Here is a 57,671-nt window from a genome sequence, read left to right as displayed (position 1 = left end):
CAAATGAAGTATATCTTATATCTACTACCTTTCCGGATATTTTTTCCTCCAACTCATACCCTCCTTTCCATATGACATAATTTTTGTATTTAAAACATTAAATCGTTTTGCAAAAAAAATTTATTATAATTCAAATATATTTGTGTTTTATCAATTTATTATAAACTCTATATAAATTAAGATATGCTCAAATTGTTTTGCAAGCAAGATTTCTAAGACTTTTATAAATATCTGAATACATTTATAAAAAAATTTCCACAAGCAAAATATATTTGAGCATTATATTAAAAAATATCTATTTTAAATTAGATAATAGTATTATTTTATAATAAATAGTGCTAAAAATCAACAAAAAATTTATTACTCAGGCTTCCTTAAAAGTTAAAAACATAAAAAATATTAATATTATTTGCAAATCTTAAACTCCCAATTAAATATTGAAATTTTAAATAAAACTTGCTATAATACATCATATATTAAATTTATTTACACACAAATTTTTAAAATGCGACATCTATTGTAAACACACCTGTTTTTTTAAATCATAGTAACATATTTTTTTATTTTATATCAGGAGGATAATATGGGATTATTCGGTTTTGGAAAGAAAAAAGAAAAAGTTGAACTGAAAGCTGTTGTTGACGGAATAATAAAAGATTTAAAAAATGTGGAAGATGAAGTATTCTCAAAAGGATTTTTAGGCGAAGGTCTCGCAATAGTTCCTAAATCTAATAATTTTTATGCACCTGTAAGCGGTGAATTATCATCAGTTTTCCCAACAGGACACGCATTCGGTATTAATACCGATGACGGTGCAGAAGTACTTATCCATATAGGTATAGATACGGTACAAATGGAAGGCGACGGATTTGACTTAAAAGTTGAACAAGGTCAAAAAGTAAAAGCCGGAGATTTATTGGTAGTATGTGATGTAGATAATATAAAAAGCAAAGGATATAAAACAGATACTATATTGATCATAACAAATAGCGATGATTTTCCGTCAGAACAATTGGTAACTGAAGGTACCGAAGTAAAAGCAAATGAGATTTCTGTAATAGCATTTAAATAAAAAAATACAGTTTTATATGTATGTGAAAAAATAATACTAAACATTAATAAAAAGTGCATTATAATTATTACACTTTTTATTAGTGTTTTTTTTGCAACAAATTTTATAGTCTATAATAGCATTTATACTAATATTGCCACAAATAGACACCATGTTCAAATCTCTTAAAGTTATACTTTTTAGCATATCTTTTTTGAAGAGTATTATATCTTATTTTTCTATTTTGCACTGTTATTTTATAGAAGTTTAGTATTAAAAAACATATGTTTATCAGATAATAACACTACAATATTAATCAATAAAACTCTTTTTATGCAAAAAAAAGATACTGTCTTTTGACAATATCTCTATCTTGATACGCTATTATATTTTTTATATTCTTTATAGCTTGTGTATTTATGCTTATATGTTGTAGATGAATCATTTCTACCTTTATAAGATACACCATTTTTTCTTGAAGTGTGCTTTTGTATATTGCTTTTTCTTGTTTTTGATATGCTACTCATATCTCCTGACATTTTTTTTCTATTGTCTTGCACATGTTGTTTTTCTACCACATTCTTAGAGAGATGTATATCATCTTCTACCGCAAGTATGACATTTGAAAAAAAGCCACTATATACATTGATAAAAGCACCCATTAATAAAATCATCAACGATATTAATAAAAACCAAGATATCCATTCTTGCAAAATATACACCTCCTCATTAAAATTTAACATAATTCTCAGTTTTTCTGTAAAATTTTATTAAGTAATAAAATATTTTTTACAATTTTGAAAAATATAATCAAACCTTAAATTTTCCTTAACTGTTTTTGTATTATCTCATAAAAAAAACTTTTTTTCAAGTAGAATTTTTAATTTTTATAGTAAAAATTTATTATTTAAGTGGTTATATTTTTTACATTTTTTATAACTATTGATATAGTTCCGTTATCATCCGGCACAAATTCTATCTTTGAATCATCACCGTAATAATCTATAGGCACATTTATTTCTATACCCGTTTCTGTTGTTATCTTCTGCCTTTGAAATTTTGTTTTGAGTAGTCTTTCAGGTACTTCTATCTTTTCTCTTCTTTGTATCCCTGATTTTTCCAATGTATTTTCATATATTTTTTTGAGTTGCTCAGTTTCTTCAAACGCTTTTTGCATAACAGAATCTACGCTTATAACACCTTCATCAAGAACTGTATCTTTTACAGCTTTTTTTATTTTTGCTTTTTTTTCTATATCATCGCCTATATACTTGTCTTCCAAATTTTTTGTAACTTTATTGAATATATCCAATTTTTCTTTTTCTGAACGGCTCGTTTGCAAAAGCAATATATTATCTTGTAATATATTGCTTTTTTCTGCATTTATCTCATACTTTTTATCTACCAGTGCTATATCAAAACTTATCAGGTTTATTATAAAACCTTCATCAGCCTTATGCTTATTTGTAGTGAATAATGAAGATTTTTGTGATATATAGATATTATTTGTGTCATTTAATTTATCAACTTGTGATACGAGCATAGTTTTGTGATTATACTTAAATATTCCTAAATATGGCTGTTTTTCCATCTCAAAAAGAACTATTATTAAATCTCCGGAGGGAACCGGTACATTATCTGTAATTATTTTAAAATACTCGTCTATAATATTCTTACTTTTAATCTTGAAATCTGATAAATTTTCGCTCAACTGCAATATATCTTTATATGCCTTACTACACTGCTCTTCATCCTCTATAAATCTTGCCCATTTCATATCTTTAGATGAATAGAGATTGTATATGGTGTTTTCTATAAACGTTATTGTTATATCATCATCTTGTTCTACATCATAATTAGATATAAGCGGTGCATCCATGTTGGAATTGAGTTCACATAAATATGCACCTATTAATTCCATCTTCGAAAGTTCAAACATATTTATTATATCCTTATTTAATTTATAACTATATTAACAAACTTTTAGTGTCCAACCAAATTTATCTTCTATTTCCCCTCTTTGTATACCTGTTAACGTATCATAAAGATGTTTTGAAATTTCACCTATTTTATTATCATTTATAGTCATTACTTTATCTTTATATTTAAGTACACCAACAGGGCTTATTACAGCTGCCGTACCTGTACCGAACACTTCTTTCAATTCTCCGTTTTCATAAGCGTCTTCCACTTCTTGTATAGATATTCTTCTCTCACTCACTTTTTTGCCTTCTTTTTTTAGAAGTTCTACCATCGATTTTCTTGTTATACCATCCAATATACTTCCGTTTATTTCAGGTGTAACAACTTCATCTCCTATTACAAAAAATATATTCATAGCTCCAACTTCTTCAATATATTTTCTTTCCACTCCGTCTAACCACAATACTTGTGAATAATCGTTATTATGTGCATTAACTTGTGATTTAAGGCTTACAGCATAATTTCCTCCTGTTTTAGCCATACCCATTCCACCACGAACAGCACGCACATAATTATCTTCTACATATATTTTCACAGGATTAAGTCCACTTGAATAATAAACTCCGCTCGGACTTGTTATTATAATAAATTTATATTGTGTACTTGAATTCGCACCGAGTTGTGGTTCAGTAGCAATAATGAAAGGTCTTATATAAAGACTTGTACCTTTTGAATGAGGCACAAATTTTTCATCTATTTGTATTAATTTTTTTAACGCCTCCAAACAAAATTCTTCATCAAGCTTAGGTATGCAAAGTCTGTCATCAGAAATGTTAAGTCTTTTAAAATTTTGCTGAGGTCTGAAAAGCAATATCTCATTTTTTTCAGTTCTATATGCCTTCAAACCTTCAAATGTAGTCTGTCCATAATGAAAGCACATCGTAGACGGATATAAACTTATAGGTGCATAAGGTACTATTCTCGGATCGAACCAACCTTTTTCCACAGTGTAATCCATGACAAACATATGATCCGAAAATCTTTTTCCAAAACCGAGTGTAGACTCATCTTCAGGTAAATTCGTAGGATTTTGTGTAAGTTCAATTCTTATATCTTGCATAATAAACTACTCCTTTTTAAAAAACTTATATAAATTCAGATTAAATAATATTAATAACTCATAAAATTGATTCGCTGTTGTTCATAATTATATACCTTTTGAATGTTGAAATTTATTAAAATAACTGAAATAATTATCAGATAACAGCATAATTATTATATATTTATACATTAATATTTTTTGAAATATCATCTATTAAAAAAATTAATACGGCATATAAAAATATTTTTTAATTATACCACAAGAGACTTGTTTTAACAATAAACTTAGCAAACAAAAATAAACTGTTTTGTAACTATAAATTTTCTAATTGTATATAAAGTACAAACTTCAAAAAACTAAATGTTTATATCAAAGAAAATATTGAAATTTATAAAAAACTCGTATATACTGTGTTTAACAAATTAAAAAAATAATTTTATTAGGAGAATTTTATGGAATTTAATATAGATATGTTTTTTATGTGTCTTTTCATATTTTTGGCAAGAATCTCTGATGTCACTTTCATGTCCATAAGAACAATACTGCTTACCAAGGGTATGTCCAAATTAGCTGCTTTTATGGGTTTTTTTGAAGTAACTATATACATAATTGTACTTGGAAAAGTAGTAAACTCACTTGACAATCCGTTTTATCTCATATCCTATGCACTCGGATATGCCGCAGGTAATTTTATAGGCTCAAAAATAGAAAGCTTTTTAGCTTTTGGAGATGCACAGATGAGAATAGTATTGCCAAGTTCGCAATATAGTGTAGTAGATGATTTGAGAGGCATGGGTTATGGTGTTACTGTTTTCAGGGGAGAAGGTAAAGACGGAGAAAGAATAATGCTTATGATAAACTTGAAAAGAAAGCAAATAGGCAATATATACGACTATATAAAAGCAAAAGAAATAAAAGCATTTGTATCTACCAATGATATAACTTCATATGCTGGAGGATACCACAATGTCAATAAAAAAAATAATTTGCTAAGAAAACTGAAAAGATAAGAAAAAATACAATACGGATAAATTTCTGTATTGTATTTTTTTAATATATTACTTATACTTAACGTTATTTAATGCTAATTTCCAATAGAATAATGGATAATTTATATTAATAATTCTATAGACACTATTGTATTTTATTAAATTTACAAAACACTATTTTTCTATCGTCTATTGGATTTTTAGTATAGGATATATCAAATTATTTTCAGTCATTTTTTAGCAAGTTTATTGTATAAATATTCTATTGCTTCTTCATATCCTGCTATTCCTTTGCCATATATTCTTTTTTCACAATACGTCCCTATATATGATATTTTTCTGAAATCTTCCCTTTCATCTATATTTGATATATGTACTTCTACTGCAGGTAATTGTACCGCTTTTAATGCGTCTAATAATGCTATAGAAGTATGAGTATATGCTCCGGGATTTATTACTATACCGTCCATAGTTTCATAGGCTTGTTGTATTTTTTCAACCAATTCTCCCTCATAATTGCTCTGACAGGATATTACTTCTATACCCAATGATTTCCCTTTTTCTATAACTTTCTTTTCCAACTCTTCAAATGTTTCATGCCCATATATACCTTTTTCTCTTATTCCCAACATATTCATATTGACACCGTTAAGCACTAAAATTTTCATTAAATTCCCTCCAAATATCAGCTGATGTGCGTTCTATATTATCATTATCTATTTCAAAATCTGCAAAATCTTCGTATAAACTATGTCTTTGCTCATACAATTTTTCCAATGCATTTATACCGCCTGATGATAAAGGTCTGCCATCAACAGCCAATTTATCGAGTGGTCTTTTTATATAATATATTCTTGAATTTTGTTTGAGCGACAGATAATTTTCATAATCAAGTATGCTTCCTCCACCCGTAGATATTATTTGATTATTCTCTTTACCTATTCTTGATATTACTTCTTTTTCTTTTTGTCGGAAATATTCTTCTCCATAATCTCTAAATATCTGAGATATATCTTTTCCTGTTTCTCTTTCTATTATTTCATCTATATCTACCGATTTTTTGCCCGATATTTTTGATATTTCCTTGCCTATTGTTGTTTTACCGCTTCCCGGCATACCTATTATCACTATATTGGATATATTTTTTTTCAAATTTTCTATGATTTTATCTTCAATGTTCGCATCATATTTCTTACCTGTAAACAATTCCGCCGCTTTAACAGCTTGTGCAACAAGCATTATAAGTCCATTTGATGTTTTAATTCCTTTTTTTTCAGCTTCTATCAAAAGCCTTGTTTTGACAGGATTATATATGACATCACATACACCCTGCAAATTGTTAAATTTTTCTATATCTACAAGAATTTTTAAATTATTGGGGTACATCCCTACAGGTGTACAGTTAATAATTATTTCGCTATCGTAAAACTTATCATAATCATCAAATTTTATATTTCCTTTTCTTGAGACAAATGTTATTTTTGATGCCCCAAGGTATTCAGCTGCTTCTCTCGCCGTATCAGATGTAGCACCACTGCCTAATATCAATACTTTTTTATCTTTTATATCTATTTGTGACTTTTCAATCATCCTTATAATTCCATAATAATCCGTATTATATCCACACAGCTTGCCATTTTTATTTATCAGTGTATTTATACATCCTATTTTTTTCGCTGTATTAGATAATTCGTCACAAAACTCCAAAACTGTCTTTTTATACGGCATTGTAACATTAATTCCTTTAAACTCTCTTGACTTTATAAATTCTTTTGCGTCTTGCTCCTGTTTTTCTATAAATGTATAATCATAATCGTCAATTTGACTATGTATTGATTTTGAAAAGCTGTGTGTAAGACTTTTCCCTAAAAGACCGTATTCAATCATAAAACTCCTCAAATTTATCATATACTACTGAATCATCTAAATTAGAATATGCTCGGTATATTAAAAATTATCTGTTTTTATTAAATAATAGTGTAATAAATTAAAAAATAATTGTTGTGAAATTTTATATATTATGAATTGAATTTATAATATATTCAACTCAATAAAAAATATTATATTTTATGCTGTAATTTTTTTATATGTCCGTATTTTCTAAAATCATATCCAACATTGATATTGCAACAGCAGCTTCCAAAACAGGAACTATTCTTACTGCTATTGCAGGATCATGTCTACCAATAATTTCCAATTTTGTATTTTTCATTTCTTTTATATCAACTGTGTCTTGCACAAGTCCTATTGATGCTGTAGGTTTTACTGCTGCTCTTAATATTATTGGCATTCCATTTGTTATACCTCCGTTTATTCCTCCTGAATTGTTTGTAGTTGTTACAATATTGCTGTCTTTTATTTCAAACGGATCATTATGCAAAGAGCCTTTCATTTTCGAACAGCCAAAACCACATCCAAATTCCAAGCCTTTTACACCAGGTATGCCAAAAATCATTGATGACAATCTGCTCTCAACAGAATCAAAAATAGGATCTCCTATACCGGCTTTTACTCCATGTACAGCCAATTCTATAATTCCACCTACTGAATTTTTCTCTTTTTTTATATTTTCCAATAATATTTTTGCTTCTTCCAATTTTTCATCATCAAAAAAAGCTAATGTTTTTTCACAAACCTTTTTTTGTTCTTCTATGCTTACTTTTTCTATTGGTACATCTTCTATATCATAAAGAGATTTTATATGTGCATATATTTCTATACCTTTTGATTTTAATATTTGAAGTGCTATACCTCCGATTACACAAAGAGGTGCTGTAATTCTTCCGGAAAAATGTCCTCCTCCTCGATTATCTTCAAATCCTTTATATTTTATATGTCCTGTATAATCTGCGTGTGAAGGTCTCATCTTATATTTCAACTGCTCATAATCTTTGGAGTTTACATCGTTATTTTTTATTATTACAGCAAAAGGTGTACCTGTTGTTCTGTCATTATAATAACCTGATACTATTTCATAATCGTCTGTTTCTTTTCTTTGTGTTGTAAATTTATTTTGTCCTGTTTTTCTTCTGCTTAAAAATTTATTCAGTTCATCTTTAGATATTTCAAAACCTGACGGAAATCCGTATGCAATAGCTCCTATATGGCTGCCGTGCGATTCACCAAACAATCCTATTTTTAACTTATTTCCTATCAATGATGACATATCTGCCTCCAAGTTTTTCAAAATCTTCATAAAAGTTTACATATGATTTATTAACTGCATTTTCTTCGTCCAATATAACAGGATTTTCGCATATTATTGATGCTATTGTAGATGACATAGCTATTCTGTGGTCATTATATGACGATACCTCTCCACCTTTTAAATATCCTTTGCCTTCTATAACAAGTGAATTTTCTTCTTCTGTTGCTATCCCACCTAAACTGTTTATCATATCGACACTGCTCTTTATTCTGTCGCTTTCTTTTAATCTTAATCTTGATATGTTATAAAATCTCGTTTTTCCTATACAAGCTGATGCTAAAACAGTCAATATAGGCAATAAATCAGGTATATCACAAATATCTATTTCTGTTGGCTCTAATGTATGTTTGCTTATTTTTACAACGCCTGAATTAATATCTATATCCACTTTTGCACCAATTTTTTTTAAAATTTCCAATATTTTCATATCGCCTTGCACTGAATTGAGATTAAGTCCTTTTATTTCTACCTGTTTGCTTCCTATTGCTCCTGCAACTAAAAAAAATGCTACATTCGACCAATCTCCCTCTATTTTTTGTATAATATCGGATATGCCTTTATTAGTGTATTTGTTATTTTTTGATATAAAATACGATTTTTTTTCCTGCACAATTTCTATACCATATTTTTTCATAACATCGATTGTCATATCCACATATGGTTTCGATTCCAGCTTGCTTATAATATCTATTCGCACATCTTCATTTTGCATAGGTGCACAAAGCAATAATCCTGAGATATATTGAGAGCTTATATCTCCTCTTATGTCCACATTATTAAATCTGAATTTATTAGTGATTTTAAAAGGCAATTTATCAGAAGAAATAAGGCAACCGGATTTTTTGATAATATCTACAAGTTCTTTTATAGGTCTTTGCGGTAATCTTCCTCTACCTACAAATTCGCATCTATCAAGTAAAGATGTGATTACAGGTAGCATAAATCTGAATGTAGTTCCACTTTCTCCCATATTAAATTTCAATACTTCATTTATTTTTTTTAATTTATCAATATTTATAGGTATTACTTTTAAAATTCTTCCGTCTATTTTTATATCTGCACCTAACTTTTTCAAACAATCGATGGTCATTTTTATATCATCAGATATATTTGGAATATATAATAATGAGCTGAAATCAGATAAAGCTGAACATATCAAGTATCTATGCGCCATGGATTTTGACGACACTGCATCTATACCACCATTTAGCTGAATATTTTCTATCTTAATCAAGATTTGCCTCCATTGCCGATTTGATGTATTGTTTCCATTTTAAAAGAGATATTTTCTTTAATACACAACTGCCTATATCTTGGATTAATATAACAGTTATAGTATCATCTTCACATTTTTTGTCTAAAATACTGTTTTGAAATATCTCTTCAGGCGTAAAATTCGTTGAAATAGGCAAGTCATTTTTTTCTATGCAGTTTACTATATCTTTGGCAGTTTCTTTTGTGATAAGATTTAACACATATGACAACTTTGCTATATAACATATTCCGATTGCAACAGCAAAACCGTGTGTTATACTGTAATTGCTCAATTTTTCTATTGAATGTCCTATTGTATGCCCTAAGTTGAGTAATCTTCTTATGTCATTGTCCTGCTCGTCCAAGGCTACTATTTTCGCTTTATATTCTACACAACGCTTTACTAAGTATTCAAGCCTTAAATCATCTTGTTTTATAGGTGAAAGCAATTCATAAAACATCTCTTTACTTGATAATATAGAATATTTTATAGTTTCTGCAACTCCGTCCAAAAAATATTTTTTATCCATAGTTTTGTACAGACTTAAATCGCATATAACTTTTTTAGGTTGTTTAAACGCACCGAGCAGATTTTTACCTTGTTTTAGATTTATGGCGGTCTTGCCACCTACAGATGAATCAACTCCAGCAAGTAATGTCGTCGGCAACTGTACAAATTGCATTCCTCTTTGGTATGTTGCAGATATAAATCCACCTAAATCTCCTATAACTCCTCCACCAAATGCCAATAAAGCATCACTTCGTCTGTAATTATTTTCCGCTAAAAAATCAATTCCTTTCAAATAGTTTTGTACAGATTTCGAATTTTCACCATGCAAAAATATCAATACTTCATAATGTATATTTAAGCATTTAAGAGATTTTGCAAGTTCTTCTTTATATATGGACCAAACTTTATTATCTGTTATAATTGCAATTTTTTTAAAGCCGAGAGCTGATAAAATTTCTCCTGTTTTATTTAATAAATCATTTCCAATCATAACTTTATATTCATCACCAGTATTTACTGCTACTTCTATAAAATCATCTATATTTTTCATAATATATCCCTATTTAAATTTATATGCCTCATCAATTTTATAATTGACAATTATTTTTTTAAATTATGTTTAGTCTTTTAATCATCTAATATAACTTTTCTTAATTTAACTATCTTTTTCATAAGTAAATCAAACTGTATAGGTGTAATAGACTGTGCTCCGTCAGATAACGCATTTTTAGGATCATTATGCACTTCTATTATAAGTCCGTTCGCACCCGATACTGTAGATGCCATAGATAAAGGCTCTACATACTGACTAAGTCCTGCCGCATGAGAGGGATCTGCTATTACAGGTAGATGTGATTTCATTTTCAGATATGGAATTGCTGTTATATCAAGAGTATTTCTTGTACCTGTTTCAAATGTTCTTATTCCTCTTTCACACAATATTACTTTTTTATTTCCACCAGCGAGGATATATTCCGCACTCATGAGAAGCTCCTGATATGTGGCGGATAAACCCCTTTTTAATAAAACAGGCTTATCTACTTTTCCAAGTTCTTTCAAAAGTTCAAAATTTTGCATATTTCTTGCTCCGACTTGAAGTATGTCCACATTTTCAAAATATTTCAACTGCGATGCTTCCATAATTTCGCTTACTATTGCAAGCCCGGTTTCTTTTTTTGCAATTTCAAGCAATTTTAAACCGTCAGTTCCCATTCCCTGAAATGAATATGGGGATGTTCTCGGTTTAAATGCTCCTCCTCTTAACACATTTGCGCCTGATTTTTTGACAGACTTTGCAATCTCCATTATCTGCTCTTCACTTTCTACTGAGCAAGGACCTGCCATAACCAAAAAATTTTCTCCACCTATTTTCACACCATTATCCAAAGTAATTATGGTATCGTATTGATTAAATGTTCTACTTGCCAACTTATACTGTTCTTGTATCACTCTTACTTCTGCAACACCCTCTAAAGCCTGTACTGTATCTATACTTATATGCGAAGTATCACCGATTAAAAGCAATAATGTATAGTTGTCGCTATCTATTTCTTGAAAACTGATTTCTTTCTTTATAAGCCAATTTTTAGATGCCTGTATTTGCTCAATAGTTGCAGATTTTTTAAATTTTATTATCATAACTTGCCTTTCATTTTTTAATTATATACAACAAAAACTTAAAATTGAGTATAGCACAAACTTTCAATATATTCAATTTTTTACTCGATTTAACAAAACCTTAATATGCATAAATTATTGTCAAGATGTATAAATATTAGAAAGCAGTATAAAATTTATAAATAATAGATTCATTTATATAAGAAATCCATAAAGAGTGTTATATTTTATTAAATTTACACAACACTATTTTTCTATTAATCTATTGTATTTTAATATTATAAGCAAAAAATCATAACCAATTTTTTTAATATATGGTTATGATTTTTATAATACTGATTTCAAATTCAAAGCGTTATAAATTTTGTAAATATATTTTAAAGTCTTGTAATTTTAATAAAACATTTTTAAAAATTATTTTTGTTTCTTATATAATCCTGTAAGCATAAGCGCTATAGCACCGTCGCCTGTAACATTACAAGCCGTACCGAAACTGTCTTGTAGTGCAAATATTGTAAGCATCAATGCAGTACCGTTTTGATCAAATCCGATAACTGATATTATAAGTCCAAGAGATGCCATTACTGTACCTCCCGGAACTCCAGGTGCACCTATGGCAAATATTCCAAGAAGTAATATAAATAATATCATTGTTGAAACTGAAGGCAATGAACCTGTAAGTATTTTTGATACAGTCATAACAAAAAATACTTCTGTAAGAACTGAACCGCATAAATGTATTGTTGCACCTATAGGTATAGCAAAATCGGCTATCTCTCTGTCAAGTACAGATGATTTTCGAGCACATTCAAGTGACATCGGTAATGTTGCAGCAGAGCTCATCGTGCCGAGTGCTGTAAGATATGCCGGACCATAATGTTTTATAACTTCAAGAGGATTAGCTTTTGCAATACCTCCTCCGATAGAATAAAGCACAAACAACCATACATAGTGCATAACTATTACTATTACAATCGCTTTTAAAAATACAGGCAATTGATATATTATTCCACCTTCATATGCAAGACAAGCAAATGTAGATGCTATAAAAAACGGAAGTATAGGAACTATAACTCTTTTAACTATTTCCATCATAACGTTGTTCAGTTCGTTAAATATGTTTTCAAGTGTTTGAGATTTAGTCCATATTATTGCCAAACCGAATAATATTGATGTAACAAGTGCTGTCATTACAGAAAACATAGGGTCTATTTTTAATGAGAAAAGCATCTCCGGCAATTCTCTAAGACCTTCTACATCACTTGATATATTAAGTCCCGGTATAAGTATGTATCCCATAATCATAGACATAAATGCAGCTCCTATAGATGATAAATAAGCTATAAAAAGCGCTGTTGAAAGTAATTTATTGGCATTTTGCTTAAGCCCTGTTATAGCCGGTGTTATAAAACCTACTATTATTAACGGAACTGCGTAGAATATAATTTGTCCGAGTACCTGCTTCAAAGACATAAATATTTGTATTATGCTCTCATTGACATTCATCCCAACTATTATACCAATAATTACACCTAAAATAAGTTTGACTATTAAATAGTCTTTTTTTTCATTGCTCATTATAATGCCTCCTTAATATAAAAATAAATACGTTTTAAGTAAAAATATTTACAAAATTTAATATAAGAATATATTATAATTTTTTATTCTACATAAAACAATGAATAAATATTATAGTATTGTAGAAAATATTGTTTTTAATCTAATAAATTATAAAGCTGTTCACAGAATTTTAGAAAACATTAGTTATATTATTTTAAAATTGTATAATTGCTTGTGCGTTGGTAATATAAAAGTCATCTTATTATATTAAGCATTATGTCATCTGAATATTTGAAACCTTGATTACATAATATTCCAACATTTTTTATAGTATTTTCTATATCACAGCCTATTATTCCGACATTTTTATTGACTATAACACCGTTTAATGCTAAATATGAGCTGATTACAGCCTCACTTGCAGAAGATGCCAATTTAAGTGAACAATTATCTTTTGCTCCGTCACATATCATACCTGTCAAATTAGCAAGCAAATTATTACATGAGCCTTTTATCTGTTCGTTGTTGCCACCAAGCATATATGTCATACCTGCACATACACCCACACCTGCACCTATAGCACAACCGCACATTCCTGACAATTTACCGCTGTATAATTTTACATATTTATTTACTGCGTTTGCAAGGAATATGGCTCTTAACATTTTTTCTTCGCCTACATTTTCTTTTTCAGCAACCAAGTATAAAGGAAGTATCACCCCTATTCCTTGATTTCCGCTACCACCGCTCGTCATTATAGGCAAATTCCCTCCACCCATTCTCATATCCGCTGCCGATGAAGTGGCTATCCTTATTGTTGTTATTATATCATTTCCCAATATATTTTTATCTTGCAAATCTTTTAAAGTCTTACCTATATTGAGTGCATATGTATTTTCCAATGCTTCGTGAAAAGCTTTGATATTCATATTTATGCCTTCTTTTAATAAAAAAAGCTCATCAAAATCTATATCATCAGATATTTGTATGATTTTATCAAAATCAAGCTCACTTACAAGCTCATCATCAGAAGATGAAGTATCACAAATATTTTTGCTGAATATAATTTCCTCATTGACTTTAATAAGTACAACATTAGTATGTGCACTTGCAACTATTACTTGTATAGCTTCGTTTTCAGTTATAACATCCGCTTTTATATATATGCTTGGAGATTCGCATTCTATTTCCTCCAAAATATCACAATTTTGCATAAAATTTAATGTCTCTGACAAATTCTGTTCATTAACATCAGATAAAACTGTCAATTTTTTACTCTCGTCTCCAAACAAAACTCCAAGACAAAATGCCAATTTTAATCCAGCTTTTCCGTTAGTATGTGGTACCATTACCGACTTGCCGTTCTTATAAATATTTTTGCTTGTAGTCAATACAATTTTTTTTATACCGCCCGTTACGTATTTTTTGCACACACTCCCTGCAAAAGCTACAGCAACAGGCTCGGTACACCCGATAGCCGGTTTTACATCCTGATAGACCAGCTTTAATAGCTGTCTGCTAATTTCCTGCATAAAAAACTTACCTCCTATAATAAATTGTTTACTCCACTATAATACACTATATTACAAAAAAAGAAAATATCTTTTTTTATAAGTAAAAAATATCAATTTTTGCTATTTTTTTAACGTTTAGATATTAAAATTATATATTTTAAAAGTACGTAAAAAATGCTATAATTATTATGAATAAATCCTGTAATAATTTTGGTGTAAACCAATACTACCATAAATTATCTATTATTCTATTGAGAGTATTAACATTAAAAGCAAGAATATTCACCATTTATATTAACTTTGAATATGAAACATAATTTTGGCCAAGGAGGGTTTTTATGAAAATCAGAAAGAAAAAAGGATTTACGCTGTTGGAAATAATAGCAGCCGTTTCGCTTATAGTAATCATAAGCTCTGTAGCTATACCAATGTATATGAATATAGTAGATAAACAAAAATATAATACAGATTTGGCTGTCGCATTGCAATTAGAACAACAGGCAAAAACTTATTACATAGAAAATAAAGATACTGATAAAACAAAACTGAAAAACTACATAGAAGAAATTTACGGTACTATGCCAAAATCAAAATATAATGGCGATGAATTTACAGTAGAATTTGATACAGCTAAAAAAGTCACTGTATCTGCAGGCGGAAAAACGTTTATAGATAAAGGCGAAACAAAAGAATTCAAGAAAAAAGAAAACGATAAAAAAGATTAATAAATAATAACATTCCCATTATTAATGATGCTAAATAGTAATTTCAAGTACATTATAATTATGTAGTTGAAAAATTTATGTTTTTTACATTTTAACATTACATAGCTATTTACAGAAGATAGTTTTAGTACTAAACAAGTTATCTATACTGTTACATTATATATTAGCATAAAATATGCTCAAATTATTTTGCAAGTGAAACTAACACTATTTTATAAAAATCTGCTTTACTTATATTTATAAAAAATTCTCCAAGCAAAATATATTTGAGCATCATATTAAAAAACATTCATATTTAATTAGATAATGATATCTCTATTATATTCATAATATAAATTTTTAATCTCATATATATTTTTTCAAAAATTTTATAAGCTTATCAACTTCTTCTTCCTTTGTCGCCCATGATGTTACAAGTCTTATCGAAGTCTTATTTTCATCTATACTTTCTACTTTTGAAAATACAAACTCTTTTCCGAGTTCTTTTAATATATCATTTTTTAATATCATAAATATTTGATTGGATTGTACTTTTTCCAAAAACTCATAATCATCTTGCAAGCTGTCATATATCTTGTATGCCATATGGTTGGAATGTCTTGCAAGCTCAAAATATAAATCATCCTTAAACAATTCGTAAAACTCTATTCCTTGTACTTTCCCTTTGGCATATATACTGCCTTTGCATTTCATCTGTCTTACAAAATTCGGCTTTAAATCCTCATTATTTATTACAAGTGCCTCTCCGAGCATTGCCCCATTTTTTGTACCGCCTATGTAAAACACATCGCTGTATTTAGATAAATCTGTTATTTTGATGTCATTTTCTCTCGCTGTAAGTGCACTGCCGAGCCTTGCTCCATCTACAAACAAATAAAGTCCATACTTTTTACAAACATTATATATATCTACAAGCTCCTGTTTTTTATATATTGTGCCTAATTCTGTTGTTTCTGATATGTATACTGCTTTTGGAAGTGTCATATGATCGTCTGATAAATGCTTTGTATATATTTTTTCTATCTGCTGAGGTAACAACTTTCCATTTTTATTTGGCACTGTAATTATTTTGTGTCCACACGCTTCTATTGCGCTTGCTTCATGCACATTTATATGTGCCGTATCTGTTGCTATAATACCTTCATATGATTTCAGCATATAATCTATTATTGTCAAATTGGTCTGTGTTCCTGCCATAAAAAAATATATATCGCTGTTTTCACATTCAAACTTTTGTTTTATTATATTTTTTGCATTTTCACAAAACTCATCTTCTCCATATCCGTATGTTTGAACATAATTATTTTCAATTATGGCTTTTAATATTCTTTCGTGGGCAATCTCATTGTAATCGTTCAAAAAGCTATACATATTATCTTCTCCTTTACTTTGTTATAATGTAGATATAAAATTAATACAAATCATAATTTATGAATATCTTAATGTAATAAATTATTAGCGTTATTTAATACTAAAATCTATTTGAAATAACACGTACTACTATAAAGTGTCTATTTAATTGGATATTAGTATAAATCATGGATTTTTTCGTTAAATACACTCATAATTCTATTAAGTATTAATATTCCATTAAATAGATACTACTACTCAACGCCTTAAAGATACACTTTTAACCATATTTTTTAAAGTATATTATATCTTAGTTTCTTCTTTTTTATGTAGTTATTTTATAGAAGTTTAGTATAAGTATTAATATTTGATAATAGTATAAAAATCAATATATAAAAAATATGTATTTCAAGAAAAATAAATTCTCTCAAAATACATATTAATTAATCAAATATTTACTATCTATTTTGCATAATCTACCGTTCTTGTTTCTCTTATTATGCTTACTTTTATTTGACCCGGGTATTCCATTTCTTTTTCAATCATTTTTGAAACATCTCTTGCAAGTTTTGGTAATAAAGCATCACTTATTTTTTCAGGTTTTACCATTATTCTTACTTCTCTACCTGCTTGTATTGCAAAAGATTTTTCTACTTCTGTGAATGAGTTTGCTATTTCTTCCAATTTTTCAAGACGTTTTATATAGGTTTCAAGAGTTTCTCTTCTTGCTCCCGGTCTTGCAGCTGATATTGCATCGGCCGCTGTAACTATTACCGCTTCAACTGTTTGAGGCTCATAATCACCATGATGTGTTGACATTGCATGTATAACTTCTGAAGATTCTTTATATCTCTTTAATAAATCCATCCCTATTTCTACATGTGTTCCTTCCATTTCATGGTCAACAGCTTTACCTATATCATGGAAGAGTCCTGCTCTTTTTGCTATCTTTACATCTGCACCAAGTTCTGATGCAATAACTCCGCAAAGATGTGATATTTCTATTGAGTGATTGAGTACATTTTGTCCATAGCTTGTTCTATAATGTAACATCCCCATAAGTTTTACAATTTCAGGATGTACACCATATATTCCAGTATCCATAAGTGCTTTTTCGCCATACTCTTTTATAGCCTTATCCACTTCTTTTTTAGCTTTTTCAACCATTTCTTCTATTCTTGCCGGATGTATTCTTCCATCTGCAATCAATTTTTCCAAAGCCAATCTTGCAATCTCTCTTCTTATAGGGCTAAAAGATGATAATACGACAGCTTCAGGTGTATCGTCTACTATCAAATCCACACCTGTAAGATTTTCTATAGCTCTTATGTTTCTACCCTCTCTACCTATAATTCTTCCTTTCATTTCATCATTTGGAAGATTTACCACGCTTACAGTAGTTTCTGATACTTGCTCGGCTGCAACTCTTTGTATAGCATAAGCAACAATTTCTCTTGCCTTATTGTCAGCTTCTTCTTTAGCTTGCATTTCAAGTTCTTTAATCTTTGCGGACAGCTCATATCTCACTTCTTTTTCAGAAATCTCAAGGACATATTTTTTTGCCTCGTCTAATGTAAGATTTGATATGTCTTCAAGTTTTCTTATCTGTTGTTCCTTGATTTCGTCTACTTCTTTTTCTTTTTCAATCAGTTGAGTTTTTACATCCGCCAATTTTTTGTCTTTTTCTTCAACCTGCAATATCTTTTTGTCGAGAGTTTCTTCTTTTTGTACTAATCTTTTTTCAAATTTTTGTAGTTCATTTCTTCTATCCTTGTACTCTTTGTCATACTCATTACGCATTTTATGAATTTCTTCTTTAGCTTCAATTATCTTTTCTTTCTTTTGAGCTTCTGCGTCTTTTTGAGATTTTTCAATTAATTCTTTGACATAAGTTTCCGCTGTTCCAATTTTCTTCTCAGACGTGTATTTTCTTATAAAAAAGCCTATTACCAAGAAAATAACAGCTGTGATTAAGCATGGAAATAAAATTTTTAAATCTGTAATAATGACCACCTCCTAAAATCTTTTCAGGAAATAATCACAAACATTAAAAGTATAATCATTAAAGATTAAATATTTTGCCAATTTTTAAAACATTTATTTTTCAAAATTAAAATAATTGTAAATGGAATTTTGAACTTAATCCTTTAAATTAGAACCTGCTTTTTAAACATAAGATTTACTATGCCTTTGATTACTTCCTTTCTTAAAGATTTAAATATTTTTTCACTTTTTAATATTTACATTCAGATAATTAAAAACAAAAACTACTCTATAATTGTAATATGTATGAAAAATAATGTCAAGAAAAGGTTATAAAATTATATCGAAAAATATATTTTCGCATATAATTTTACACCTTCAAAAAATCTTTTTTATTTTATAAAAATTCAATTTTATGCTACATTTTATTTAATACCAAACTCCGTTAAAAATCATATTATTTCTAAATTTTATATATTTATTATTTTGAAAAAATATAACTTTTAAGGACATTTTATAATATACTTTTAATTAGTGCTTAGTATAAATTAAGATAGGCTCAAATTATTTTTGACAATTCAAAATATGTTTTTTCATCATATCTCGACTATCTCTCCCACACTTAGAAAATATATATAGCTTTGCTTTACTTCTTTGTCAAATGCCTTGTTTAACGCTGTTTTATATAAATTTATCTGCTCTTTATACATTTGTGCATGCTCTTTCACATCTTCTTTTCTTACAGAATCCGTCTTGTAATCGAGCAGTACCAAATGATTGTCTTCTTCAAAAAACAAGTCTATCACACCGCTTAACAATGTACCGTCATAGCTGTCTATAAAAGATTCTTCCTGATATATATTTTGAGATTTTTTTATTCTCTTTCCTATGTCTGATTTTATAAAATTATATACTTGTTTCAAGTTTATAACTTCACTTTCTTCTTGAGTTATAAAATCTGATTTTATCATATCTGCAAGCTGTTTTTCCAAATCATCCGAAGTATAGTCTTTTTTAAAATCTATATGCTGCAAGAATAAGTGATTCAGTGTTCCTATTTTTTCAGGTGTAAAATCATTGAGTTTTTTATGATAATCGTAATCAAACAATTTTTCTACAATATACTTCGATTTAAGTTCAATATTTTTTTTCGCAAGAGATGTTACGGAAGTTTTAACCTGTTTTGTTATATAATCTTTGTATTCATAGTCATATGTGTATTTTTCTCTTATCAATTTTTTTTCTTCTTCACTTAGCGATATATTTTTAAGCATATCTTCAAATTTTTGTCTTACATCCGTTTTTTCTTCTTCTGACAATATTATATCTTTTATTTCTATTTCATTAAACTGATATAATTTAGTATGAGATAAGTTATCTCTTATGTCATCAGCTATGGCATATAATATAAAATCTTGATAATTATTTATGCTGTCCAAGCCTTTTGGAAAAAAACCTGTTCTTATATTTTCCATAAGCTTATAATATGGCGTTTTGCCTATTGAATTTAATATTATCTCATTTTTTGCTCTTGTAAGTGCCACATATAATATTCTTATCTCTTCTGCTCTTGCTCCTGATTCATATTCTGATAAAACAGCTTTTTTAGCAAGCGTGGGCATATAATAATCGTCTTGTGTATCCACATAATTACTGCCTATTCCATATTTTGCATCAAGCAATATCGCCTTGTTTTTATCCTGCATATTGAATTTTTTTTGCAAGTCATTTATTATAACTATACGAGATTCCAAGCCTTTTGATTTATGAATGGACATAAGTCTTACCAAATTTTGCTCTTTAGATATTGATTTCGGCGTTATATCATCCGATTTATTTTTTAATATGGCATCTATATACATGAGGAAGTGAAACAAAGATTTATTTTCGTTTTGTATAAACTCTCTTGCTTTTTCGTTTATTATCTCCAAGTTTTGAACTCTCATTTCTCCTTGAGGCATAGTGCTTATATAATCTTTGTACGAGCTGTCCGTCATAATATAATCTATGAATTCATCAAGCTGCATATATCTTTCTATATCCGCATAATTTTCTATCTTTTTTATAAATTTCGCAATTTTTTCCGATAATTCATCTTGCACTTCTCTTGCATATTTAAAAAATATGTTATAAAAATATTTTTCTTTCATATCATAAATTTTTATCTTTGTTATATCGTCTATGTCAAATTTACCTATAGATGACAACAATACTGCAAGTAATGCTTCATCTTGCCTTATATTATCTATTATTTTCAAAAAATCTATGAACAATGATACTTCCAAAACTTCAAAAACAGCCTGAGAATAATCTATAAACAGAGGTATGTTATGCTTTTTAAACACTCTTGAATAGATATTGACACTGCCTTTTAAAGAGCGCTTTAAGATTATAATATCTCTGTAATTTATATTTTTTCTGCTGTTTATCATATCTATTATCTGTTTGGCTGTAAGCTCTGCCATAAGTTCTTCATCTTCAAAATCGGATATATCTATATCATTTTCTATTTCGTAGTCTGAATACTTATTTTTTTCTTCAATATTTGTTAAGATATTTATTTTTACAGAGCTTTTCGGATAAAGTTTAAATTTTATATTTTGGTCTGCCAGTTTTTTATTTTTTATTATTTCACAGCTTTTTTTATATTTTTTTGTGTGATATTTGAGCCTTGCACTGTCATCGTATTCAATTCCTGCCACATCTTTTGTCATAATTTTCTCAAAAATCATATTGCAAAAATCTATAACTCCACTACTACTCCTAAAATTTTCTGAAAGGTCTATTTTTTTGCTGTTGTCATCTGTTTTGTAAAGCTCATACTTATCCATAAATATCTGAGGTTCAGCCAATCTGAATCTATATATGGACTGCTTGACATCCCCTACAAAAAACAAGTTATCATTAGATGCGATTTTTTGTATTATAGTATCCTGCACCTCATTGGAATCTTGATACTCATCATAAAAAATATATTTATATTTTTGTTCAAGCTTATTTGCACAATCTTCATCGCTTAATATTTTAAGAGTCTGATGCTCCAAATCATTAAAATCAAATATATTTTTTTCCAATTTGGCAGCCATATATCTGCTTTCAAACTCTTCCACAAGCTTGCAAAGACTCAATATTACAGGGTAATAATCCTTCATCTGCTTGGCATATATAGAAGTGGTTATATTATGTTTTTTCAACTCTTCAAATCCATATTTTTTGATATGATAATCTCTTATATTTTTTACTTTTTCAACTTCACTCATATCCACGTCTTCAGTTTTTCTAATGGATTTAAGTTTAGGATATTTAAGTTGTGACACTTCTTTTATAAACAAATCATAATCTTTTTGCAGGATTTGTTCCAAATATATGAGATTTTCCATATCTTGAATTAATGTTTCTTCGTATTTTAAATTTGCATTTTTACACAAATCTATTGCATTTTGAATTATACTTTTTAAACTCTCAATATTAAGCCTTATATCTTTTTTCATAACTGACATATATTCACTGTCATTTATATTTTTTATATTATATTTTTCCGCCTGTTCATAAAGCCATTTAATAGGCTCTTTTTTACTTTGAATGAAGGTATAAATCTGATATACTATATTTATAAGATAGCTGTCATCATTTCTTTTGGAATATATATTTACCAAGTTTAAAAAATCTTCGTCCTGTGATTCATATTTTTCTTCAAATATTTCTTGTATAGCCTCGTCTTTTAATATGCTTATCACAGAATTGTTTCCCAATGTAAAATTGGGGTCTATATCCAATACTTCAAAATTTTCTCTTAAAAGTCCCACGCAAAATGCGTGCATTGTGGATATATTAGCTTGTCCTATAAGCCCTATCTGATTTTTTATATGTATATCTTTGCTGTTTTCCTGCAAATACTTATATAATCTGCTTTGTATTCTACTTTTCATCTCGTTTGCAGCAGCTTTTGTAAATGTGAGTATGAGCATAGAATCTATACTTATTTTTTCTTTTATTATAATATCAACTATCCTCTGCGTAAGCACTGCCGTTTTCCCTGAGCCTGCGGCTGCCGATACAAGTATATTTTTTCCTCTGGTGTTTATAGCGTCTTGCTGATTTATGCTCCACTTCATAACTTTTCCCCTATGTAATTATCTTATACAAAATCTGATTTAATGCTAAAATACATTTAAAATAAGATATTCTCAAATTGTTTTATAATAAAAATTGCTAATTCTTTTATAAATACTTATTTTGCAAGCATTTGTAAAAAAGTGCCAAATCAAAATATATTTTAGTATAATGTTAAAAAATATCTACATTTAATTTAATAACAGTATAATACTAATATTAGTTTGATTAATGAATAAACTTTATAATAAGTCATTTATTTTAAGTATACTTGATTTTACTTATCTAATAAATTCTTAAAAACAATAATACACATTATTATATTAACTTTTAGTATAAAAAGAGAATATAACAAATATATTTCACAGATATTATAAACTTATATGTATATTTTATCAAATATCTATAACAATTTTTATATGTTTTTATTAAAAATTTTTAAATATTTATTTCTATAAGTTATCATATTTTATAATATATTTCTAAATATTAAAGAAATAATTTAAAATTTTTCTTATTATTCTAATCATATGAGATAATAATTTTAAAAATAAAAGCATAAAAATATATAAAAAATAAATTATATTATAAAAAATTCTTCATTTTTATATAATTTTTGATTTAATTTTCTATTATTTATTTAAAAATATTCTGATATATTATGTACATTAATAATATTTCTTGAATTTCTGAAATAATTTGTTATAATTATCTGAATTGCATTTTGCAATTATACCATTATGCGATTAAAGTTTCGTAGTTTAAAATATAAATGTTAAAATTTATTTTTATTTTTAATGCTATATAATTTTGATCAAATATGGATATTATGCTGTTACCTTATAAAATAATGAATACTTCTATCTTCACATAAATAAAAATATGTGTTTATAAATAATACAAATATTCATTTTTTAAGGTAATTAAATCAAATTTATTTTTAAAGGGGGAAATTTTTTAATGAAAAGAAAATTGGGTGCATTAGTATTATCTGTTTGTATGTTGGCAGGACTTACATTTCCTGTTATTGCTGAAGAAAAATCTCAAAGCATAAAAAATTTTGTAAAGTCTGAAACTATAAATGGTAAAGATTTTGATGAAAATACAGGTGCGGATAATTATGCAAACAAGGGTGATAACAAGAATTCAAAATTTTATAAGGCTCCTGATTTTTATAATATGAAGTCAGATAATGAACTTACAATAATTTCAAACTTCAAAACTATGCAACAAACTACAGAATGGTCTTGTGGTGATGCAATGGCTCTTATGGTTCTTGAACACTATGGCATAAAAGGCTATGATGAGATGAAACTTGCAGAATTGATGGGCTCTTCTGTTGATAGAGATACAAAAGGTGCAAAACCTGGTTCCGCAAATAACTTCTATGAATTCGGAACAAATGTTAAACAATTATATAATTTTTTCAGTAATTCAAAGGATGTAAAAGTAGTAGAAACAAGTTATATAGCTAACCCTAAGCCTGAACAGCTCACTTCAAAAAATGACCTTATAACTCCATCTGATGTAGGTAACATCAAACCTACTTTTGTAAGTGCAAGTTTATATTCTTCAGAAAATAAAAGTGATACTGAAAAATGGGTAGATGATGCAAAAGATTCATATTTTGTAAAATGGCTTACAGGACATCTAAAAGCAGGTAGACCTATAATGGTGGAATGGGGAGATTGGGATGGACATTGGCAGGCAATAATAGGCTATGACAACAACAATACTCCAAGTATAGGCGATGACATATTGATATTTGCCGATCCATATGACACTTCAGACCATTGGCAAGACGGATATTATTTCTATCCTTTGGAAAGATGGTTTTATATGTGGCAAGATAGAAAAGTTGCAGAAAAACCATATCAGCTTCAACCATATATAATTGTTGAAAAAGTAAAAAATACAAAATAAATTTTATGATAAATCTCAAAAATATAATCCGTTTTTTTTAACGGATTATATTTTTGCATTGAAAATCTATTTTATCTTTTTTCCATCTACATATACAGATTGTATATTTCTATCATCTCCGATATATAAAAATCTTTGAAGTCTTTCTCTTACCGTCCTGTCATTACTGTCAGATAAACTATCGTCATCTATCACAAGAAAATCAGCCTTATAACCTTTTTCAAATGAACCTACATCTCCGAAGAACTTTCCTCCGCCTTTTGTCGCCATATAAAATAATTGTTCGTATTTAAGTTGAGGATAAGTGTCGTCTATATGCACCCATCTCATATTTGACAATATAGAAGCCATTACTATCACTTTTCCCATAAAAATTTCGTGTCCTCCTGATACATCTGAGGCAAGTCCTACATCAACTCCATTTTTAATCAATTTTGAAACAGGAGATATACCGCTTGATATGTTTCCATTAGAATATGGTGAATGTGCAACCATAACCTGTTTAGATTTGAGCATTTGCATTTCATGCTCATCTGTCCATACACAATGTGCCATAACGGTATTCAAGTTATCTCTTAAAAGTCCGTATTTGTCATACACATCTACATAGCAGTTACATTCAGGGTGCAATTCATTTACAAATTTTATCTCTCTTCTGTTTTCAGATAGATGTGATTGTATTTTTAAATCATACTTTTTAGCTATTTCTCCAAGCTTAGTCATCAATTCACTTGTACAGGAAGGTACAAATCTCGGTGTTATTATAGGTTTTATATTTTTATATTTACCAATTGTATCTTCAACAAATTTAACAGTGTTTTTTGCGCTATCTTGTGTTTTTTCTATATAAAAATCAGGCGAATTTCTATCCATATTTACTTTTCCAACATAAGCTCTAAGACCGGTTTTATCCATTAAATCCATAAGATATTCAGTACTTTCATTATAAATACTGCCAAATACAACACTGCTTGTAGTACCGTTATTAAGTAACTTATTTACAAATTTTTGATAAGGTTTTTTTGCAAATTCGACGTCTTTATACTTTGCCTCTTCCGGAAAAGTATAAATTTCAAGCCAATCCATAAGCTCTTTATCTGCGCCGAGTCCTATATTATTTATCTGCGGCGCATGTATATGTATATCTACAAATCCTGGAATTATAAGTTTTTTGCTGAAATCTATAACTTCATAATCATCATTTATTTCATTTGTTACACCTATGATTTTATCGTTTTCAAACAATAAGTATCCATCTTCAAAAATTTCAAATTTATCAGGAGAACTTGCATATATTATATCTCCTTTAACAGCATTTTTCATAATAAGGAATCTCCTAACTGTTCAAAAGGCACAAATAGTATCCTACCTGTGCCGTTTAACAAATCATTTCAAATCAAAGTTTATTTTTTATACCGAATAATTTTATATCTCCAACAAATTTTTACATAAAAATTATTTTACCTGCAAACAATATCGTCAATATATACATAACTATTGAAGGTTCGCTGAATTTTTTTGCAAGTATCTTACATATAACGTATGACATTATTCCTACCATAACACCATCACCTATACTATATGTAAGTGGCATTATCAATATAGTTAAAAATGCAGGTATAGCTTCATCATAAGAAGAAAAATCTACATTTACTATATTTTCAATCATAAACAAGCCTACCATTATAAGTGCAGGTGCAGTAGCTGCTGACGGTATAGCTGTAAATAACGGTGCAAAGAATAAGGATACTGCAAATAATATTGATGTTACCATACCTGTAAGACCTGTTCTACCGCCTTCAGATATACCTGCTGCACTTTCTGCAAATGTAGTTATAGTAGATGTCCCAAGCATAGCTCCTACTGTTGTACCTATTGCATCTGCTGTTAGTGCCTGACTTGCCTTAGGTAAATTGCCTTTTTCATCAAGCATACCTACTTTTGATGCAGTTCCTACCAACATTCCTATTGTATCGAACATATCTACGAACAAAAATGTAACTACACAGAAAAACATATCAAAACTTAAAAGTTCCTCTTGTGTTATTTGAGTAAATGCCATAGCTGTAGGTGCTACTGAAGGAGGCATGCCTATTATACTTTCCGGAAGTACAGTTACTCCAAGAGGTATACCTACCAATGTTGAGGCTATTACAGATATTAATATTGCACCTTTTACATTCCATATAATTAAGAAAGCACACAAAAAAAGTCCAAATATACATACTATTGCTGATGGATCTGTAAGATTACCCAATTTTACAAATGTAGCCTCATCAGCCACTACAATACCTGCAGATTTTAATCCTATAAATGCTATAAACAAGCCTATACCTACTGATACGGCAGATTTCAAGTTAAGTGGTATACAATTTACTATTGCTTCTCTAGCTTTTACAAAAGTTAACAATAAGAAAATTATACCTTCAATAAACACTGCTGATAAAGCAAATTGCCAGCTATGTCCCATTTGTAATACTACAACATATGTAAAAAATGCGTTAAGTCCCATACCTGCACTTAATACAAAAGGATAATTCGCATAAAGTGCCATAACAACTGTAGCTATTATACTGGCAAGAACTGTTGCTGTAAATACAGAACCTTTATCCATACCTGTAGCTTCAAGTATTCCAGGATTTACAGCTAATATGTATGCTAATGTTACAAATGTAGTAAAACCTGCTATTATTTCTGTCTTTACTGTAGTACCATTTTCTTTTAACTTAAAAAATTTCCATAAAAAACTATTTTCATTATTCATGACCTTCCATCTCCATCATTTATAAAATATTTATATTAGGTTGATAATTGACTTATTATACTTCTTTAGAAATCATCTACCTAATATAAATATATTTAATTTTAAACTTCATAAAATAGATTAATAAGTTTTACAAAAAATTATTTTTCATCATTTGCAATATTTATTTCTATTGCTTTTTCAACAGCGTTTAATATATTTTCATACCCTGTACATCTACATAGATGTCCTGATATTTTTCTTCTGAGTTCGTCTCTTGTATATCTTTTCTTTTCTCCTGCTATTGCTACTGCAGACATAATAAGACCTGGGGTACAAAAACCGCATTGAACTGCCGCTTCATCTATGAAGGCCTGCTGTACAGGATGTAATTTTCCGCTATGACTTTTTAAGCCTTCTACTGTGATTATATTTTTTCCTCTTGCCCAAACTGTAAGGTATATACAGCTATCCATAGGTTCACCGTCTATCAAAACAGTACAGGCTCCACATTCTCCAACTTCACACCCTCTTTTTATACTCGTAAGTCCTAATCTGTTTCTAAGAGTATCAAGCAAAGACTCTCTTTCGTCTATAGGTACTGATACATCTTCACCATTCACATTGAAATCAACAACTGTAAACACTCTCACCACCTCCTTTTACTATGGCTGCATTTATGTTTCTTCTTGCAAGCTCTCTTATTATATGAAGTCTGAAATCTTTTGACGCTCTCCAACTGTTTCTCGGATTTACGTCTAAAGTGTAATTTTCATCTATTATTTTGATGAGATTATCTCCCACTTTTTGTCCTATCAATTTTTCTTCCAATTTAGGACTTCTTATAGGTGTAGGTGCAGCTACTCCATATGTTATTCTTACATCTTCGAGAGTTTTTTTATCTTCACTTAATTTAGTCATTATACAACATCCCAAAGTTGCTATATCCATTGCATTTCTCATGGCATACTTTATATAATTGCCTGTATAACCTAAATAATCTTCTTTTTTTATTTCAAAATGTGTCAATATTTCATCTCTTTGTCTTATAGTTTTTCCTGCCCCTACATAAAACTCACAAACAGGTACAACTCTTGTTCCATTTACACTTTTTAAATGGAGATATGTGTTAAGAGCCATTACACTTGTACAACTGTCTGCACTTGGCACTCCATTACATATGTTTCCTCCCATTGTACCTATATTTCTTATCTGAGGTCCTCCAACTTGACCAACAGCATAAGCCAAGAAATCTATATATTTATTTACTATCGGATCTTTTTCTATATTTGTGAAACTTACTCCTGATCCTATTATTATACTCTCATTCTCATCTATATATATTTTTTTCAACTCTTTTAAATTATATATGCTCACAAACGGAATATCAGTTAAATGCCCTTCTCTATTTTTGATAAGCACATCACTACCGCCATTTATTACTATAGCCTCTTTATCATCATACAGCATTTGTACAGCTTCGTCTATATTTTGAGGCTCATATATTTTTTTTATATCATACATATATTAATCCCTCCTATTCTATTAAGCCATTTTTCTTAAACTCTTCAATAAGTTTTTGAGGATTAAGCGGCAATGAATTTATCCCAATACCTGTTGCGTGTAATACGGCGTTTCTCACAGCCGGTGCAAGTGTAAGCGTAGGTGGTTCTCCAAGGGATTTGTTGCCGTATGCTCCTGAAGGGTCATCAGTCTGCACAAATTCTACATGAAAATCAGGATGATCCATAGATGTAGGCATTTTATAATCAAGTAAATTTCCATTTAGCAATTTACCTTTATCATCATAGATATAATTTTCTCCCAGAACATATCCAAGTGCCATACTCATACCACCATGAACCTGTGCCTCCGCAAGCTGAGGATTAATAAGCTTACCACTGTCATGTATATTTATAACATCTAACACTTTTATTTTACCGAAATAACAATCAACTTCCACCTCAGCAAATGTTGCGCCGAAAGAATATGTGTTATTCTTGCAATCGTATGTTTCGCAAGCTGTTATATGTTGACTTTCTTTTAAACTGTATATTGCCTCCATAGCAAAATCATGCATAGACATTTTTCTTGTTCCGTCTCTTTTTAACACTATATAATCATCTTTTATATCAAGATTTTCAGGTAAAAGATTTAATATTCTTCCTGCTCTGTCAAGAACTTTTCTTTTAAAAGATTCAGCAGTTTTTTTAATAGCTCCACCGCTTACATAAGTTTGTCTTGATGCGTATGCGCCTGTATCAAACGGTGTTACATCTGTATCTTGGAATGATACTATATGAACATTCTCAAGGCTTATTCCTATAGTTTCCGCTGCCATTTGTGAAAATGCTGTATCAGCGCCTTGACCTATCTCTGTTGCGCCCATTTGTAACTGTACGCTTCCATCTTGGTTAAGAGAAATATTTGCTGTTGCTGTTTCAAGAGATATAGGATAAACTCCTGTTTTGTAGCAAAATATCGCCATACCTACTCCACGTCTTTTATTAAGAGGTTCTTTTCCAAGAGTTTTTCTCTTTTCATCCCAATTTATATATTTTTTTCCGATATCTATACATTCTTGAAGACCGGTAGAATGACAAGTGATTGTGCTTAAATCCATATAACCCAATTTCATCATATTCTGCTCCCTTATTGATATAGGATCTATCCCAAGACTGTAAGCCATATCATCCATAAAAGATTCCTGCATAAAACAAGCTTGTGGTATACCATATCCTCTCATCGCACCTGCAGTTGCTCTGTTCGTATAAACAGTATGAGCAGTACCTTCAAGCACTTTTTCATCTTGATAAAGCATACGTACAAGATTACCACAGTTTGCCATTATAGCATGCCCATGTGCAGCATAAGCTCCATTATCCGCTTTTCCATAGAATTTTCTGCCTATGAGTCTACCTGTCTTTGTTATGTATGCTCTAAAATGTCCTTGTATAGCATGTCTTGTTCTTGTAGAAGTAAAAGTTTCTTCTCTTGAAATCAAAATTTCTACTGCCTTTCCACCCAATTGTTGACATAGCCAAGCATTAAGCGGCTCATATAATACATCCTGTTTATTACCGAATCCTCCACCTATATACGGCTTGATTATTCTTATTTTCCCCCAAGGAATACCAAGCGCCTGACCACATACACGACGCATTATATGAGGTATTTGAGTAGATGATATTACAGTTATCTTTCCGTTTTCACCATAAGCTTTAGAAACAGGCAACTCTATATGACAATGTTGAACAGTTTGAGTTGAATATTTTTTATCAAAATAAACCAAATCTTTTTCATCTTTTAAATCATCGAAGTTTATTTCTCCAACCTTATAATTAGATTTAACTATTGTATTAGTAGGTCGTACCTCTTTATGAAGTACAGTTGCATTTTCATCAAGCGCAGAGTCTATATCCAATAAAGGTGGATATTCCTCATACTCAACTTTTACTTTTGCCACAGCTCTTTTTGCACTCACTTCATCTCTTGCAACTACAACAGCTATTTCATCTCCATAATACCTAACTCTCTCGTTTAATAATTTTCTATCCGATATATCTTGATGAGACGCTTCAACTGACCAAGGGTGTCCCGCTGTAGGAAACTGTATATCAGGCACATCAAAGCAAGTAAATATCTTAACAACACCTTTTACTTTCATTGCCTCTTCAATATCAATTGACAAAACTTTCCCATTTGCAATAGTACTCCTAACAAGTTTTGCAACAAGACAGTTAGGTACCACTATATCTTCAGTATATTTGGCAACTCCGGTTACTTTATCATAAGCATCAACACGAGCTACTTTTTTACCAACTATCATACGAAAACCGTCCTTTCTAAAAATTTAACAAATATTTCTATAAAAACTGAACTTTAAATAAATTTTATTTATTCTATAATAAAAATTTGAACAAAAATATGTTTTAACAATTACTAATATTCATAATTTAAAAGCATCATGAATACGTTTCCTCATAAGCATAAACACACTTAGAAGCTATATTAAGTATATAAGTTAATTTCTGTACAGTCAATATAATTAATATTAAAAAAATATATATATCTACATTTTATGTCATTTTTTTATCAATTCGATAATATTTTTTACTTTTTATATTGAAATTTCAGCTTTTATATTTATATTTTCATTTTAATTTTATTAAATTTATCAAAAAAATACTTATATCAAAATGATAACTTTTTTGTTATAATTTTTTTAATCGAATAATATAATTGCTTTTTGTTTATGATGATAGTATTATATAATTTTATAAAACAAAAAACGGAGGTAAACTAATGAAATTTTATGATACGTTCATATTTGACTTGGACGGAACTTTGCTTGACACTATAGGCGATCTTACAAATGCTGTAAACTATGCTTTAAAAAATTATGATTACCCTCAAAAAACAATACCTCAAATAAAAAGCTATGTAGGTGACGGTATACCCAAACTCATAGAGCGTGCAATACCTCAAGGATTGGAAAACAAAAATTATAATGACGTTCTCAAACTTTTTTCAGATTATTACAACTCTCATTTAACTGACTGCACACATATATACGATGATATAATCACAGTTTTCGAAAAGCTTAAAGAAAAAAACTGTAAAATAGCCATAGTTTCCAATAAATCTGATAAATATGTAAAAATACTCTCCGAATACTTCTTCAAAAACTATGTCGATATAGCCATAGGTGAAAGCGAAAATATACGCAAAAAGCCAAGCAGCGACATGGCGAATTATGCCCTTTCCAAACTCAGCAAAACTACAGATACTTCCGTATATATAGGTGACTCAGAAGTTGACATATTGACTGCAAAAAATTCATCTCTACCTTGTATATCAGTATCTTGGGGATTTCGAAGTAAAGAATTTTTAGAAAAAAATGGTGCAAATATAATTATTGACAGCCCGTTAGAGCTCTTAAAATACATTTAAAACTAATATAAAAAAGGAAAATAAATTATGATAGGATTGATAGTAGCTTACTCAAAAAATCATGTCATAGGCATAGACGGTCATATGCCTTGGAATATACCTGAAGAGCTTGAAAGATTTAAAGAGTTGACAACAGGAAATGTGATAATAATGGGTAGATTGACACATAAAGATATAGGCAGAATACTCCCAAACAGAACCAATATAATAATATCAAATACCGAAAAATTTGAAGGCGAAAACTGCTATACGGTATCATCTCTTGAAGATGCGTTAAAAATAGCCGGAAATAGAGATACCTATATAATAGGAGGAGAACAATTGTTCAAAACTGCAATAGAATTTGTAGATAAAATGTATATAACTCTCATAGAACAAGAATTTAAAGGAGACAGATATTTTCCTTATTTTGATGAAACTAAATTCGATATGATAACAGAAAAAGAAATTTCAGGAGATATTTGCTACAAATACTTAACTTATATTAGAAAACAATAGACAAAAACAACAATTTATAATATAATCAAGGTCTATTGTATAAAAATGTAGAATTTGTAACATTATTACCACTAATAAACCATGTATTTTTAAAATATACAGTTTAAGCTCATAATATAAATGCAACACTTAAAAAATAACTATTTGTAAATAGATAATTTAATATCCGAATATTTACAAATTTAGTGTTGCTTATAAAACGATGATTGTATAGAGGTGAAAACATTGAGCAATCTTATAATAGTCGAGTCTCCCGCAAAGGCAAAAACTATCGAAAAATTTCTCGGCAAAAACTATAAAGTAAAAGCATCTATAGGACATATAAGAGATTTGCCTAAGTCCAAACTCGGCGTAGATATAGAAGATAATTTTAATCCTAGTTATATAACAATAAGAGGAAAGGCAAGCATTGCAAACGAATTAAAAAAAGAGGCTAAAAAATCTGAAAAAGTATTTCTCGCAACCGATCCCGATAGAGAAGGTGAAGCAATTTCATGGCATCTTGCCTATATATTAGGATTAGATGAAAATGAAAAAAACAGGATAGAATTCAACGAGATTACTAAAGAAGCTGTAAGAAATGCCATAAAAAATCCAAGAAAAATAGATAAAAACTTAGTAGACGCACAACAAGCAAGACGTGTGCTTGACAGACTTGTAGGCTATAAAATATCTCCTATACTTTGGGCGAAAGTACGAAAAGGTCTAAGTGCAGGCAGAGTGCAATCCGTAGCCACAAAAATGATATGCGACAGAGAAGCCGAAATAGAAAAATTCATCCCTCAAGAATATTGGAGTATAAGCCTGAATACTCAAAATTCAAACAAAGAAAACATATCGTTTGAATTATCCGGAAATAAGAATAAAAAAATAGAAATAAAAAATGAAGAACAAACAAACAAAATTTTATCCGAAATAAAAGGGAAAAATTTACAAGTAAAAAAAATAGAAAAGAAAAACAGAAAAAAAGCTGCATACAGACCGTTTACCACAAGCACTTTACAACAAGAAGCTGCAAATAAATTAGGCTTTACAACAAAAAAAACAATGCAGTTAGCACAACAGTTGTATGAAGGTATAAGTGTGAAAGGCAAAGGCACACTAGGTCTTATAACATATATGAGAACAGACTCTCAAAGAATATCAAGCGAAGCGCAGGCATTAGCAAAAGAACATATAACTTCAAAATACGGAAATAAATATTACAAATCGTACGGATATAAACAAACAGGAAAAAACGTACAAGACGCTCACGAATGTATAAGACCGTCACACATAGAGCTTGAGCCTATGGAATTGGAAAATTCACTCAATAAAGATCAATATAAACTATACAGACTCATATACAGCAGATTTATAGCCTGTATGATGCAAGACGCTCTTTATGAACAGCAGAGCATAAATGCCGATATAGATGATTACAATTTTAAAGCAAACGGTTCAAAATTACTATTCGACGGTTTTTTGAGAGTATATGATTATAGTACAAGCGAAGAAAATATACTTCCGTCAGTTGAAGAAAACGAAATCTTAAAAGTAAAAAAAATATTACCTAAACAGCACTTCACACAACCACCCGCAAGATATAACGAAGCCTCTTTAGTAAAAACCTTAGAAGAACTCGGTATAGGCAGACCGAGCACATATTCATCTATAATATCTACAATTCAAGACAGAGGTTATGTAGAAAAGAAACAAAAAAACTTATTTCCTACCGAACTTGGAAAAGTAGTAACAAACTTATTAGAAGAATATTTCAAGCAGATAGTTGACCTTGAATTTACAGCAGACATAGAAGGAAAACTGGATACTGTAGCTGAAGGTAAAGACGCTTGGAAAGAAGTAGTGTCAAATTTTTACAAACCTATAGAGCATGATTTGGAAATAGCGAGCAAAGAAATAGAACGTATAAATATGGACGAAGAAACAGACGAAGTCTGCGAGCTTTGTGGCAACAAAATGGTTATAAAACACGGAAGATTCGGAAAATTTATGGCTTGCTCAAACTATCCTGAGTGCAAAAATACTAAACCTATACTACAAAAAACAGGAATGAAATGCCCAAAATGTGGCGAAGGTGACGTAATAGTACGAAAAACTAAAAGAGGAAAAATTTTCTACGGCTGTTCATCATATCCAAAATGTGATTTTGTATCTTGGAACAAACCCACAGGAGAGTTGTGCCCACAGTGCAACAGTCCTTTAGCAGAAACAGATAAAAAATCAAAATATAAAACCGCCTGTACAAACAAAGAATGTAAATATAAAAAATAGAAAAATAAAACCGCCGGTCCACCGACGGTTTTATTTTTATAATTATCCGATTAAACAACGGATATAATATTATATTCATCTAATACTATATACTATAGATATAAACAACTTAAACAATGTTAAACTTTTTATATTATCAAATTTTAAAATCTTAATTGGACGATATTATAAATTTCAAAACTTTTATCTATTTAGCATTTTGTTCTATCAATATGTTGCCTTTTCCTGCATCTTTACCTACGTTAAATTGATCCCAAAGTAGATCCATTGAAAGTTTTATTCCTTTTGATTGGCTCTTTCCATCATCATTAGACACAACACGATTTTCAGAAATACCTGTTGTATATTTACCTTGAGCATCAGGATCCATAGCCACGCCTATGAATATATCCAATCTTTGATCTGTAGCGGGAGCACATTTTATTACATTTTTTTCTAATGCATCTTTAACATCTTTATCACTTAAAGCTGAAAGTCTTACGAAATCAACTCCGCCAACTGTAAATGTATTAGCTTTTCCAATAGCGTCAGCAAGTTTAAATGTAGGCTCGTCTACAATTGTTTCAGGTCTATATTGTTCTCTGTCTATGTATACAGCTACACCTATCATATGGTCCACGTTTCCTTTATCTTGTCCATCAAGGTCTGTTACTTTAAATTTGATATTGCTCAATTTTGCAGCTATATCTCCAACATTTACTATATCACTGCGGAATGCTTGTGCATATCCAGGATACATTTTGTCAATTGTAATTTCTATTTGACCGCTTGCATTTGTTTTAGCTTGAGTGTAAGGACCAACTTGTTTCTTTATTGGTTTCGCATTAACTAATTCAGCATCAAAGTTAATATTGTTGTAGCCTTTTGCTCTGTCTTTATAAGCATCTATACTTCCTGGTTTAGCTATCTTGTTATAGTCAAAGGTACCTCTCATAAAGAAATTATCATCTACATATCCCTTATCTATACCGTCTACTATACTCCAACCACCACCTTGTATAGTTTCATTTCCATATTGTGCATATAATCCCAAGTCTACGAATTGTACTCCAAAATCTCCTGTTGTAGCTTTAGTTGTTACGTTTAATGTATCTGTCCAATAAGCGTAACCTGTACCTGCCAATACTAATGACAATGCTACTATACCGCCAATAAACGAATTTCTTCCCGGTCTTTTCATTTTGAATTCCTCCTATGTAAATTAAATTTTAATTGTGGAAACTTTATATTATTTTTCAGTTTCCTGTTATCTTTATTACAATTAGAATTATAACTTAATTACATATATAAGAAAAGCCACCAAAGACATATATTTACTTATTTTTTAGTGGTACGATATCTTCCACTAAAGTAGTAGTATGTAGTAAAACCAATTGTTTAAATCCATATTTTTCTCTTTATTTTCACATATTTATGTATTTATTTTTATAAATATGGAAAAATATATTTTATCATTATATTAAATATATACCTTCATTAAACAAAGGTATCTGTATGAGATATTTGTAGGGGTAGTGATTTTATAATAAAATCTATTTACTGTATAGTTATGTTCAAGCTGAAAATATACATATATTCTTTTGACAATATATAGAATTTGCCCTCTTCTGGAAGTCCACTTTCATCTATGCTATAAAGTACAGGCTCTCTAATTTCTTCAGAAAGCGAAAGCAAGTCAACTATATCTTTAACTTTAAGTGCAGTTTTTTCACTTAGATTCGGAATTTCTTCTACACATATCATCCTACTACCGTATCTACGCATAATATTGGAGATTTTTGCAACCCATAACTCTTGTCCTACAATATCTCTTGTAAAAAATTTTAAAAAGATAAGTAGTATAAGTCCTAATAAAGATACTGCCGGATATGCAATGTATGACTTGATTTCAGGACTGACTTTTTCAGTTGTTTTCTCTGTAATATCTCCTTTGTTAACATCAGTTTCATCTTTTTTAATTTCATAAAACTTTTCTCCACTTATAGGAACTGATATTTTATACGAAAACTCTTTTTCTTCTGAATCTAAATTAAACTTACCTTTAAATAGAATATAAAAGTTTTTTGCTGTTGTTCCTCCGAGCATATACTCAATTTGTTCTGCATATAGTCTGTACTCTGAAAGCTTTATTTTCACGCTTTTATCAATAGTCATATGGTCTGTCTGAACAGCTTGTATTTTTTTTGAATCAATAGGATAATTTTTTTCATATATTTTCTTTTTTTCTTCTCCGTTTGCCTGATAGCCTTCTATAACTCCACTTACACTATACTCACCTGACAACATAAGCTGTTTTGTAAGTATTGCTTCCGATTTAAAGTCAATATGTACATAATCTGTAAGAATATCAGGATATAAAAGCTCCTCGTCCAAATACTCTTTATCGAAAATCGAATTGTTTAGCAAGTATACTTTGTAATGAGAATCTGTCGTAATATTATAGGAATACAAACTCACATCTTTATCTTCTTCGTGAGGTATACTTTTTATAGCTGTAATTACTCCTCCAACAATTAGTGATATAAAACCTAAAATATACAAAAATATTTTTAATTTTTTATTAATAGCTATTTTTTTATCCTTCTTTTTTTCTTCATTTTCTAAATTTTTAGAAACATCTTCACTTTTTTGAACTTGTTCGTTATTTTGAACTTGTTCGTTATTTTGAACTTGTTCAGTATTTTTATCTTTATCTTTATCTATATTTTTCATTTTTCGTCAACAACTCCTTCCGGAACTTCATCTTGTTCTTTAAGTATTAATACAGGCAGACCTACTTTTGGAACTACTTTTACTATAATTCCCTTTACATCATTTGGTTGAACAATTATTCCATCAGCTGTTTTATTATTATCTCCTTTTGTTTCAAATGATTTGTTCCCTGCCTCATCTGTAATAACTTCTTTAATTCTATGTGTTATAGTTATATCTTCACGTTTAAAATTTATTATATCTCCTTTTGAAAGATTATATATATCTTTTTCTTCTTTCATTTTTTCTATAAGCACAACATCTCCGGGATATATTAAAGGCTCCATACTTCCTGTAAGTATAACTGACGGATACACCGGAAATACTCCTACACAAAACCATGAAAACATAGTTGCTGAAAAAAGAGAAATCAAATACAATATATTTTCTTTTTGACTTACAACGGTTTTTCCCTGATTATTGCTACGATCCATTATATATGTCATATACATACTTGGAAATGCTATTCCAATTGCACCTTCAACAATCCAAGGAAGCTCCGGTAAAACCGGAAAACATTTTTGAAAAAGTTCTATTATCCCAATATATACAATGCTCGGTAAAATTCCACCATAAAATACAAATGTAGACATAAGAACATTTTTAGTTATTAACGGCGCTACATTTTTTATACAATATATGAATAAATCTCTATCTTGACTTATAGTATGTAATTTTGCAAAATTTATATCTGTCAAAATCATTATAAGCGTAGTAATAACAATTGCTATACGCCTGTATTTCATAGTTTTATATGCTGTTGCAAACGCATATGCCCTTATCATTTCTTTAGCTACTAATTGCGAAAATATGTTAAGAATGTTAAGCAATATACCTATGATTGATATATCATAAGGACTTGCCTCAAGTTTTTTCATAAATACAGCCGATAAAAATTCAAGCGCCACAAATATTATGGCGCCGGATACAGCATATCCTAAAAGCGAGCCGTTTATAAAATTTTTGTTAGGCATATTTATCGCCGGTATGCAAAAGTATATTATACATATGATTAAACCCCAATATATAGGAGCTGCAAACGGCAAAGATAATATTTTGGTCTTAAAAAACGGTAAAGCAGATAGTATGATGCTGAGTAAGAGAAAAAATGTATAAACTTTGTATTTTCTATCAGAATTTAAAAGTTTTTTTCTATACTTTTTTTTCATTTTTGTATGTCCTCTTGTTCTGATTTTATTTCATTTTGTTGTTCAATCTCTACATTATTCTCTTCTATTTCTGTATTATTATCTTGTGTATTTATATCATCGTTTTCTGTATTATTATTGTCGTTTTGTTCTAAATTATTATTTTGCTCTATATTACTATTTTGTTCTATGATTATATTGTTATTTTTTTCTATATTTACTTGTGTAGTTTCATTTTTATTTTCAACAATATCTAATTCTACTTTGTATATTATAGGTGCATCAAATTTTATTTTTAGCTCATCACTCCAATATCCCCACGACTTTATATTAAATAGGATTAAAAATATAATTATCATTAATAAAATTCTTTTTTTAGTCATATCACTTTACCTCCTATTTTGCAGAATCTTTTTCTTCGGATTCATTTTGAAACATATTAAAAGGTATCTCACAGGAATATATCACTATAACACCGTTTCCAGCTGTACTTACAAGCTCTTTTTCTTTTAAAGTAAGATTAGTATTTTCTTCAAGCTCATTATTTCCTATCTTTAAATTTGTAGGTAATAATTTTAATTGTTCAATACTTTCTTCTTTCAACTTCAAATAAATTTGACCGTTCATCTCACCAATATTTTTATTCATATCGTCTTTATCAGTATTTAACGTTCTATAAACTTCAAATTTCAAAGGTGTCATAAAATCTCGTCCGCTGTTTTTCAAAAAATATCCTATGCCGTCTTTTGCCAATATTGCATTTCTTGCCTTCATTTCCAACATATCGCCTTCTTTTAAAGTATCAAGTTTTGTAGACTTCAATTTTGTAATAGTGCTTTCATCTGACGGTGTCAAAGGAAATTCTATTTTTAACATCTTTCCTTCCATTAATTCTTTTACAGGAAGAGATTCATTAAACAATATTTCAAGTTCTTTTTCTTTTTCCAAAATGTTAAATTCTGCTTCTATAGAAGAAGAAACATTATCATCGGCATCTGCAACGGAAACAATATATTTTTTATCTTCCTGCTTATCAAATAATATATCCATTACTCCTGTACTCATCTGAGCGTTAATTCGCAAATTTGAAGACCAACTTGCATATGTAACACCTAATGCCGATAAACCGAAAAATAATATTAAAAAAACATAAAATTTTTTAGAAAATTTACTAATTTTATTTTTCATATTCATCCCCCTCTTTCTTTTTGTATTTTTGTATATTAGATAACTATAATATTTTAACTTATTTCAGACTGCTTTAAAGTAAGTTGAAGTTTTTCACTGTTTCTTTCTGCAAACAACATAGCTTCTGCTCTGTTATAAAGATCTAATTTCCCGAATATATTGGATAAATGTTTTTTTACAGTACCTTCCGATACATATAAAACTTCTCCTATTTTTGCGTTTGAATAGCCTTTTCTTAAAAGAGTTATAACTTCAATTTCTCTTCTCGTAAGCATATCTATTTTCTTTTCTTCTTCTGATGCATTCCCTACGTTTTCAATCAAGTCAGCTGAATAGAATTTTCCACCTCTCTCAACTACTTTTAAACCGTAAACAATATCATCTATAAACGCATCTTTAAGTAAATATGCGTCTATACCTAAACATTTTGCTCTCAAAAAATCATTTTCGTTTGATGATGAAGTGATTACAAAAGTTTTCATATCTATTTCTTTTTCTTGCACCCATTCCAAAAAATCAAATCCGCTCTCATTGTGCAAATGTATGTCTATAAATGCCATATCTATCTGACTTTTTTCTGTTAAATCAATACCTTCTTTAACAGTTCCTGCCTGCAGTATTTGTACATCAGGTTTATGAATTTTTATAATTGACTCTAATCCTTGTCTTGCAATAGGATGATCATCTAAAACCAGTACCATATCTATTCCTCCTGTCTATTCTATCTCGGTAAACTCAGTTTTACCTTAACCCCTTTTGCTTCACCACATTCTATAAGCAAGTTACCTTTTAACAATACTGCCATATTCTTCATATTCTTCAATCCGTTGCCTTCTACAAAATCATCATCATTTTTCGAAAAACCTTTTCCGTCATCTTCTATGTATAATTCAATAAATTCAGAATTTAATTTTAATTCGATATCTATTTTTTTAGCTTTTCCATGTTTTACAGCATTATTAACAGTTTCACAAGAAATCCTATACAGTGCAATCTTTTGTGCTACTGATATATAATCAGACTCCTTATCTATGTTCATATTTATATGTACACCGTTTAATTTTTCCACCTCCTCCATATAAGTATACATCGCATTAACAAACGTGTTCAAACTGTCATTAAATCTTTTTCCATATATGCTCTCTCTCAGCTCCGTCATAGTAAGTTCTGCCGAATGTTTGAGCATATTTATATAACTTTTAATCTCATCTTTTGATATATTATTATCTATACTTTTTAACTTATTTTCTAAAACAGCAAAACTGCAAGTCATTCCAAAAAGTTTTTGTATTACTGTATCATGAATTTCGTTGGCAATTCGATTTTGCTCCTCCATTGCAATAAATTTCTCCATCTGAGAATATGTATCTAAATTAGAAAAAATAATTTTTATTAATCTCCAATAAAAATCTTCACCATTTTGAAATTTATTGAAATTTTTTTTGACTAAAACTCCACTCATATAAGTACCTTCTCCAATAGGTGTCATCTGATAATCTCCATCGCCTGCTTTCAAATAAAAAACATCATTATTATTGTCATTTTTAAGCATATTATATTGTTTTTTCCAAAAAATTACCTCATTTATTATATTTTTAGATAAATCTTCGTCTATGTCAAATTTTTCAATAATTTTCGGTGTATCATCATGTTCGAATTTTATAAGTATAAACCCTGAGTCTGTCATATATCTTCTTAATAAAATTGACAATCCTTCCATAATTTTTTTAGGATTTGTTATTGCAAATAAGCTGAAGCTTTCGTTTAATTCTGTAAGTTTCAAAAAAGCATAATTGCTGAGTTCTTTTTCCTCTTCCAGTTTTTCATTAAGATTCGTCAATTCTTCTTTTTGCTTATCAATATATGATATATAATGTCTTGTTGCATAAAATCCGCCTATTATCATAATCATACCTAAAAGTATATTCAAATCTTGATAGGATAATTCTTTTATCTCTTTCCCTACAAAAGCACATAAAATACACCAAATATAAGAAATTATTGTAATCATTATATTCTTTTCCGATACAATCATCAGCAATATGCAATCCACTTCATACCAAAGGTAAGGACTCATAAAGCCGCCGCTCAAAAATATGAATATTCCATATGCAAATACTTCCAAACCAAACATTATGCGAAGATATGTCTTGTTTTCGCCTATCTTTTTATATAACCAACAACTGAGTGTACACGAAATAAGCATTCCTAAAACTACCAACAAGTACATCCCTTGTCTTTTGTAGTATATAGACACAAACACATAAGCTATTGTTGAAAATATAAAAGTTACTATTCTCCAAAAAATATTTATATTTATGTAATCGGGATACTTTTTTTCGTCCATAAGCTTCATCCTTATCTTCAGGTCACTATAATTCCAACACCGGTAAAAAGATTATATAATAATCCTAAATACTTCCATATTTTTTATCGAAACATTGTTAATAGAATAAAAAGTTTTCAAGCAAACGCTATTGTTTTTTATACTTTTAATATACTTTTTCCATATTATACTATTTATTTTATAATTTGACATCTGTAATATTACCTGTTTTTATAAATTTTGTATTTTTTGTACATTTTTTTCGTATATATATAACATTCATAAATATTATGCCTTGTTTTTTTAATTATTTTTTTATTAAGTGTTGCACTTATATTGTAAACCTAAATCTTATATAATTTATTTCTTATCTTTTCATAACATATTGTCAAAAGAGATAAAACATATAATACTATTATCTAACTTAAATAATAGATATTTTTAATATAAACCTCAAATATATTTCAATAATCCTGTAATACTAAAAGTTAATAGAATAATAGATATTATTATTTTTTAAAATTTATTAACTAAGTAAATTTAAGTATATTTAAAATAAACAACCTATATAAATTTTTATCCATTAGTCAAACAAATATTGGTATAACAGTAGAATATAAAAATATATTCCATTTAGCATTTTTATTATATTTTTCTTTAATTAGGTAATAGTATTAGTGTTAATCTATTATAAAAAATATTTCCCATTAAAAAAACCTATTGATGTAAGCTGTTTAAGCTCAATTTCAATAGGTTGATTTTATGTATGGCGGAGAGAATGGGATTTGAACCCATGATACGATAACTCGTATACACGCTTTCCAGGCGTGCTCCTTAAACCGCTCGGACACCTCTCCTAATCAGTATTTTTATCACAAGGCTTATTATAATAAAAATACTGCGCTAAGTCAATACTTATAAATTTAAAAAATTTCTATAATTTATGCTTAGAGATATAGTATTAATCGTACATTAATTGTCGTTATCTTGTGTGCTTATTGCAACCAATGCCAATCTTCCGCTTTTTACATGATAAGAGCAAGTGGACATAACTAATATATCATCTCCATATTTAGGAGATATATCATCAGATATTGCTGTTGCATTTGTTTTCAAAAAATTTATATATTTATTGAATTCTTCTTCGCTTTTTATCGATGTCGTATTATAAAATATATCCGCCGTTCTTGTGTATTCCTTGAGCATTACAGCAGCAAACAGCTTATATTTTTTTAATGCATCCGGCATTTCCAATAGCACAGGATTTGCATTTTTAAGATTATTTTCATCGATATAATTGTGCAAATTTGTAAACATGGTTCCGTCACCCATATTATGTGCATACACTATATATAGACTTGTTTTTTGTGAATTGTCTATTTTTGTTCTATGATCTAAAAAAGGTGTTCCACTTAAAGCATAGTTTTTGTCTATATTTTTCCTTAAATAAAACTGCGGATCATCAGGTGTATACATAACCGGATAATCTATATTTGCTCCATCCAATTTAATCCATGCTGCTATATCGCTGTTTTTATTTTGCAAATTATCAAAAAATACTTTCAATCTTTCTTTTTGAGTGATTTCTTTTTTTTCAGATTTTTTTTGAATTTGTACATCACTTACTTGCCTATGCATATTGCTCAAATTATCAAACTGCTTTTTTGACATATAAAGACTTATGCGATAAGTTAACAGTAACACGCCTGATATGACAAAAACGCATATTAAAATTATATTTATTATTTTAAATGTTGTCTGTTTCATCTTTAATTCCTTAAATCATATTTTGCTAATTGTTATAAAAATTTTTACATAAATATAAAATATTTTAATAAATGTATTTTATCCTCTAATTTAATACCATTATATTTGTAGTTTAAAAAATAAATATATCATTTGCTTAGAGTTTTTTTATTTAACATTTTATCAAAATGCAAACTATAAAAATATATTACATAAGATATTCCCAAAAAAATTATATATAAACTATTTTAAATAAATCTTAAGTCGCATATTTTTTCTACAATTAAAGATTAAAACAGAAATTACTATAAAATAATTATGAAGGTTTACATTACATATCCAAAAGTATTTTTGACAATTCTATCGGTTTTACTGATTTTCCGTCTTTATAAACCCTCATATTTCCCCCTGATATCTCGTCTATCAAAACTATGTTTCCTTGTTTATCTCTGCCGAACTCCAATTTGATATCTATAAGTTCAAGCTTTTTATCTTCTATCGTCTTTTGTATTATTTTTGTTATATCTTTTGTTGCTTTTTCAAGAGTTTTGTACTCATCTTTGTCAAGTATTTTAAACTTTTCAAGCAATTCTTCGCTTATGAAGGGATCTCCTTTTTCATCATCTTTTAGCGAAACTTCTACATAATAATCTAATATATCTCCATCTTTCGCATATTCTCCGTATCTTCTGATGAAACTTCCTGTGGCTTTTAATCTACATATAACTTCTATTCCTTTGCCGAATACTGTAACAGGTTTTACTGTCATAGTTCTCTCGTCAAGATTTGCTGATATATAATGTGTAGATATGCCTGCCTGCTCTATTTTTTCAAACATAAGTTTAGTCATCAAAAGACCATAATAACCGTTGTCTTTTATTGTCAAACCTACTTGATTTTCACCCGGATCAAATACTCCGTCTTTTCCTGTTACATCGTCCTTAAAAAATAATTTCACATTTCCATCATCTAATTGATATACTGTTTTTGTCTTACCTTCGTATATTTTTTTCATATTATTTACTCCTGTAACTTATTTATTATAATTCTAAATCATATAAACCAATAGAAAACTTCAATAGCAATTTTAAAATTAAAGCATTTTTTATAAAATTACTTATAATAATGTTTTATTTAAGCTCTCCTATATCTTTTCTATAAAAACTGTTAGGAAAATTTATGTTTTCTATCTGTTTATAGCATAGCTGTCTTGCTTGTTTTATGTCTTCTCCAAGTGCGGATATTGCCAAAACTCTGCCTCCGTTTGCAACATATTTTTCGTTTTCAAGTTTTGTACCGCAATGATAAACAAATGTATCGTCTATATACTCATTTATTTTTATAATACTTCCTTTTTTAGGCTCTCCCGGATAACCTTGAGCAGCCATTATAACTGTCACCGCTGATTTATCATACCATTTTATTTCTTGCTCATCCAATTTTTGTTGCAATGAACTTTGGATTATATCGAGCAAATCTGTTTTTAATCTTATGAGCAGTACTTCCGTTTCAGGATCGCCGAACCTCATATTATATTCAAGCACTTTTGCTCCGTCATCTGTCATTATAAGACCTATATATACTATGCCTCTTATATCGAATCCTTCTTTTTTTATCCCTTCAAGTGTTTTTTTTGCTATAAAATCGCAACTTCCGTCTAAATAATATGGAGATGGAGAAATACAACCCATACCTCCTGTATTTAAACCTTTATCATTATCATAGGCTTTTTTATAATCACTTGCACTCACCATTGGGACTATAATTTTTGAATCTGTAAAGCATAGAAGTGACACTTCTTTTCCTTGCAAAAATTCTTCTATAACTACTTTATTACCCTGCTCGCCAAAAACTTTGTCAACCATTATATCTTTTATCGCTTGCTTTGCTACATCAAAATTTTCAGCTATTATTACCCCTTTTCCGGCAGCAAGTCCATCAGCTTTTATGACTACCGGAAATTTAGCTGTACTTATATATGAAACAGCTTCTTTTTCATCTTCGAAAACCTCGTAATTTGCAGTAGGTATGCCATATTTCTTCATAAAGGCTTTTGCAAAACTCTTGCTTCCTTCCAATTTTGCTCCTGCTTTGTCTGCACCGAATATTTTAAGTCCGGCTTTATTGAATATGTCAACTATTCCAAGTGTAAGAGGAACTTCTGTACCTACTATAGTCAAATCTATTTTTTCTTTTATGGCAAAATCTCTAAGTTTTTCTATATCCTCAGGGTTTATATCTATATTTTCTCCTAAAGATGCCGTTCCTCCATTCCCTTTTGCAAAATAAATCTTGTCGACTTTTTTATTTTCAGATATTTTCTTTCCTATTGCGTGCTCTCTCCCACCAGAGCCAATAATAAGTATTTTCATAAAATTCTCCATTTTTTAATAATACTGATCATAATTTAAAAAGTATATATAAAAATATTGCATATTCTATTACACCATTGCTTGTAATATTTTTTTATTATACATATTATTTAATTACTTAACAGCAAGTATTTACATTATTTTAAACAATTTATTTTTTATAGCTAAAATTTAATGTCTGAAATGCCTTACTCCTGTAAATACCATAGATATTCCGTTTTTGTCGCATTCATCAATAGATTTTTTATCATTTATAGAGCCTGATGGTTGTATTATAGCTTTTATATTATATTTATTCGCAAGCGTTACAACATCCTCAAATGGAAAAAATGCATCTGATGCCAACACTGCACCATTTGCCTTTTGTGCTGCTCTTTCAAGTGCGGATTTTGCTGCAAATATCCTGCTCACATCTCCGCCACCTATTCCTAATGTCGCACAGTCTTTCGCCACTACTATTGCATTGGATTTGACATGTTTTGCAACGGTCATTGCGAATTTCATATCTTCTATTTCTTCTTTAGTTGGAGATTTCTCGGTAACTACATTTAATTCTTCAGGAAATAGCTCACTGTCAGATTCTTGCAATAAAAATCCTCCACCAAGACTTTTATATTGATTAATTTTTTTTATGCTGTGATTTTCTAATTCTTTTAATCTTAACAATCTTATATTTTTCTTTTGTTTTAATATTTCTAAAGCCTTTTCTTCAAAGTCGGGTGCAATCACTACCTCTAAAAATATTTTATTTATCTCTTTTGCAGTTTTTTCATCCACTTTTCTGTTCATGCATACTATTCCGCCAAATATTGACTGTTTATCAGTTTCATATGCTCTAATATACGCATCATACACATTATCTGCAACAGATACTCCACAAGGTGTGGAATGTTTAACCGCTACACATACAGATCTATCAAATTCCATAGCCAAATCTACCGCACTTTGTACATCATTATAATTGTTATATGAAAGTTCTTTTCCGTTTAAAAATTCTGCACATTCTATGCCTTTATTTTCTATAGAATCTGATGAGTAATATGCTGCTTGTTGATGTGGATTCTCTCCATATCTGAGTTGTTGTTTTTTATCAAGCGAAAGCAATATTTTTTGAGGCATTGTGTCTTTGCCTGATATATTTTCTAAATAGTTTGAAATCATTATGTCATATGTCGCTGTTGTCGAAAATGCTTTTTGTGCCAATTTTCTTCTATATAAACTGTCTATACTTTTATTTTTCATTTTTTCTATAACTTCATCATAATCTTTACTGTCTGTTATAACGAGTACACTTTCATGATTTTTTGCTGCCGAGCGTATCATTGTAGGTCCGCCTATATCTATATTTTCTATAGCGTCTCGTAGAGTATGATTAGGATCTGATATTACTTGTTTAAACGGATATAGATTGACAACAACTATGTCTATCGGTGTTATATCCAATTTTTTCAGTGTATCCATATGCTCTTTTATTTTTCTGTCAGCCAATATCCCTCCATGTATTTTAGGATGCAATGTCTTTACTCTACCGTCAAGACATTCTGCAAATTCTGTTACATCAGAAACTTGAATTGCTTTTATATCATTACTTTGTAATAATTTGAATGTTCCTCCTGAGGATATTATTTCTACTCCTAATTTTTCCAATTCTTTTGCAAATTCAACTATACCTGTCTTGTCAAAAACGCTTAATATTGCTCTCATCTATCATTCTCCATATACTGTATTAATATATTTATACTAATCACCAATAGAATAATATATAATATTAAAAGCCTATTTAAAATAATATATAACACTAAAATATAAAATAATACATTCAATTTGGCATTTTTATTATATGTTTATTTAATTAGGTAATAGTATTATTTATATAAAGTTCATAAATAATGTATATTTTATTAAATTTACACTATGTTATTTTTCTATTCTTCTATTGAGTTTTAGTATTAAAAAAATATAATAATATATAAATAGTAAAAATTTTATCAAAATTTTAATTTTTCAATAACAATGTTTATTGCTTTAGGTAATATCTTATGCTCTATTTCCAAAATTCGCTTTTGCAAAGTTTGTGCCGTATCATCTTCATTTACTTGCAGATGCTCTTGAATTATTATCTCTCCTGTATCTATGCCGTTATCCACATAATGTACAGTTGCTCCGCTTACTTTTTCTTTATTTCTTATTACCTGTTCATGCACTTTTATACCATAATATCCCTTACCGCAATATTTGGGTATAAGTGACGGATGTATATTTATTATGCGGTTTTCATATCTTTCTATTATTTTTTTATCCAATATGGATAAATATCCTGCCAATACAATCAAATCTATATCATTTTCTTCCAATACTCCAAGCATTTTTTTGATATCGTCTTTTAAAACTACTGATTTTATATTGTTGTCTTTTGCTCTTTTAAGAGCATAAACATCTTGTTTGCTTGAAATTACAAGTTCTATATTAGCTTTTATATATCCTAAATTTACATTATCTATTATAGCTTGCAAATTGCTTCCGGAGCCTGAAACCATAACTGCTATATTAAATAAATTCGATTTCTTCTTCTCCATTTCTTTTTTCTACCTTTCCTATTATATAGGCATCATCCGTTTTTTGTATTTCTTTTAAAACTTCATCTGCATCAGACTTGTCAACTGCTACAACTAAGCCTATTCCCATATTGAATGTGTTGTACATATCTTTATCTTCCAAATTTCCCCATTCTTTTAATAGATTAAATATAGGTGGTATTTTATGGTTTTTGGTAGTAACAACAGCTTTCAAATCCGGACTTAATATTCTTGGTATATTTTCTATCCAGCCTCCACCTGTTATGTGAGCTATACCGTTTATATCAAATCTATTTATCAAATTTTGTATCAATCTCACATATATTTTAGTAGGAGTGAGCAATTCTTCACCTAAAGTTTTATTAAGCTGAGGTATGAAAGTATCTACATTCAGTTTTTGTACGTCAAAACACAGTTTACGCACTAATGAATATCCGTTTGAATGTATTCCTGAAGATGATACTCCTATTAAAACATTGTCTTGCTTTAATTTATCACTTGTTATAATTTTAGATTTTTCAACTACGCCTACTGAAAAACCTGCCAAATCATATTCTCCTTTTTTATAAAAATTAGGCATCTCGGCAGTTTCTCCGCCTATTATGGCACACATAGCTTCTTTACAACCGATACTTATACCTTTTACGATGTTTTCAACTTGATTCGGCTCCAATACCCCTGTTCCTATGTAATCTAAGAAAAATAACGGTTTTGCACCTATGCAGGCAATATCATTCACACACATGGCAACACAATCTATGCCTATACTTTCATGTCTGTCGGTCATAAATGCCAATTGCAATTTTGTGCCAACTCCATCTGTTCCACAAACCAATACAGGTTCTTCATATCCTTTCGGCAATTCAAACATTCCGCCAAATCCACCTATAGAGCCTAAAACACCTTTTATATATGTGCTTTCCACATATTTTTTCATCTTTTGGACTGCCTCGTATCCTCTGTTTATATCTACGCCTGCACTTTTATAATCTATTTTATTCATATTTCCCTCCGGAGAATTTGCTTAATAATACGTTAGTTGTTTCAAATACAGGATATTTTCCATTCAGACAGCCTGTACAAAATCCGTCTCTTCCTTTTAAAGATTCTATAAGACCTTCAAGAGATAAAAAGCCTAAACTGTCAGCCCCTAATGATTCAGCCATTTTTTCTATAGGCATAACATTTGCTATAAGAGCTGAACCGCTTGGTGCTATAACTCCAAAATCGCAAGAATTATATACAGGCGGACAAGTTATCCTTAGATGCACTTCTTTTGCACCTGCATTTCTAAAATTAGATATTAAACTCTTCATCGTTGTACCTCTTACTATACTATCATCTACAAGTACAACTCTCTTACCGTCTATCAATCTTTTTATCGGATTGAGTTTTATTTTCAGACTCATTTCTCTCTTATCTTTACTCGGCTCTACAAATGTACGACCTGTATATTTATTTTTTATAAGAGCTCCACAATATGGTATTTTACTACCTTCCGCATAACCTATACCTGACGGAGTTCCGGAATCCGGCACTCCTATAACTATATCCGCATCTGCCGGATGTTCTTTTGCCAATATTTTACCGGATTTTGCTCTTGCCTCATATACATTTACATCATCTATTGTAGAGTCAGGTCTTGCAAAATATATATATTCGAAAACACAGCTTGCTTTTTTTATACGAGATTGAGTTTCATAGCTTTTTATATCGCCATCTTTTAATATGACTATCTCTCCCGGCATAACATCTCTTATAAAATCTCCACCCACTAAATCTATAGCACAGCTTTCCGATGCTATTACATATCCGCCTTCAACTTTGCCTATACATAGAGGTCTTATTCCATATTGATCACGAGCAGCTATTATGCTGTCCTGTGTAAGAACTGCCAAAGCATATCCTCCTACAAATGTTTTCAATAAATATCTTATGCTGTCAACTATATTTTCGTTATTAGCTTGTATTATTGAATGAGCTATTATTTCACTGTCACTTGTTGAAGAAAATACTGAACCGTTTTTTTCCAAATATGTTTTTATTGCATTTCTATTTCTTATTCCACCATTAAAAGCTATTGCCAGACTTCCTTTAGAATAATTTACAACAAAAGGCTGTGCATTATTCGAAAATACTGTCGCATTTTGATCTTGGCTGACATGACCGAGACATAAGTTGCCTTTTAACAAAGAGAGTATATTGTCATTAAAAACTTCAGTAACTAATCCAAAATCCTTATAACAACTTATATTACCATCATTGAGCACAGCTATACCGCTACTCATCTGTCCTCGATGTTGAAGTGCATTCAATCCGAAATATGCCGTTTTAGCCAAATTTTTATCATTTGGAACAGACATTGCTATTATTCCACATTCTTCTTTTAATTTATCTTTACCAAAATCATACATTCTATTTTACTGCCCCCAAATTTATAAAAATGGAACTGTACTAAAAAATTATATATTTTTTTGCAATTCTTCATCATCGCTTAATATTTTTTGTACTTGTTTTTCTCTATGCTCTAATAATTTTTTTGAAAGGTTTTCATCATTTATCGACAACATCTGTACTGCAAGTATACCCGCATTTTCACTGCCGTTTATAGCAACTGTCGCAACAGGTATTCCCGATGGCATTTGCACCATAGACAACAATGAGTCCATTCCTCCCAAATCCGATGTTTTTATAGGTATGCCTATTACAGGTTTTGTAGTGTATGATGCTATAACTCCAGCTAAATGTGCTGCTTTTCCTGCCGCACCTATAAAAATCTTTGTGCCTCTTTTTTCAGCACTTTTTATATACTCTTTTGTTTGCTCCGGTGTTCTGTGAGCTGACAGTATTTTTACTTCATATTTCACGCCGAAATGTTTCAATATATCTACAGATTTTTTTACCGTTTCCAAATCTGATTTGCTCCCCATTATTATAGAAACCATATTGCCTCCCATTTTAATTTATCCAAATTTTGCTCTAAAAGCTTTATATCGTTGAACTCACATATCTTTCATTTGTGTGTCTTTCAAGTACACACATTAAAGATATATTCGTATATATCATTCTAAATGTTTTATAGGAAAAATTTTACTTAATACTAAAATACAAAAAATGCATTTGAATGTATTTGAGTAAAAGATATATCTGATCAAATACATTCAAGTCAGCATTTTTATTGTATGTCTATTTAATTAGGTTATAGTATAAACACAAGATAATACTCATAGCTTAAAAAAATTACTATAATTTATATTTAGAAATATAATATTTAATTTACTATAAATAATTGTTATTCAAAGTATTTTTTTATATTTCCAAATATCTTGGAAGTTTTAGCATCAAACACATTCACGAACAATCCTTCTTCTATTTGTGTGAAATCTCCTAATCTTCCAAGCACTTGACCGTTTGCACTGCACATACTTTCTATACCATATTTTGAACCATATGGATTATCTCCTGCAAATACGCTTACTATCTGACCTGCACTATGATATTTGGCAAAATCTTCATCTGATAATATAACTCTTGCATCAGTAGATGATACAGGTGTCATCTCTGTTGTTATACCTGTAAAATATGGAGATGTTTCTGATACTATATTGGTTTCAAATATGTCTGCATAATGTCTGTTTAACGGATTTCTTGTTATATCCAAGCTGTCTGTTTTTTCTGATATTTTACCGTTTTGTATCAATCCCAAACTTACAAGTGCTTTAAATCCTTCTCCTAAGCCGATTACCAAGCCACCTTTATCTATGAATGAGTTAACTGCATTTGCAACTTGTCTTTGTGACAACACGAGTGTGATGAACTTAGCTTGCGAATTAGGTTTTCCACCACCTGACATTCCTGAAGGTATAACTATTATATTGGCTTTTTCTATTGCTTTTACAAGCTCTTCATAACTCTCATCAGCATAATTACTTCTAAATAGGACTTCATTTACTTCAAAGCCTGATTTTCTAAGTTGTTTTTTCAAAGTGAATTCTCCATTTGTTCCACTGAAAACAGGCACTAATGCAACAGGTTTTTGAATTTTTTGTCCTTTATAATCTATTTTTATTGCAGATACTTTTTCTACCTTTTCAGGAGTAAATAATTTTTGTTCAAATACTTCACTTAGTGTAGAATTATAAGCTTTTAAAGTCTCTTGTAAATCTATATCTATACCATTTATTTTTACTATTTGTTTGTCTAAAGTTTTTCCTAATAATTCCAAATCCAATTTTTCTTGGGATTCTATTATTACATCTCCATATTTTGCTATGAACAAATCACTTAAATCTTTTATATTTTCAGCAAATTCAAATCCTATCATATTTCCGAAGCACATCTGTGATATTGATGATGATAGTCCTCCTGCTCCTACTATACTTGAAGATTTTACTTTATTTTGTTTTATTAATTCTGTAAGTGTATTTATATTTTTTAATAATACTTCTTCTTTCGGAAGATGATTGTCTTGTATTTCATTTTTTAAAATATACACATAATTATTTGTGTTTTTAAATGCCTTCGATACTAATTTTGTAGTATCTACAGGTGCAACTGCAAATGATATAAGACTTGGTGGAACATTTATATTCTTGTATGTTCCTGACATTGAGTCTTTTCCGCCTATTGATGCCAAATCTAATATATCTTGTGCTAAAAATGCTCCCATAAGAGCCGAATATACTTTGCCCCAGCTTTCTTTTGTTGCCATTTTTTCAAAATATTCTTGGAAAGACAATCTTATATCTTCTAATTTTGCTCCCATTGATACTGCTTTCAAAACTGACTCTATAACTGCATAATATGCCGCATGGAATGGACTTTTCACTCCAAAATCAGGATCATATCCTACTGTCATTATAACTCCAAGATCTGTATTTCCATATTCTAACGGAAATTTCATTGCAAGTCCTTGTTCACAAGTCTGTATATATTTTCCTCCAAAAGGATAAAATACACTTTGTCCGCCTATTGCTTTGTCAAATTGATTTGCTATATTTTTTTTTGAGCATACTTTTAAATCAGACAAATTTTCAAGCCAAGCTGTTTTTATATCTGAATTTACTGATTTTTCAGCTTCTATTTTCGGTGATTTTACGCTTACATCAGCTCTTTGTCTTACTCCGCCTGAATTTAAAAACGCAGTGTCCAAATCACAAACTTTTTGTCCTTTATATGTCATAATCATTCTGTTGTTATCAGTAACTGTTGCAACTTTAATCGCATTTAGATTTTCTTTATGTGCCGCTTGAATGAATTTATCTAAATCATTTTTGTCAAGCAATACCGCCATTCTTTCTTGTGATTCCGATATAGCCACCTCTGTTGCATTCATACCGCTATATTTTAATGGAACTGCATCTAAATCTATTTCCAAGCTGTTTGCCATTTCTCCTATAGCTACTGATACTCCACCTGCACCAAAATCATTACTTTTTTTGATTAATTTTGATATTTCGGGTTTTGCATATAGCCTGACTATATTTCTTTCTATTATAGGATTCCCTTTTTGTACTTCTGCTGAATAATTTTTTGATTCTCCCTTAACTTCTTTTGAAGAACCTGTTGCTCCTCCTAAACCGTCTCTACCCGTATTTCCGCCAAGCATAACTATTACATCACCAGCTACAGGATTTGCTCTTTTTATATTAGCTTTATAATTAAATCCTACTAATGCACCGCACTCCATTCTTTTAGCTTTAAATCCTTCATGATAATATTCATCAAGATAAGATGATGCAAGTCCTATCTGATTAGCATAATCGCTATATCCGTCTGCCGCTGTCTTAGTAAGGTTTCTTTGTGGTATTTTATCTTTTAATGTATCTTCAAATTTTTCTCTCGGATCACTACAACCTGTTATTCTCATAGCACCGAAAACTATTGAACGTCCTGAAAGCGGATCTCTTATTCCTCCACCTATACAAGTACCTGCTCCACCAAAAGGTTCCATTTCTGTAGGGTGATTGTGTGTTTCATTTTTAAACATTAATATGAAATCTTCTTTTTTTCCATCTACTTCTCCTTGCACTTCTATACTGCAAGCATTTACTTCATCAGATTTCTCAAGATTATTAAGTACACCGTTTTGTTTTAATTTTTTCATCTGTATAGTTGCTATGTCCATAAGGCATAACGGACGTTCGTCCTTATATACTTCGCTATGTGCCACATCAAACCTTTTTCTTGCAAGTTCCAAACCAAGCTTATTTGCCTCATCTTCTACTTCTATATTTTCTAAAATTGTATTGAATGTACTATGTCTGCAATGATCTGACCAATACGTGTCTAATATCTTTAATTCTGTAACTGTAGGATCTTTTTTTTCTTTTTCATAATATTCTTGAGTGTACTTCATATCCTCATCATTCATAGATATAGAATATTTTTCTCTCAAAACTTCCAATTCTTTTAGAGAAAGTTTTGAAAAATTTGATATGCTCTCTACATTTTCAGGAACCTCTGTGCAATAATCCCAGTTAAATTCTTGGTTTAATGTTATTTCCATAGATTCTAACGGATTTATATAATATGATTTAATTTTTTCAAAATCAGATTTTATATCTCCATAAAATATTGCTATTTCTAAAGTTTTAACTCTTATATTTTCATATTTAAATTCTAATTTTAAAAGACTCTCACATACATCTGCACTTTGGTCATACTGATGATCTAAATATCTTGTTACATAATAATATGGTGAGTCAATATCTACACTATCGCTTACTATATCTATATCTTTATCAGATAGTATTTTATATTTTATTTTATTATACGATTCATAATCCATTCCAAGTATTTGTTCTTTATCAGAGAACATTATTATTTCATATCCTGTTATTATTCTCACTTTTTCAAGTTTAGTGACATTAAGATATTTTTTAATTTCATTTTCCAAAACTCTTGCTTTAGAATTATACTCATCTTTTCTTTCTACATAAAATCTCATCAAACCACCCCTAAAAAATTAAATTAAAAAATCTGCCAAATATTTCTTAATCAGCAGAAAATAATCAAATTTATGAATAATCTTAACAATATAATTAGACAAATAGCTATACATAATTAATCCTTATGCTAAACTCTATTTAGATTAAGATACTCTAAAATATATTTAAAAAATCCAGACAATAAATTTTTAAATCACTAAAAATATGAAACTTTTTTTATATTTTATAAAAAAATAATCTTATATATTTATAAATTTTTATTTACAAAATTATAATAACATATTAAAATTAATTAGTACAATTAGTATTTCTAATAATATTTATAAGTAGGAGTTATAAATGAATATTTCTCTTGAACTGTATAAAATATTCTATACAGTTGCAAAAAATGAAAGCTTTTCAAAAGCTGCTCAAGAGCTTTATATAAGCCAATCAGCAGTAAGTCAGTCTATAAAAAATCTCGAACACAATTTAGGATTTCCGCTTTTCATAAGGACTACCAAACAAGTATCACTTACAATAGACGGAAGTATATTATTCACATATCTTGAAGAAGTCTTCAATATTCTCAAAAATGCAGAAGAAAAGCTGAAAATGAGACAGGATAAATATAACGGAAAACTTATATTTGCATCTACAGACACTCTGTGTAAATATGTTCTATTATCAAAGATAAAAAAAGTTACACAAAAATATCCTAATATAAAAATAAAAATTATAAACGGAACATCCATAGAATGTATGAACTTACTACAAAATTCAGAAGTAGATTTTGCACTTGTAAACTTAAGCAAAAACATCAATACAAAATTCAAAATTGAAAAAAAATACACCTTCAATGATGTTTTTGTAACAAGCAAGGATTTCAACATAAAAGATAAGCTGACTTTAAAAGAAATAGCTGAATATCCGCTCATGACACTTGATAATAAAAGCATTACAAGAAAATTTTTAGACGATTTATTTTTAAAAAACAATATAGACATAAACCCTGAAATAGAACTTCAAAATATAGATTTACTTATAGATATGGCAGAAATGGGGCTTGGAATATCATTTGTACCTGATCTGTCAATAAAGGGTAGAAATTTAAAAATAATATATACACAAGAAAAAATACAAAAAAGAGAATATGGTATATTATCGCTTAAAAACATACCGTCAACACCTGTAGGACAGACATTTTTGGAATTATTATAAAAAATTTATTAAAAAATCATTGACGTAAATATTAAAAATGATATAATGTACAGAATTAAAGAATTACATAATTTTTTTAATATAGTTCACAAATATTTAAACTTTTTTTATATTTTTTAAAAT

At 29.3% G+C, this 57,671-nt stretch carries 44 protein-coding genes and 1 tRNA gene (1 of these 45 running past the window's edge); 8 read left to right on the top strand and 37 right to left on the bottom strand.

Annotated features, from left to right (window positions below; all coding sequences use genetic code 11):
- Positions 1 to 52, bottom strand: partial view of an SF1B family DNA helicase RecD2 gene (gene recD2, locus HMPREF9630_RS00225; protein ID WP_009526535.1) — the beginning only. Its footprint begins 2,174 nt before the window's first position; only the first 52 of its 2,226 coding nucleotides appear in the window; it begins with the start codon at positions 50 to 52; its stop codon lies beyond the left edge, outside the window.
- A gap of 531 nt (positions 53 to 583) precedes the next feature.
- Here recD2 and HMPREF9630_RS00220 point away from each other — a divergent pair.
- The gene (locus tag HMPREF9630_RS00220; RefSeq protein WP_009526534.1) at positions 584 to 1,072 is read left to right on the top strand and encodes a PTS sugar transporter subunit IIA; all 489 of its coding nucleotides are present in this window, start codon (positions 584 to 586) and stop codon (positions 1,070 to 1,072) included.
- Between the two features lie 347 nt (positions 1,073 to 1,419).
- Here the strand turns inward: HMPREF9630_RS00220 and HMPREF9630_RS00215 are convergent, their stop codons facing one another.
- The 3 genes from HMPREF9630_RS00215 to HMPREF9630_RS00205 form a co-directional block, all read right to left on the bottom strand.
- Complete coding sequence (locus tag HMPREF9630_RS00215; RefSeq protein ID WP_242822847.1) at positions 1,420 to 1,773, bottom strand: hypothetical protein; 354 nt, start codon at positions 1,771 to 1,773, stop codon at positions 1,420 to 1,422.
- A gap of 185 nt (positions 1,774 to 1,958) precedes the next feature.
- Positions 1,959 to 2,990, bottom strand: a complete 1,032-nt coding sequence (locus tag HMPREF9630_RS00210) for a nucleoid-associated protein (RefSeq protein ID WP_009526532.1) — start codon at positions 2,988 to 2,990, stop codon at positions 1,959 to 1,961.
- 33 nt (positions 2,991 to 3,023) lie between these two features.
- Positions 3,024 to 4,094: a branched-chain amino acid aminotransferase gene (locus HMPREF9630_RS00205; RefSeq protein ID WP_009526531.1), complete on the bottom strand. Its 1,071-nt coding sequence runs from the start codon at positions 4,092 to 4,094 to the stop codon at positions 3,024 to 3,026.
- Between the two features lie 434 nt (positions 4,095 to 4,528).
- Between HMPREF9630_RS00205 and HMPREF9630_RS00200 the strand changes: the two genes are divergently transcribed.
- Positions 4,529 to 5,086, top strand: coding sequence for a DUF2179 domain-containing protein (locus HMPREF9630_RS00200; RefSeq protein WP_009526530.1), 558 nt, complete (start codon positions 4,529 to 4,531; stop codon positions 5,084 to 5,086).
- 209 nt (positions 5,087 to 5,295) lie between these two features.
- Here the strand turns inward: HMPREF9630_RS00200 and aroQ are convergent, their stop codons facing one another.
- The 8 genes from aroQ to HMPREF9630_RS00160 form a co-directional block, all read right to left on the bottom strand.
- On the bottom strand, positions 5,296 to 5,733 hold the full coding sequence (aroQ, locus tag HMPREF9630_RS00195) for a type II 3-dehydroquinate dehydratase (protein ID WP_009526529.1): 438 nt from the start codon (positions 5,731 to 5,733) through the stop codon (positions 5,296 to 5,298).
- Positions 5,714 to 6,952 carry a shikimate kinase gene (locus tag HMPREF9630_RS00190; RefSeq protein WP_009526528.1) on the bottom strand — a complete coding sequence of 413 codons (1,239 nt, stop codon included), beginning with the start codon at positions 6,950 to 6,952 and terminating at the stop codon, positions 5,714 to 5,716. The genes aroQ and HMPREF9630_RS00190 overlap by 20 nt, the downstream gene beginning before the upstream one ends.
- A 196-nt stretch (positions 6,953 to 7,148) precedes the next feature.
- The gene (gene aroC / locus HMPREF9630_RS00185) at positions 7,149 to 8,231 is read right to left on the bottom strand and encodes a chorismate synthase (protein WP_009526527.1); all 1,083 of its coding nucleotides are present in this window, start codon (positions 8,229 to 8,231) and stop codon (positions 7,149 to 7,151) included.
- Positions 8,209 to 9,507 carry a 3-phosphoshikimate 1-carboxyvinyltransferase gene (gene aroA / locus HMPREF9630_RS00180; RefSeq protein WP_009526526.1) on the bottom strand — a complete coding sequence of 433 codons (1,299 nt, stop codon included), beginning with the start codon at positions 9,505 to 9,507 and terminating at the stop codon, positions 8,209 to 8,211. The genes aroC and aroA overlap by 23 nt, the downstream gene beginning before the upstream one ends.
- Positions 9,500 to 10,588 carry a 3-dehydroquinate synthase gene (aroB, locus tag HMPREF9630_RS00175; RefSeq protein WP_009526525.1) on the bottom strand — a complete coding sequence of 363 codons (1,089 nt, stop codon included), beginning with the start codon at positions 10,586 to 10,588 and terminating at the stop codon, positions 9,500 to 9,502. Before aroB ends, aroA begins: the two co-directional genes overlap by 8 nt.
- A gap of 77 nt (positions 10,589 to 10,665) precedes the next feature.
- A complete protein-coding gene (gene aroF, locus HMPREF9630_RS00170) occupies positions 10,666 to 11,676 on the bottom strand; it encodes a 3-deoxy-7-phosphoheptulonate synthase (RefSeq protein WP_009526524.1) in 1,011 nt (336 codons plus the stop codon).
- Positions 11,677 to 12,069: 393 nt separating this feature from the next.
- The gene (locus HMPREF9630_RS00165; protein ID WP_009526523.1) at positions 12,070 to 13,233 is read right to left on the bottom strand and encodes a dicarboxylate/amino acid:cation symporter; all 1,164 of its coding nucleotides are present in this window, start codon (positions 13,231 to 13,233) and stop codon (positions 12,070 to 12,072) included.
- 236 nt (positions 13,234 to 13,469) lie between these two features.
- The gene (locus tag HMPREF9630_RS00160; RefSeq protein WP_009526522.1) at positions 13,470 to 14,747 is read right to left on the bottom strand and encodes an L-cysteine desulfidase family protein; all 1,278 of its coding nucleotides are present in this window, start codon (positions 14,745 to 14,747) and stop codon (positions 13,470 to 13,472) included.
- A 320-nt stretch (positions 14,748 to 15,067) separates the two neighbouring features.
- On the opposite strand from HMPREF9630_RS00160, the gene HMPREF9630_RS00155 reads away from it, so the two are divergent.
- Positions 15,068 to 15,454 (top strand): type II secretion system protein, encoded by a 387-nt coding sequence (locus HMPREF9630_RS00155; RefSeq protein WP_009526521.1) that lies wholly within the window; start codon positions 15,068 to 15,070, stop codon positions 15,452 to 15,454.
- A 345-nt stretch (positions 15,455 to 15,799) separates the two neighbouring features.
- On the opposite strand, the gene HMPREF9630_RS00150 is transcribed toward HMPREF9630_RS00155, so the two are convergent.
- From HMPREF9630_RS00150 to addA, 3 genes are all read right to left on the bottom strand, one after another.
- Positions 15,800 to 16,825, bottom strand: coding sequence for a threonine aldolase family protein (locus tag HMPREF9630_RS00150; protein WP_009526520.1), 1,026 nt, complete (start codon positions 16,823 to 16,825; stop codon positions 15,800 to 15,802).
- Positions 16,826 to 17,266: 441 nt separating this feature from the next.
- Positions 17,267 to 18,808, bottom strand: coding sequence for a ribonuclease Y (gene rny / locus HMPREF9630_RS00145; RefSeq protein ID WP_176662124.1), 1,542 nt, complete (start codon positions 18,806 to 18,808; stop codon positions 17,267 to 17,269).
- 575 nt (positions 18,809 to 19,383) lie between these two features.
- On the bottom strand, positions 19,384 to 22,902 hold the full coding sequence (addA, locus tag HMPREF9630_RS00140) for a helicase-exonuclease AddAB subunit AddA (protein ID WP_009526518.1): 3,519 nt from the start codon (positions 22,900 to 22,902) through the stop codon (positions 19,384 to 19,386).
- Between the two features lie 958 nt (positions 22,903 to 23,860).
- On the opposite strand from addA, the gene HMPREF9630_RS00135 reads away from it, so the two are divergent.
- Positions 23,861 to 24,823 (top strand): papain-like cysteine protease family protein, encoded by a 963-nt coding sequence (locus HMPREF9630_RS00135; protein ID WP_009526517.1) that lies wholly within the window; start codon positions 23,861 to 23,863, stop codon positions 24,821 to 24,823.
- Between the two features lie 66 nt (positions 24,824 to 24,889).
- Here the strand turns inward: HMPREF9630_RS00135 and guaD are convergent, their stop codons facing one another.
- The 5 genes from guaD to xdhA all read right to left on the bottom strand — a co-directional run bounded on the left by guaD (position 24,890) and on the right by xdhA (position 31,395).
- Complete coding sequence (gene guaD / locus HMPREF9630_RS00130; RefSeq protein ID WP_009526516.1) at positions 24,890 to 26,146, bottom strand: guanine deaminase; 1,257 nt, start codon at positions 26,144 to 26,146, stop codon at positions 24,890 to 24,892.
- Between the two features lie 121 nt (positions 26,147 to 26,267).
- The gene (locus tag HMPREF9630_RS00125) at positions 26,268 to 27,587 is read right to left on the bottom strand and encodes an NCS2 family permease (protein ID WP_009526515.1); all 1,320 of its coding nucleotides are present in this window, start codon (positions 27,585 to 27,587) and stop codon (positions 26,268 to 26,270) included.
- Positions 27,588 to 27,727: 140 nt separating this feature from the next.
- A complete protein-coding gene (gene xdhC / locus HMPREF9630_RS00120) occupies positions 27,728 to 28,213 on the bottom strand; it encodes a xanthine dehydrogenase subunit XdhC (protein WP_009526514.1) in 486 nt (161 codons plus the stop codon).
- Positions 28,197 to 29,090, bottom strand: coding sequence for a xanthine dehydrogenase subunit XdhB (gene xdhB / locus HMPREF9630_RS00115; RefSeq protein ID WP_009524716.1), 894 nt, complete (start codon positions 29,088 to 29,090; stop codon positions 28,197 to 28,199). The genes xdhC and xdhB overlap by 17 nt, the downstream gene beginning before the upstream one ends.
- A 13-nt stretch (positions 29,091 to 29,103) precedes the next feature.
- Positions 29,104 to 31,395, bottom strand: a complete 2,292-nt coding sequence (xdhA, locus tag HMPREF9630_RS00110) for a xanthine dehydrogenase subunit XdhA (protein ID WP_009526513.1) — start codon at positions 31,393 to 31,395, stop codon at positions 29,104 to 29,106.
- A 476-nt stretch (positions 31,396 to 31,871) separates the two neighbouring features.
- On the opposite strand from xdhA, the gene HMPREF9630_RS00105 reads away from it, so the two are divergent.
- The 3 genes from HMPREF9630_RS00105 to topA all read left to right on the top strand — a co-directional run bounded on the left by HMPREF9630_RS00105 (position 31,872) and on the right by topA (position 35,291).
- Positions 31,872 to 32,519, top strand: coding sequence for an HAD family hydrolase (locus HMPREF9630_RS00105; protein WP_009526512.1), 648 nt, complete (start codon positions 31,872 to 31,874; stop codon positions 32,517 to 32,519).
- A gap of 27 nt (positions 32,520 to 32,546) precedes the next feature.
- Complete coding sequence (locus HMPREF9630_RS00100; RefSeq protein ID WP_009526511.1) at positions 32,547 to 33,017, top strand: dihydrofolate reductase; 471 nt, start codon at positions 32,547 to 32,549, stop codon at positions 33,015 to 33,017.
- A 225-nt stretch (positions 33,018 to 33,242) separates the two neighbouring features.
- A complete protein-coding gene (gene topA / locus HMPREF9630_RS00095; RefSeq protein ID WP_009526510.1) occupies positions 33,243 to 35,291 on the top strand; it encodes a type I DNA topoisomerase in 2,049 nt (682 codons plus the stop codon).
- A gap of 187 nt (positions 35,292 to 35,478) precedes the next feature.
- Here the strand turns inward: topA and HMPREF9630_RS00090 are convergent, their stop codons facing one another.
- The 17 genes from HMPREF9630_RS00090 to HMPREF9630_RS00010 form a co-directional block, all read right to left on the bottom strand.
- Positions 35,479 to 36,471, bottom strand: coding sequence for a SipW-dependent-type signal peptide-containing protein (locus HMPREF9630_RS00090; protein WP_009526509.1), 993 nt, complete (start codon positions 36,469 to 36,471; stop codon positions 35,479 to 35,481).
- 356 nt (positions 36,472 to 36,827) lie between these two features.
- The gene (locus HMPREF9630_RS00085; protein ID WP_009526508.1) at positions 36,828 to 38,003 is read right to left on the bottom strand and encodes a DUF5305 domain-containing protein; all 1,176 of its coding nucleotides are present in this window, start codon (positions 38,001 to 38,003) and stop codon (positions 36,828 to 36,830) included.
- Positions 38,000 to 39,211, bottom strand: coding sequence for a signal peptidase I (locus HMPREF9630_RS00080; protein ID WP_009526507.1), 1,212 nt, complete (start codon positions 39,209 to 39,211; stop codon positions 38,000 to 38,002). The genes HMPREF9630_RS00085 and HMPREF9630_RS00080 overlap by 4 nt, the downstream gene beginning before the upstream one ends.
- Positions 39,208 to 39,573, bottom strand: a complete 366-nt coding sequence (locus tag HMPREF9630_RS00075; protein WP_009526506.1) for a hypothetical protein — start codon at positions 39,571 to 39,573, stop codon at positions 39,208 to 39,210. The genes HMPREF9630_RS00080 and HMPREF9630_RS00075 overlap by 4 nt, the downstream gene beginning before the upstream one ends.
- A gap of 13 nt (positions 39,574 to 39,586) precedes the next feature.
- On the bottom strand, positions 39,587 to 40,378 hold the full coding sequence (locus HMPREF9630_RS00070) for a hypothetical protein (protein ID WP_009526505.1): 792 nt from the start codon (positions 40,376 to 40,378) through the stop codon (positions 39,587 to 39,589).
- A 53-nt stretch (positions 40,379 to 40,431) separates the two neighbouring features.
- Positions 40,432 to 41,079, bottom strand: coding sequence for a response regulator (locus tag HMPREF9630_RS00065; RefSeq protein ID WP_009526504.1), 648 nt, complete (start codon positions 41,077 to 41,079; stop codon positions 40,432 to 40,434).
- 20 nt (positions 41,080 to 41,099) lie between these two features.
- Positions 41,100 to 42,725, bottom strand: coding sequence for a sensor histidine kinase (locus HMPREF9630_RS00060; RefSeq protein WP_009526503.1), 1,626 nt, complete (start codon positions 42,723 to 42,725; stop codon positions 41,100 to 41,102).
- Between the two features lie 746 nt (positions 42,726 to 43,471).
- Positions 43,472 to 43,561 (bottom strand) — tRNA-Ser (locus HMPREF9630_RS00055).
- A 115-nt stretch (positions 43,562 to 43,676) separates the two neighbouring features.
- Positions 43,677 to 44,471: a class B sortase gene (locus tag HMPREF9630_RS00050; protein ID WP_009526502.1), complete on the bottom strand. Its 795-nt coding sequence runs from the start codon at positions 44,469 to 44,471 to the stop codon at positions 43,677 to 43,679.
- Between the two features lie 310 nt (positions 44,472 to 44,781).
- The gene (locus HMPREF9630_RS00045; protein WP_009526501.1) at positions 44,782 to 45,465 is read right to left on the bottom strand and encodes a phosphoribosylaminoimidazolesuccinocarboxamide synthase; all 684 of its coding nucleotides are present in this window, start codon (positions 45,463 to 45,465) and stop codon (positions 44,782 to 44,784) included.
- Between the two features lie 115 nt (positions 45,466 to 45,580).
- A complete protein-coding gene (gene purD, locus HMPREF9630_RS00040; protein ID WP_009526500.1) occupies positions 45,581 to 46,822 on the bottom strand; it encodes a phosphoribosylamine--glycine ligase in 1,242 nt (413 codons plus the stop codon).
- 171 nt (positions 46,823 to 46,993) lie between these two features.
- On the bottom strand, positions 46,994 to 48,526 hold the full coding sequence (gene purH / locus HMPREF9630_RS00035) for a bifunctional phosphoribosylaminoimidazolecarboxamide formyltransferase/IMP cyclohydrolase (RefSeq protein WP_009526499.1): 1,533 nt from the start codon (positions 48,524 to 48,526) through the stop codon (positions 46,994 to 46,996).
- Positions 48,527 to 48,810: 284 nt separating this feature from the next.
- Complete coding sequence (purN, locus tag HMPREF9630_RS00030; protein ID WP_009526498.1) at positions 48,811 to 49,398, bottom strand: phosphoribosylglycinamide formyltransferase; 588 nt, start codon at positions 49,396 to 49,398, stop codon at positions 48,811 to 48,813.
- Positions 49,370 to 50,401, bottom strand: a complete 1,032-nt coding sequence (gene purM, locus HMPREF9630_RS00025) for a phosphoribosylformylglycinamidine cyclo-ligase (protein WP_009526497.1) — start codon at positions 50,399 to 50,401, stop codon at positions 49,370 to 49,372. Before purM ends, purN begins: the two co-directional genes overlap by 29 nt.
- Positions 50,394 to 51,812 (bottom strand): amidophosphoribosyltransferase, encoded by a 1,419-nt coding sequence (gene purF, locus HMPREF9630_RS00020; RefSeq protein ID WP_009526496.1) that lies wholly within the window; start codon positions 51,810 to 51,812, stop codon positions 50,394 to 50,396. The genes purM and purF overlap by 8 nt, the downstream gene beginning before the upstream one ends.
- 48 nt (positions 51,813 to 51,860) lie before the next feature.
- Positions 51,861 to 52,343 (bottom strand): 5-(carboxyamino)imidazole ribonucleotide mutase, encoded by a 483-nt coding sequence (gene purE / locus HMPREF9630_RS00015; RefSeq protein WP_009526495.1) that lies wholly within the window; start codon positions 52,341 to 52,343, stop codon positions 51,861 to 51,863.
- 347 nt (positions 52,344 to 52,690) lie between these two features.
- The gene (locus tag HMPREF9630_RS00010; RefSeq protein ID WP_009526494.1) at positions 52,691 to 56,347 is read right to left on the bottom strand and encodes a phosphoribosylformylglycinamidine synthase; all 3,657 of its coding nucleotides are present in this window, start codon (positions 56,345 to 56,347) and stop codon (positions 52,691 to 52,693) included.
- Between the two features lie 340 nt (positions 56,348 to 56,687).
- On the opposite strand from HMPREF9630_RS00010, the gene HMPREF9630_RS00005 reads away from it, so the two are divergent.
- The gene (locus HMPREF9630_RS00005) at positions 56,688 to 57,548 is read left to right on the top strand and encodes a LysR family transcriptional regulator (protein ID WP_009526493.1); all 861 of its coding nucleotides are present in this window, start codon (positions 56,688 to 56,690) and stop codon (positions 57,546 to 57,548) included.
- Positions 57,549 to 57,671: the final 123 nt, after the last annotated feature.

The organism is Peptoanaerobacter stomatis (genome assembly GCF_000238095.2).
Classification (GTDB): Bacteria; Bacillota; Clostridia; order Peptostreptococcales; family Filifactoraceae; genus Peptoanaerobacter; species Peptoanaerobacter stomatis_A.
This window is presented reverse-complemented; position numbering and strand designations above follow the sequence as displayed.

Bases quoted from the DNA above. Each gene is read 5' to 3' on its own strand.
- HMPREF9630_RS00070 (WP_009526505.1), bottom strand. From the start codon at position 40,378: ATGAAAAATAAAATTAGTAAATTTTCTAAAAAATTTTATGTTTTTTTA.
- guaD (WP_009526516.1), bottom strand. From the start codon at position 26,146: ATGAAAAATGCTGTTAAAGGAGATATAATATATGCAAGTTCTCCTGAT.
- aroC (WP_009526527.1), bottom strand. From the start codon at position 8,231: ATGTCATCATTGATAGGAAATAAGTTAAAAATAGGATTGTTTGGTGAA.
- HMPREF9630_RS00220 (WP_009526534.1), top strand. From the start codon at position 584: ATGGGATTATTCGGTTTTGGAAAGAAAAAAGAAAAAGTTGAACTGAAA.
- HMPREF9630_RS00200 (WP_009526530.1), top strand. From the start codon at position 4,529: ATGGAATTTAATATAGATATGTTTTTTATGTGTCTTTTCATATTTTTG.
- HMPREF9630_RS00045 (WP_009526501.1), bottom strand. From the start codon at position 45,465: ATGAAAAAAATATACGAAGGTAAGACAAAAACAGTATATCAATTAGAT.
- HMPREF9630_RS00090 (WP_009526509.1), bottom strand. From the start codon at position 36,471: ATGAAAAGACCGGGAAGAAATTCGTTTATTGGCGGTATAGTAGCATTG.
- HMPREF9630_RS00155 (WP_009526521.1), top strand. From the start codon at position 15,068: ATGAAAATCAGAAAGAAAAAAGGATTTACGCTGTTGGAAATAATAGCA.
- xdhB (WP_009524716.1), bottom strand. From the start codon at position 29,090: ATGTATGATATAAAAAAAATATATGAGCCTCAAAATATAGACGAAGCT.
- HMPREF9630_RS00065 (WP_009526504.1), bottom strand. From the start codon at position 41,079: ATGGTACTGGTTTTAGATGATCATCCTATTGCAAGACAAGGATTAGAG.
- HMPREF9630_RS00100 (WP_009526511.1), top strand. From the start codon at position 32,547: ATGATAGGATTGATAGTAGCTTACTCAAAAAATCATGTCATAGGCATA.
- HMPREF9630_RS00165 (WP_009526523.1), bottom strand. From the start codon at position 13,233: ATGAGCAATGAAAAAAAAGACTATTTAATAGTCAAACTTATTTTAGGT.
- HMPREF9630_RS00010 (WP_009526494.1), bottom strand. From the start codon at position 56,347: ATGAGATTTTATGTAGAAAGAAAAGATGAGTATAATTCTAAAGCAAGA.
- HMPREF9630_RS00060 (WP_009526503.1), bottom strand. From the start codon at position 42,725: ATGGACGAAAAAAAGTATCCCGATTACATAAATATAAATATTTTTTGG.
- HMPREF9630_RS00080 (WP_009526507.1), bottom strand. From the start codon at position 39,211: ATGAAAAAAAAGTATAGAAAAAAACTTTTAAATTCTGATAGAAAATAC.
- aroB (WP_009526525.1), bottom strand. From the start codon at position 10,588: ATGAAAAATATAGATGATTTTATAGAAGTAGCAGTAAATACTGGTGAT.
- purF (WP_009526496.1), bottom strand. From the start codon at position 51,812: ATGTATGATTTTGGTAAAGATAAATTAAAAGAAGAATGTGGAATAATA.
- HMPREF9630_RS00050 (WP_009526502.1), bottom strand. From the start codon at position 44,471: ATGAAACAGACAACATTTAAAATAATAAATATAATTTTAATATGCGTT.
- HMPREF9630_RS00210 (WP_009526532.1), bottom strand. From the start codon at position 2,990: ATGTTTGAACTTTCGAAGATGGAATTAATAGGTGCATATTTATGTGAA.
- HMPREF9630_RS00075 (WP_009526506.1), bottom strand. From the start codon at position 39,573: ATGACTAAAAAAAGAATTTTATTAATGATAATTATATTTTTAATCCTA.
- purN (WP_009526498.1), bottom strand. From the start codon at position 49,398: ATGGAGAAGAAGAAATCGAATTTATTTAATATAGCAGTTATGGTTTCA.
- aroF (WP_009526524.1), bottom strand. From the start codon at position 11,676: ATGATAATAAAATTTAAAAAATCTGCAACTATTGAGCAAATACAGGCA.
- purM (WP_009526497.1), bottom strand. From the start codon at position 50,401: ATGAATAAAATAGATTATAAAAGTGCAGGCGTAGATATAAACAGAGGA.
- purE (WP_009526495.1), bottom strand. From the start codon at position 52,343: ATGGTTTCTATAATAATGGGGAGCAAATCAGATTTGGAAACGGTAAAA.
- purD (WP_009526500.1), bottom strand. From the start codon at position 46,822: ATGAAAATACTTATTATTGGCTCTGGTGGGAGAGAGCACGCAATAGGA.
- HMPREF9630_RS00205 (WP_009526531.1), bottom strand. From the start codon at position 4,094: ATGCAAGATATAAGAATTGAACTTACACAAAATCCTACGAATTTACCT.
- aroQ (WP_009526529.1), bottom strand. From the start codon at position 5,733: ATGAAAATTTTAGTGCTTAACGGTGTCAATATGAATATGTTGGGAATA.
- xdhA (WP_009526513.1), bottom strand. From the start codon at position 31,395: ATGATAGTTGGTAAAAAAGTAGCTCGTGTTGATGCTTATGATAAAGTA.
- HMPREF9630_RS00135 (WP_009526517.1), top strand. From the start codon at position 23,861: ATGAAAAGAAAATTGGGTGCATTAGTATTATCTGTTTGTATGTTGGCA.
- HMPREF9630_RS00160 (WP_009526522.1), bottom strand. From the start codon at position 14,747: ATGCAGGAAATTAGCAGACAGCTATTAAAGCTGGTCTATCAGGATGTA.
- HMPREF9630_RS00085 (WP_009526508.1), bottom strand. From the start codon at position 38,003: ATGAAAAATATAGATAAAGATAAAGATAAAAATACTGAACAAGTTCAA.
- HMPREF9630_RS00190 (WP_009526528.1), bottom strand. From the start codon at position 6,952: ATGATTGAATACGGTCTTTTAGGGAAAAGTCTTACACACAGCTTTTCA.
- HMPREF9630_RS00105 (WP_009526512.1), top strand. From the start codon at position 31,872: ATGAAATTTTATGATACGTTCATATTTGACTTGGACGGAACTTTGCTT.
- HMPREF9630_RS00150 (WP_009526520.1), bottom strand. From the start codon at position 16,825: ATGTATAGCTTTTTGAACGATTACAATGAGATTGCCCACGAAAGAATA.
- purH (WP_009526499.1), bottom strand. From the start codon at position 48,526: ATGAGAGCAATATTAAGCGTTTTTGACAAGACAGGTATAGTTGAATTT.
- addA (WP_009526518.1), bottom strand. From the start codon at position 22,902: ATGAAGTGGAGCATAAATCAGCAAGACGCTATAAACACCAGAGGAAAA.
- HMPREF9630_RS00125 (WP_009526515.1), bottom strand. From the start codon at position 27,587: ATGAATAATGAAAATAGTTTTTTATGGAAATTTTTTAAGTTAAAAGAA.
- HMPREF9630_RS00005 (WP_009526493.1), top strand. From the start codon at position 56,688: ATGAATATTTCTCTTGAACTGTATAAAATATTCTATACAGTTGCAAAA.